The organism is Agrobacterium sp. CG160-95 (assembly GCF_053521725.1).
Window position 1 is genome coordinate 226017 of sequence record NZ_JBNWDU010000008.1, and the last position, 45498, is coordinate 271514.

General features: G+C 58.6%; 39 protein-coding genes (1 of these 39 cut by a window edge). 22 read left to right on the plus strand and 17 right to left on the minus strand.

Annotation, left to right across the window (positions count from 1 at the left end):
* The 3 genes from ACQZ63_RS23900 to ACQZ63_RS23910 all read right to left on the minus strand — a co-directional run.
* On the minus strand, positions 1-690 hold the 5' portion of the coding sequence (locus tag ACQZ63_RS23900; RefSeq protein WP_113473297.1) for an NAD(P)/FAD-dependent oxidoreductase. The gene continues 537 nt to the left of window position 1, outside the view; the window shows 690 of its 1227 coding nt (coding positions 1-690); its start codon is at positions 688-690; its stop codon lies off the left edge, out of view.
* A 146-nt stretch (positions 691-836) separates the two neighbouring features.
* Positions 837-1397: a type 1 glutamine amidotransferase domain-containing protein gene (locus ACQZ63_RS23905; protein ID WP_004431989.1), complete on the minus strand. Its 561-nt coding sequence runs from the start codon at positions 1395-1397 to the stop codon at positions 837-839.
* 17 nt (positions 1398-1414) lie between these two features.
* Positions 1415-1642 carry a hypothetical protein gene (locus ACQZ63_RS23910; protein ID WP_004431991.1) on the minus strand — a complete coding sequence of 76 codons (228 nt, stop codon included), beginning with the start codon at positions 1640-1642 and terminating at the stop codon, positions 1415-1417.
* A gap of 44 nt (positions 1643-1686) precedes the next feature.
* Here ACQZ63_RS23910 and ACQZ63_RS23915 point away from each other — a divergent pair, with 44 nt between their 5' ends.
* From ACQZ63_RS23915 to ACQZ63_RS23930, 4 genes are read left to right on the plus strand one after another with little or no spacing between them, the layout of a single operon-like run.
* Positions 1687-1950, plus strand: a complete 264-nt coding sequence (locus tag ACQZ63_RS23915; RefSeq protein WP_076844517.1) for a hypothetical protein — start codon at positions 1687-1689, stop codon at positions 1948-1950.
* Positions 1931-2761, plus strand: a complete 831-nt coding sequence (locus ACQZ63_RS23920; RefSeq protein WP_333717456.1) for an N-formylglutamate amidohydrolase — start codon at positions 1931-1933, stop codon at positions 2759-2761. Before ACQZ63_RS23915 ends, ACQZ63_RS23920 begins: the two co-directional genes overlap by 20 nt.
* Positions 2758-4635, plus strand: a complete 1878-nt coding sequence (locus ACQZ63_RS23925; protein ID WP_448799430.1) for a flavohemoglobin expression-modulating QEGLA motif protein — start codon at positions 2758-2760, stop codon at positions 4633-4635. Before ACQZ63_RS23920 ends, ACQZ63_RS23925 begins: the two co-directional genes overlap by 4 nt.
* A gap of 17 nt (positions 4636-4652) precedes the next feature.
* The gene (locus tag ACQZ63_RS23930) at positions 4653-5699 is read left to right on the plus strand and encodes a glutathione synthase (RefSeq protein ID WP_112751868.1); all 1047 of its coding nucleotides are present in this window, start codon (positions 4653-4655) and stop codon (positions 5697-5699) included.
* A 1-nt stretch (position 5700) separates the two neighbouring features.
* Here ACQZ63_RS23930 and ACQZ63_RS23935 read toward each other — a convergent pair whose 3' ends face one another.
* The gene (locus tag ACQZ63_RS23935; RefSeq protein ID WP_013762120.1) at positions 5701-6723 is read right to left on the minus strand and encodes an NAD-dependent epimerase; all 1023 of its coding nucleotides are present in this window, start codon (positions 6721-6723) and stop codon (positions 5701-5703) included.
* Between the two features lie 86 nt (positions 6724-6809).
* Positions 6810-8141 carry a UDP-glucose dehydrogenase family protein gene (locus ACQZ63_RS23940; protein WP_035252640.1) on the minus strand — a complete coding sequence of 444 codons (1332 nt, stop codon included), beginning with the start codon at positions 8139-8141 and terminating at the stop codon, positions 6810-6812.
* Positions 8142-8517: 376 nt separating this feature from the next.
* Here ACQZ63_RS23940 and ACQZ63_RS23945 point away from each other — a divergent pair, with 376 nt between their 5' ends.
* Both ACQZ63_RS23945 and ACQZ63_RS23950 read left to right on the plus strand, forming a co-directional pair.
* Positions 8518-9405, plus strand: coding sequence for a DMT family transporter (locus ACQZ63_RS23945; protein WP_004432025.1), 888 nt, complete (start codon positions 8518-8520; stop codon positions 9403-9405).
* Positions 9406-9510: 105 nt separating this feature from the next.
* On the plus strand, positions 9511-10491 hold the full coding sequence (locus ACQZ63_RS23950; protein WP_004432027.1) for a glutathione S-transferase family protein: 981 nt from the start codon (positions 9511-9513) through the stop codon (positions 10489-10491).
* Positions 10492-10495: 4 nt separating this feature from the next.
* Here the strand turns inward: ACQZ63_RS23950 and ACQZ63_RS23955 are convergent, their stop codons facing one another.
* On the minus strand, positions 10496-11398 hold the full coding sequence (locus ACQZ63_RS23955) for a LysR family transcriptional regulator (RefSeq protein ID WP_004432029.1): 903 nt from the start codon (positions 11396-11398) through the stop codon (positions 10496-10498).
* 215 nt (positions 11399-11613) lie between these two features.
* Between ACQZ63_RS23955 and amaB the strand changes: the two genes are divergently transcribed.
* The 4 genes from amaB to ACQZ63_RS23975 all read left to right on the plus strand — a co-directional run bounded on the left by amaB (position 11614) and on the right by ACQZ63_RS23975 (position 15994).
* Positions 11614-13143, plus strand: a complete 1530-nt coding sequence (amaB, locus tag ACQZ63_RS23960) for an L-piperidine-6-carboxylate dehydrogenase (RefSeq protein WP_448799431.1) — start codon at positions 11614-11616, stop codon at positions 13141-13143.
* A gap of 258 nt (positions 13144-13401) precedes the next feature.
* The gene (locus ACQZ63_RS23965; protein ID WP_004432036.1) at positions 13402-14355 is read left to right on the plus strand and encodes an aliphatic sulfonate ABC transporter substrate-binding protein; all 954 of its coding nucleotides are present in this window, start codon (positions 13402-13404) and stop codon (positions 14353-14355) included.
* A gap of 23 nt (positions 14356-14378) precedes the next feature.
* The gene (locus ACQZ63_RS23970) at positions 14379-15158 is read left to right on the plus strand and encodes an ABC transporter permease subunit (RefSeq protein WP_004432039.1); all 780 of its coding nucleotides are present in this window, start codon (positions 14379-14381) and stop codon (positions 15156-15158) included.
* An 8-nt stretch (positions 15159-15166) separates the two neighbouring features.
* Positions 15167-15994 (plus strand): ABC transporter ATP-binding protein, encoded by an 828-nt coding sequence (locus ACQZ63_RS23975; protein ID WP_004432043.1) that lies wholly within the window; start codon positions 15167-15169, stop codon positions 15992-15994.
* 43 nt (positions 15995-16037) lie between these two features.
* On the opposite strand, the gene putA is transcribed toward ACQZ63_RS23975, so the two are convergent.
* Positions 16038-19724: a trifunctional transcriptional regulator/proline dehydrogenase/L-glutamate gamma-semialdehyde dehydrogenase gene (gene putA / locus ACQZ63_RS23980; protein WP_448799432.1), complete on the minus strand. Its 3687-nt coding sequence runs from the start codon at positions 19722-19724 to the stop codon at positions 16038-16040.
* 175 nt (positions 19725-19899) lie between these two features.
* On the opposite strand from putA, the gene ACQZ63_RS23985 reads away from it, so the two are divergent.
* Positions 19900-20370, plus strand: coding sequence for an Lrp/AsnC ligand binding domain-containing protein (locus ACQZ63_RS23985; RefSeq protein ID WP_004432060.1), 471 nt, complete (start codon positions 19900-19902; stop codon positions 20368-20370).
* Positions 20371-20436: 66 nt separating this feature from the next.
* Here ACQZ63_RS23985 and ACQZ63_RS23990 read toward each other — a convergent pair whose 3' ends face one another.
* Positions 20437-21003 carry an RNA polymerase sigma factor gene (locus ACQZ63_RS23990; RefSeq protein ID WP_004432061.1) on the minus strand — a complete coding sequence of 189 codons (567 nt, stop codon included), beginning with the start codon at positions 21001-21003 and terminating at the stop codon, positions 20437-20439.
* A complete protein-coding gene (locus ACQZ63_RS23995) occupies positions 21003-21209 on the minus strand; it encodes a NepR family anti-sigma factor (protein WP_004432062.1) in 207 nt (68 codons plus the stop codon). The genes ACQZ63_RS23990 and ACQZ63_RS23995 overlap by 1 nt, the downstream gene beginning before the upstream one ends.
* 137 nt (positions 21210-21346) lie before the next feature.
* Here ACQZ63_RS23995 and ACQZ63_RS24000 point away from each other — a divergent pair, with 137 nt between their 5' ends.
* Both ACQZ63_RS24000 and ACQZ63_RS24005 read left to right on the plus strand, forming a co-directional pair.
* Complete coding sequence (locus tag ACQZ63_RS24000) at positions 21347-22141, plus strand: response regulator (RefSeq protein WP_004432063.1); 795 nt, start codon at positions 21347-21349, stop codon at positions 22139-22141.
* A 95-nt stretch (positions 22142-22236) separates the two neighbouring features.
* Positions 22237-23226: a sensor histidine kinase gene (locus ACQZ63_RS24005; RefSeq protein ID WP_035252645.1), complete on the plus strand. Its 990-nt coding sequence runs from the start codon at positions 22237-22239 to the stop codon at positions 23224-23226.
* Between the two features lie 299 nt (positions 23227-23525).
* On the opposite strand, the gene ACQZ63_RS24010 is transcribed toward ACQZ63_RS24005, so the two are convergent.
* A complete protein-coding gene (locus ACQZ63_RS24010) occupies positions 23526-25250 on the minus strand; it encodes a sensor histidine kinase (protein WP_448799433.1) in 1725 nt (574 codons plus the stop codon).
* A gap of 238 nt (positions 25251-25488) precedes the next feature.
* Between ACQZ63_RS24010 and ACQZ63_RS24015 the strand changes: the two genes are divergently transcribed.
* Entirely contained in the window at positions 25489-26064 is a 576-nt protein-coding gene (locus ACQZ63_RS24015) for a PRC-barrel domain-containing protein (RefSeq protein WP_004432071.1), read from the plus strand.
* A gap of 100 nt (positions 26065-26164) precedes the next feature.
* Here ACQZ63_RS24015 and galE read toward each other — a convergent pair whose 3' ends face one another.
* The 4 genes from galE to ACQZ63_RS24035 all read right to left on the minus strand — a co-directional run bounded on the left by galE (position 26165) and on the right by ACQZ63_RS24035 (position 28439).
* Entirely contained in the window at positions 26165-27148 is a 984-nt protein-coding gene (gene galE, locus ACQZ63_RS24020; RefSeq protein WP_113473304.1) for a UDP-glucose 4-epimerase GalE, read from the minus strand.
* A 198-nt stretch (positions 27149-27346) separates the two neighbouring features.
* On the minus strand, positions 27347-27784 hold the full coding sequence (locus tag ACQZ63_RS24025) for a hypothetical protein (protein WP_448799434.1): 438 nt from the start codon (positions 27782-27784) through the stop codon (positions 27347-27349).
* A gap of 9 nt (positions 27785-27793) precedes the next feature.
* Positions 27794-28138, minus strand: a complete 345-nt coding sequence (locus ACQZ63_RS24030) for a DUF883 family protein (protein WP_004432077.1) — start codon at positions 28136-28138, stop codon at positions 27794-27796.
* Between the two features lie 67 nt (positions 28139-28205).
* On the minus strand, positions 28206-28439 hold the full coding sequence (locus ACQZ63_RS24035) for a hypothetical protein (protein ID WP_004432079.1): 234 nt from the start codon (positions 28437-28439) through the stop codon (positions 28206-28208).
* Between ACQZ63_RS24035 and nspC the strand changes: the two genes are divergently transcribed.
* Both nspC and ACQZ63_RS24045 read left to right on the plus strand, forming a co-directional pair.
* Positions 28438-29535: a carboxynorspermidine decarboxylase gene (nspC, locus tag ACQZ63_RS24040; protein WP_013762135.1), complete on the plus strand. Its 1098-nt coding sequence runs from the start codon at positions 28438-28440 to the stop codon at positions 29533-29535. The genes ACQZ63_RS24035 and nspC overlap by 2 nt on opposite strands.
* A gap of 59 nt (positions 29536-29594) precedes the next feature.
* Positions 29595-30833 (plus strand): saccharopine dehydrogenase family protein, encoded by a 1239-nt coding sequence (locus ACQZ63_RS24045; RefSeq protein WP_112391973.1) that lies wholly within the window; start codon positions 29595-29597, stop codon positions 30831-30833.
* Between the two features lie 121 nt (positions 30834-30954).
* Here the strand turns inward: ACQZ63_RS24045 and ACQZ63_RS24050 are convergent, their stop codons facing one another.
* Positions 30955-32802, minus strand: coding sequence for a DEAD/DEAH box helicase (locus ACQZ63_RS24050; RefSeq protein WP_065663268.1), 1848 nt, complete (start codon positions 32800-32802; stop codon positions 30955-30957).
* Between the two features lie 388 nt (positions 32803-33190).
* Here ACQZ63_RS24050 and ACQZ63_RS24055 point away from each other — a divergent pair, with 388 nt between their 5' ends.
* From ACQZ63_RS24055 to clpB, 6 genes are all read left to right on the plus strand, one after another.
* Positions 33191-34468, plus strand: a complete 1278-nt coding sequence (locus ACQZ63_RS24055) for an aspartate kinase (protein WP_004432098.1) — start codon at positions 33191-33193, stop codon at positions 34466-34468.
* 176 nt (positions 34469-34644) lie between these two features.
* The gene (ptsP, locus tag ACQZ63_RS24060; protein ID WP_004432101.1) at positions 34645-36912 is read left to right on the plus strand and encodes a phosphoenolpyruvate--protein phosphotransferase; all 2268 of its coding nucleotides are present in this window, start codon (positions 34645-34647) and stop codon (positions 36910-36912) included.
* 28 nt (positions 36913-36940) lie between these two features.
* Positions 36941-38023 (plus strand): peptide chain release factor 1, encoded by a 1083-nt coding sequence (gene prfA / locus ACQZ63_RS24065; RefSeq protein ID WP_004432104.1) that lies wholly within the window; start codon positions 36941-36943, stop codon positions 38021-38023.
* Positions 38020-38889 (plus strand): peptide chain release factor N(5)-glutamine methyltransferase, encoded by an 870-nt coding sequence (gene prmC / locus ACQZ63_RS24070; RefSeq protein WP_448799435.1) that lies wholly within the window; start codon positions 38020-38022, stop codon positions 38887-38889. The genes prfA and prmC overlap by 4 nt, the downstream gene beginning before the upstream one ends.
* Positions 38890-39284: 395 nt before the next feature.
* Positions 39285-40091, plus strand: a complete 807-nt coding sequence (locus ACQZ63_RS24075; RefSeq protein WP_004432110.1) for a DUF4167 domain-containing protein — start codon at positions 39285-39287, stop codon at positions 40089-40091.
* A 371-nt stretch (positions 40092-40462) separates the two neighbouring features.
* Positions 40463-43087 carry an ATP-dependent chaperone ClpB gene (gene clpB / locus ACQZ63_RS24080; RefSeq protein WP_004432113.1) on the plus strand — a complete coding sequence of 875 codons (2625 nt, stop codon included), beginning with the start codon at positions 40463-40465 and terminating at the stop codon, positions 43085-43087.
* Between the two features lie 68 nt (positions 43088-43155).
* On the opposite strand, the gene ACQZ63_RS24085 is transcribed toward clpB, so the two are convergent.
* Both ACQZ63_RS24085 and ACQZ63_RS24090 read right to left on the minus strand, forming a co-directional pair.
* Complete coding sequence (locus ACQZ63_RS24085; RefSeq protein ID WP_013762143.1) at positions 43156-45102, minus strand: M23 family metallopeptidase; 1947 nt, start codon at positions 45100-45102, stop codon at positions 43156-43158.
* 193 nt (positions 45103-45295) lie between these two features.
* The coding region (locus ACQZ63_RS24090) for a hypothetical protein (RefSeq protein ID WP_448799436.1) at positions 45296-45498 on the minus strand (203 nt) is incomplete at its 5' end.

A 45498-nucleotide genomic window follows, 5' to 3' on the forward strand; every position in this document is an offset into this window, starting at 1 on the left:
TGTGGCGACGACCACCTCGTCACCGAGATTTCGAAGATCGGTGATTTCAAGTTGTGAAACGATCTCAGCGCCGGCGCCCGCTGTGTGGCGCAACAGGCCTGCCGTCAGCTGCGCCGGATTGGCGGAAGCGGAGATATCGCTGAGGATCGCCCCTGTCCGCTCAATCGCATAGTCGTTTTTAAGTTCTGCGGTGTCGAGAAAGCGGGCCTCGATCCCGGCCTCTTCGCGCGCTGCCGCTTCGGCCTTCAATGCACGCAAACCCATCTCGTCTCCGGCAAGATAAAGCGCCTGTTTGCGCGCCATGCTGCAGGAAATGCCAAGCGAAGAAACGATTTCCTCCAGCCGCAGCACGGCGCGCGCGGAGCGCTGCCACGCCCGATCAGCAGCATCCTTGCCGATCATCTTTCTGAGCTCAATAAGGGGTGTGTCGATCTCGTGCTGTATCATCGCAGTGCTGGCGACACTGCTGCCCATCACCGGATCACGCCGGTCGACGATCAGCATGGATTGCCCCGGTCTCTGCAACGCATGGGCGGCAAGCGCGCCGCTGATGCCGGCGCCGACGACGATCGTATCGTAATGGTCGGAACTCGGGGTGTTTCTGGTGCGGAGGCCTATGCGTGGCGTGTCGGCCCAAAGGGGTTTCGATTCCCTGAGGTCGCGTTCCTTCGTCAGTTCCGATGTGGGCATGGAGTTTTCCTGAAAGGTGCAGGGCATTTACGGTGGAAACGCCTGGCGGGTTACGTCTGGAAAATGCGAACAAACAAAGACAGAGAGCGCATCCGGCCATTTTGGATAGGCCGGATGCGCTCTGGTTTTTTTCCGCTTTACGGCCCTTAGGCAGCGCGGCGCTCGTGGTTGCCTTCTTCGACCTCCTCGATGATTTTGGCGACGAAGGCGTCCAGATCATCGGGGCTGCGAGACGTGATGATGCCCTTATCGGTCACAACCTTTTCGTCCTTCCAGTTGGCGCCGGCATTTTTCAGGTCGGTTTTGATCGACCAATAGGAGGTCGCGTCACGACCGCGCAGGGCATCTGCTTCAACCAGAAGCCAAGGGGCATGGCAGATGGCAGCCACGACCTTGCCGGATTTGACGAAATCTCGCACCACGCGCATTGCATCCTCGTCATGACGCAATACGTCCGGATTGATCTGGCCGCCGGGCAGGACGAGTGCATTGAAATCATTGGCGCTGACGTTCTTCGCGGACATATCGACGGCGATGCTATCGCCCCAGTTCTTTTCGTCCCAGCTCTTGATCTCACCATCCTTGATCGAGGCGATCTTGACGTCCGCGCCCTTGGCCTTCAGCTGATCATATGGCACGCGCAGTTCCGAACGCTCATAGCCGTCCGTTGCGAGAATGACGATTTTTGCAGTGTTGATGGCAGTCATGTCTGTTTCCTTCCTGTTTATCTGTTTTCGTCTTTGTCCGAATTCACGGAGGGCAGAAAAAACTCCACATCCTCACGGCGCTCCGGATCGAGCTTTTCGATATTCGTTTGCCAGAAGGTCTCGGCTTCTGCCGGTTCGTCTTCCCATTGGCGCACGAAGGTCTTGTTGTCGTCGATCATGACCTGACGGGTGCCGCCGAGCCGCAGATATTCTTCTGCAAGTTTACGCGTTTCGGTCTTTTCCATGTCGCGGTTCCTTGTGCGTGGAAAGCGGGGACGGAGGGCGCCGGATGGGTAAGAAGCTCGGCTGCCATTTCGTTGGCCACCGGGAGAAAACGGAAAAATCCCGATGTTCTTCAGCGCCATCGTGTCCGTTTGACACGGCGGCCCTCCTGCCAGAACAACGTGAGCTTTCCGGTATGGTTCCGCATTTTTTCAGGCGGATTCTTGCCGAGGACAAATGTATCGCGCGCAATTTTTATCGGAACAAACCGGCGAGTCGTGCTGTTTTACCCCAGATGCAGGGGAGGCAGCATGACAGCCAGACACAGTGACGGCGAGTGCCGCGGCAACGACGAAAACAAGGGTTTCTGGTCGATCGACTTCGGCAATTCACCGATCATCGGCACGGCCATTCATGATGGTCATCTCATTCGCCCGGACATAGCCTCGCTGATGGCTATTTCCGCCGACCAGCGGCTGAGAGAGGAAGACCCTTTTACCGGCGAGATGATCGCGGGGATGACAAACCGCATTGTCGTTCACCATTCGCGTTTCGAAATCGATCTCAACCGGTTCGCCGATCAGGCAGTTTATCTGAAGCCGGAACAATCCTGGGGGCTGGAGGTCTGGAAACAGGAGCCGCCGGAAGAGGCCACCCGGCAATCGCTCGATTTTCATGCCGACTATTACGCAATGCTCGAAGCAGTTCTTTCAACCGTCGAGCGGCGGCATGGTGCTTTTGTCGTGCTGGACATACACAGCTACAATCATCGCCGGCAGGGCGCTACAGCGCCGCAAACGCCCCAGGCGGAAGCGCCTGATATCAATATCGGCACATTTTCCATGGATCGCAGCCGCTGGAGTGACGTCGTCAGTGCGGTGGGCCATCATTTTGCGACAGCCACCATCGGCGGACGCCGCCTTGATGTACGCGAGAACGTCGCCTTTCAGGGCAAGGGTGAGCAGACCCGGTTTATTCACGAGCGTTTTGCGCAGAACGGCTGCGCCATCGCAGTGGAGTTCAAGAAATTCTTCATGGACGAGTGGACCGGTAAGCCGGATAAGCGCGTCGTTTCCGATATTCGCGACGCTATCACCGCACTTCAGCCGGTTCTCGAAGAATGCCTGAGGGCGCGGCGATGAACGTCTCCTCGGCGCGTGGTGAACCGTTACAGGTTATCGAGCTGGTAGACGATGTCGTCGCCTGCCTTGAGGCCGGCAAAGCCGTCCGTCGTGATGTCGGAAAGAACGGCCGGCTGCATATCGACCGGCCGCTGCCGTTTCTTTGCCTGCATCTGACTGGTGGCACGAAGGACCTTGCGGCCCGCGATATCGCCTCTGCGCATGCATCTTATCTGATCGCATCGAGCATTCAGGAGGCTGCACCCCTGATTGCAGCCGTCGGCACGGCCATGCGCGAACGTTTCGGCGCCTTCATGGTTCTCGATATCGGCGAACTGGAACACGACATTCTGCTCGCTGACGATTCACCTTTCCTGCCGCATTATGAGGTTTCCGTCTCGGCAACATCTGAGCCGGAAACGCAAAGTGCACGCCGTGTTTTCATTAAGGCGGTTTGTGATGCCGAAGTGCGTTTCCGCACGCCCCGCATAACCCGGCCCGAACCGGATGCCGATCCGATCCTCAGATTTCAAAATGCCGGGCTTGATTTTCCCTGCATCAGCGTGCGTTTCGCGCCGATCTACCGACAGCCTGAATCCGGCGCCGATTATCCCGGCCTGCGCGAGACGATGATTGCGGATATTTTCGATGCCGGCCTTCAGGCCTTCTCGTCATTCGCTGCCGGTAAAGAAGCACTCAAGGTTACCAGCCATCGCGCTCTCGGCCGCAAGGCCTTCGTTGATGCCGTCAGACGTGCCGATCGTTCAATAGACGACATCGTCTCGTCCTTTGATTTTCTTCTGTCCGTGACGCCGATCAATGCCCGCCGGGCCTTCGAGGAATTTCGCGACGGCAGCTTCCAATATGCGCCGCGCCTGCTTTACCGGCCGCTCGGCGTTGACGTCGAGGAGCAGAAACGCAAGCTCTATTCCGTCGTTTTCGATCATCTGGAAGACCCGGTGCTCTATCATCTCTACCGGGAGAAACAGCAGGAGATCGATCTGCAACTGACCATGCTCGCCAATCTGCATCGCCGTACTTTCACCGATTTCTCCCGCGCCCTTTACGGTGCCGTCGAACCCGCGCTTTTGACGCTGGCGCTCAAGGTGCTTGCCGATTGCCCACGCAAGGATGAGAGCGGCGAAATCGCCATGGTCGATTGTTATGCGGTCGCCAAAAAATCGCGCGAGATGATCGAGACCTATCTGGCGGAGGAGCCGGAATTCAAGGCGCGTGTCGAGATCAGGGATGACCTGCCGCCTGGCCTGATGGTGACGGGCGAGAAGCTCCTGATTTCTCGCCACACCGTCATGGAACAGCGCCGGGTCGAAGCGCTACTGTCGCATGAGATCGGCGTGCATCTCCTCACTTATTTCAACGGTTCGTTTCAGGGCCTCCGGCTCTTCCGCACCGGCCTTTCCGGTTACGAGGGCGTGCAGGAAGGGCTGGCAGTGCTGGCGGAACATCTGGCCGGCGGCATGACGCGCGAGCGCCTGCGGCTGATCGCCGGCCGTGTCGTCGGCTGCGCCGCCATGCTGGACGGCGCGACTTTTGTTGAGACGTTCCGGACTATGACCCGCGATCATGGTTTCGACGAGGCTGGCGCCTTCAACATGGTTTTGCGCATCTATCGTGGCGGCGGTCTTTCCAAGGACGCGATCTATCTGCGTGGGCTTGCGGAGGTGCTGGAGCATCTGCGCAACGGCGGCGCGCTCGATCCGTTCTGGATGGGCAAGATTGCCGCTGCCCATTTCCCGGTGATGCAGGAGCTTGCCTTGCGCGGCCTCTTGCGTCCGCCGGGCGTACGTCCCGCTTTTCTGCTGCCGGCCAAGGCCAATGAGCGGCTGGAAAAGATACGGGCCGGATTATCCATCGCCGAACTGGCGACATTGTAATATTACAGGAGGGGCTTATGCGTATCGCATTTTTCGTCAATTCCATCGAAACTGAGGGGCCTACTTTCGCAACCGGCCTGCTGGCCATAGCGGCGCTCAATCGCGGTCACGAGGTGGTGTATCTGACGCCTGGCGATTTTACCTTGCGCTCGGATGATAGCCTGACCGTACACGCCACCGTTCTACCGAAGGCCAAATACAAGAAAGCCGATGCTTTTCACGCGGCACTTCAGGACAAAGCACTGGAACGGCGTACCATGGATGTAGAGGAAATCGACGCGCTGATGCTGCGCAACGATCCCTCGCTGGATCAGACGACGCGGCCATGGGCGGTGCATGCCGGCATTCTGTTCGGGCGGCTGGCAGAACAGCGCGGCGTTGTGGTTTTGAACGACCCGGAAGGATTGGCGCTGGCGCAGAACAAGCTCTATTTCCAGAGCTTTCCGGAAATCGTACGCCCGACCACGATCATCTCGCGCAATGTCGATGAAATACGCGCATTTGCGGATACCCACCCTAAGGGTGTCATCGTCAAGCCGCTGCAGGGTTCAGGCGGCAAGAACGTCTTCAAGATCGGCTCCAGCAAGGAGGCCAATCTCAACCAGATTTTCGAGGCGGTCAGTCTCGAAGGTTACTTGATCGCACAGGCCTATCTGCCGGCCGCCAAGGATGGCGATATTCGGTTCTTCATGATGAATGGCAAGCCTCTGATGCGTGACGGACAATATGCGGCTTTGCGCCGCGTTCCGGCAAAAGGCGATCTGCGCTCCAACATTCACGCCAAGGGCACTGCCGAGGCCGTGAAGGTGACGGACGAGATTGTGGCGCTTGCCGAAATGATGCGGCCGAAGCTGGTGGAAGACGGTATGTTCCTGGTCGGGCTTGATATTGTCGGCGACAAGATACTGGAGGTGAACGTGTTTTCGCCCGGCGGTCTCTCCAACATTCGCGACCTCACCGATGTCGATTTCAGCGATACGATCATCGAAGCCGTGGAAACCAAGATCGCCATGCAGAGCGCTTCCGGCGGTATGCTCTCCAATCGTCTGCTGGCGACGCTTTGATTTATTCGCGCAGCTCCGTCGACTGCATGTCACGATACCAGGCGACGAGGGCCTTGATGCCCTCCTCAACCGGGGTTTGCGGCACATAGCCCGTCAAGGCCCTCAGAAGATCGGGTGAAGCGAAGGTGCGGGGAACGTCTCCCTGCTGCATCGGTAACATGTTGCGGATTGCCGGCCTGCCGACCGCCTTTTCGACCGTTTCGACAAAGTGCATCAGCTCTACCGGTTGGCCGCCGCCAATATTGACGATGCGGAAGGGTGCGTGGTGCGACAGCGTGTCGGTGACGCCTTCCTCAGTTACCCGGTTTTCCTCGGACGGAATGACCTGGCTCAGCCGGACGATACCTTCAACGAGGTCATCGATATAGGTGAAGTCGCGGCTCATATTGCCTTGGCCGTAAATATCGATCGGCTCGCCGTTCGAGATGGCGTCGACGAATTTGATTGGCGCCATGTCCGGCCGTCCCCACGGTCCGTAAACCGTGAAGAAACGGAAGGCTGTGGTGGGCAATTTGTGAAGATGGGCGTAGCTGTGCGCCATCAATTCCATCGATTTTTTGGTGGCCGCATAAAGCGTCATCGGCTCGTCGGCCTTGTCGCTTTCCGCAAAGGGAATTTTTTCATTGGCGCCGTAGATGGAGGAAGTTGAAGCCAGCATCAGGTGTTTGACACGCAGGTTCTTGGCAAGCTCCAGCATGTTCCACGATCCGATGAGATTGGAATCGATATAGGCGCGTGGATTTTCGAGGCTGTAGCGAACACCCGCCTGCGCGGCGAGGTGAATTATGATTTCCGGTTCGGCAGCCTCTGCCGCGCGCTTCAGCGCATCCGTGTCTTCCAGCATGCCGATTTCCGCCCTGAAACCGTTGGAGCGGGAAAGGATCGCATGGCGTTTTTCTTTCAGGCTGACATCGTAATATTTCGTCATGCCGTCGAAACCGGTTACGAAATGGCCGGCATCGAGCAGCCGTTTGGCAACGTAAAAACCGATGAAGCCCGCGGTGCCGGTAACCAGATAACGCATGATGACTATATCCCAAATCCGTTGGTGCGTTTGCGGCCGAACCGAAGCGCAAAAACCGTTTTAATGAAACTTCGAAGGCGAAACCGCTATTGGCCCTTGTCGGAACTGCTGTCGTGTGGGCGGCCAATGCCGGCATAAACGAAGCCGTGCCCGGTGACCTCGTCCGTGCGGTAGATATTGCGTAGATCCACCAGAACGGGGTTTTTCATGATGGCCTTCAGGCGCGGCAGATCGAGTGCGCGGAACTGGTTCCATTCCGTCACGATCACGACGGCATCGGCGCCTTCGGCAGCCTCGTAGGGGCCGCTTGCATAGTCGATATCCTCGATCACATGGCGGGCATTCACCATTCCCTCCGGATCGTAGCCGACCACCTTGGCGCCGCCGTCCTGGAGGGTCTGGATGATGGCAATCGCCGGGCTGTCGCGCATATCGTCGGTATTGGGCTTGAAGGTCAGGCCAAGGACCGCGATCTTCTTGCCGCGCACGTCGCCGCCCACCGCGTTGATGACCTTGCGGCCCATGGCGCGCTTGCGGTTGTCGTTGATGGCAATGGTGGTCTCGATCAGCCGCACAGGGGCGTCATAGTCCTGTGCGGTCTTGGCAAGCGCCAGCGTATCCTTGGGGAAACAGGAGCCGCCATAACCGGGGCCGGCATGCAGGAACTTCGCGCCGATGCGGCCATCGAGGCCGATGCCGCGCGAAATATCCTGAACATTGGCGCCGACCTTTTCGCACAGATCCGCCATTTCGTTGATGAAGGTGATCTTCATCGCCAGAAAGGCGTTGGCGGCATATTTGATCAGTTCCGAAGTGCGCCTGGTGGTGAAGAGCAAAGGCGACTGGTTGAGATAGAGCGGACGGTAAACCTCCGTCATCACCGGGCGGGCGCGCTCGTCGGAAAGACCGACGACGATGCGGTCCGGTCGCTTGAAATCCTCGATGGCCGCGCCTTCCCGCAGAAATTCCGGGTTGGAAACCACGGCAAAATCGGCCGAAGGGTTTTCTTCGCGGATGATGCGTTCCACCTCGTCCCCCGTGCCGACGGGAACGGTAGACTTGGTGACGATGACGGTGAAGCCGTCAAGCGAATGGGCGATTTCTTTCGCCGCCGCATAGACATAACCGAGATCGGCGTGGCCGTCGCCGCGCCGCGAGGGCGTGCCGACCGCGATGAAGACGACGTCGGCATTGGCAACCGCGGAGGAGAGGTCGGTGGTGAAGCTCAATCGGCCCGCCTTGGCGTTGTTGGCAACGATGACCTCCAGACCCGGTTCGAAGATCGGGATATGGCCGCTTTTCAGCGCTTCGATCTTCTCCGGCATCTTGTCCACGCAGATCACGTCATGGCCGAAATCGGCAAAACACGCACCGGAAACAAGGCCGACATAACCGGCACCGATCATCACTATCCGCATTCTTCTTCCTTTCGGTTCGTGAGGCGATGTTCGCGCAGCAAGCTTCAGGCGAAATCAGCGGGTGCAATCACACCACATTGTTTAGCCGCCTTCACGCTTGCCGCCAAGCGCCACGATCAACACGGGCTAACCTCTTTCCGTGACGGTGATATGATGGCGTCGACGGGACAAATTTGCCGCACCTTGCGGCCATCTGCATCGATGCGGTCGGATCGGGTGTTTTTGCGGCTTTTGCGGCTTGCACTCATAGGTAGCCGGGTCTAGCCATAGGGTGAGGATCAAATCTGCCAGACTGTCTGTCCCTTAAGGGGCGTCCGGGTTGCTTTAAGCGGCCGGGGTGCGCTTTGCGTTGCGGTCGCTGTTCGGGGAAGTTCAAATGCAAAAGGGTTTTCTGCTCGGTCTGTTCGCTTATGCGACCTTTTCCCTGGGCGATGCCACGATCAAGTCGCTTGGATCACAGATCAGCGTTTTCGAGATCGGCTTTTTCAGCATCCTGTTTTCCGGCATCTTCATCTTCTTCAGCAAGCCGCGTGAGGAAAGGTGGCGTGAATTCTGGCGCATGAGCCGTCCGTTTGCGGTGCACGGGCGGGCGATTTCCGGCCTGTTCGCCGGTATTCTCGGTATCTATGCCTTCACCACCATTCCGCTGGCCGAAGCCTATGCGCTGATCTTTCTCTCACCGTTGTTTGTGACAGTGCTGTCGGCTGTCGTATTGAAGGAAGATATAGGGCCATGGCGCTGGGCGGCCGTTCTGGCCGGCATCGTCGGTGTTCTGCTCGTCGTGCGGCCCGGCTTCAAGGCGCTGGAACTCGGGCACGTCGCAGCCATCGGTGTCGCATTCCTGGCGGCGATGACCATCGTGCTGCTCCGCTCGCTTGCGGGCAAGGAGAAGCGCACCTCGATAATGGGCGTGCTTTTGGTCTACGGCCTCACCTTCAACGGCATTGCCTCGATTCCCGAGTTCGTCATGCCCAATCTGCACCAGTTCGCCGCCTTTGCCTTCATCGGCCTCTGCACGGCGACGGGACAGATAACGCTGCTCGTCGCAACACGTATCGCGCCGGCCAGCCAGATTGCACCCTCGCATTATTCTCAGATCCTCTGGGCCGTGGCGATTGGCATGACTTTCTTCCACGAATATCCGGATGCGATCGCGGTGCTTGGGCTGGGTGTCATCGCCGCATCGGGACTTCTGACGATGATCCGCGAAAGGGTCAGGCTCGGCACAGTTCGCTGGAATCCGTTTTTCCGCAATCGGCTTTGAAGTCATCCATCGATCGGAAACAGTGCGTCAACCGAAGCGCGGCTTGTGGGGTGGGTGCAGACGGCCCCATAAGCTTTTCATCGATAGATGAATGGAGAGCCCAAAATGCTCGTGGATGGAAAGTGGACCGCCGAATGGCACCCGGTGCAGGCGACCGACAAGAAGGGTGGTTTCGTTCGCCAGACATCCGGCTTCCGCAACTGGGTAACGTCTGATGGTTCAGCAGGCCCGACGGGAGAGGGCGGTTTCAAGGCCGAGGCTGGGCGCTATCATCTCTATGTCGCGCTGATTTGTCCATGGGCCTCACGCACGCTGATCGGCCGCAAGCTCAAGAAGCTCGAGGATGTCATTTCGGTCTCAATTGTGGAGCCGGCGCTCTCCGACGAGGGTTGGAAATTCGGCGATTATCCAGGTTCGGATCGCGACGGGCTGAACGGCTTCGCTTATATGCACGAAGCCTATACCAGCGCCGATCCGCATTATACCGGCCGTGCCACCGTTCCGGTTCTTTGGGACAAGAAGACGAAAACCATCGTCAACAACGAATCCGCCGACATTCTCCGCATGCTGAATTCCGGTTTCGGCGATCTGGCCGATAACGGCATCGATCTTTATCCGGAAGATCTGCGGGACGCGATTGATGCGCTCAACGACCATATCTATCCCCGCCTCAACAACGGTGTCTACAGAACCGGTTTTGCCACCACCCAGCTTGCCTATGAGGAAGCCTTTGCCGACGTCTTCGCGACACTTCAGGAACTTGAAACTCGCCTGGCATCAGGCGGTCCCTTCCTCTTCGGCGATCGCCTGACGGAAACGGATGTCAGGCTTTTCGTGACGCTGGTGCGTTTCGATGCCGCCTATTACGGCCTCTTCAAGTGCAACCTTCGCCGCATTGCCGACTATCGGGCCCTGCAGGCCTATATGATGCGGGTGCTAAACATTCCGGGCGTGCGTGACACGGTCAATATCGACCACATCAAGCGCGGTTATTATTCGATCAAGGCGCTCAATCCGACCCGGATCGTGCCGGTCGGCCCCGATCTGCCGGGGCTTGACGAGGTTTCCATCGGCGGCACTGTGTGAATATCTAGGCCGGCTTGCCGACCTGATCGAGAAGCCATGCCTGGAAGGCGCGGGCAAGGACATTGTCCTGCCGCCCTTCCGGCAGGGCAACATAATAGCTCTTGTCGGTTTGCAGTGGAATGTCGAAGACGATTTCGAGACGGCCGGAGACGAGTTCCGCCTCGATCAGATATTTCGGCAGAAGGGCAAAGCCAATGCCGCTTATGGCTGCTTCAATGATCATCGAAAACTGGTCGAAACGGCTGCCTCTATAGGCATTCTCCGCCGTTACCCCATTCATCTCCAGCCACTCAGTCCATAGTTTCGGCCGTGTGGTCACGTGCAGCAACGGTTGTCGGTTAAAATCCTCCGGCTCTCTCATTCCCGCGCGCTGAAGCAGAGCGGGGCTGGCGACCGGCACGATCACTTCGTTGCATAAAAAGGTGCAGGTGCCGTGCGCCCAGACCGGCTGGCCGTAATGGATGGCGAGGTCGAAACCTTCCTCATCGAAATCGAAAGGGTGCGAGCGCGAGCCGATGGTGATGGTCATTTCCGGGTTGGCGTCGATGAAGCGGTGCAGACGCGGCATCAGCCAGCGGCTGCCGAAGGTTGGCAGGGTGGCGACGGAAAGTGATGCATGAGATGTTCCGGCCGAGACCGCGCGCACCATCAGCTGTTCGGATTGCTGCAACAGGCGCCGCACGTCTGGCAGGAATTTGCGACCCGCTTCCGACAGGACGACGCGCCGGCGGATGCGTTCGAAAAGCTGCATTCCGGTCTGCGCCTCAAGTTCGCCGATCTGCCGGCTGACCGCACTTTGCGTGAGGTTGAGTTCTTCCGCCGCACGGGTAAAATTCCCATGCCTTGCGGCACACTCGAATGCTTGCAGGGTTACGATATCAGGGACCAGTCTTCTGCGCGGATCCATACCATTCTCGCATCAACTTACCCGCTTTCCTCATTGGAAAAGGGTCATTATGGCCATATATGATTACGGGAAAGAATGGAACGGTGTTTTGCCGGCTTTGACGGAGGCCCCGTTTCACAAAATGATAAACTCGGGGAAAGAACAGCGACGGGAGTTGAAAGCGCCGTATCAAAAACGGCCTTTCCTCCCCTTTGAGCCAAAAAGGATAATTTGACATGGATGCGACCACGAAGCTTGACGTGAAACAGGAAGCCGCGGCCCTGCTAGACAGAATGGGCGTCGCCCGCGATCTTTATACCGGCGGCGATATGGCGTCGTTCAGCCCGGTAACGGGTGAACAGATCGCTAGCCTCAAGACCATTTCGGTCGAGGGTGTCGCAGCCGTGGTCGACAAGGCCGATGCCGCCTTCAAGATTTGGCGCAACGTACCTGCTCCGCGCCGTGGCGAACTGATCCGGCTTCTGGGCGAAGAACTGCGCTCCTTCAAGGCAGATCTCGGTCGGCTCGTCTCGCTGGAAGTGGGCAAGGTCCCGTCCGAAGGTCTCGGCGAAGTGCAGGAGATGATCGATATCTGCGATTTCGCGGTCGGTTTGTCCCGCCAGCTTTACGGCCTCACCATCGCCACCGAACGCCCCGGCCACCGTATGATGGAAACCTGGCATCCGCTCGGCGTTGTCGGCGTTATCTCCGCCTTCAATTTTCCGGTCGCGGTCTGGTCGTGGAACGCGGCGCTCGCGCTAGTCTGCGGCAATTCGGTGGTCTGGAAGCCATCTGAAAAGACCCCGCTGACGGCACTTGCGGTTCAGGGCATCTTCGAACGTGCCGTAGCCCGTTTTGGCGATGCGCCGGAAGGGCTGTCGCAGCTTCTGATCGGCGACCGCGCCGTTGGTGAAGCATTGGTGGACAACCCCAAGGTTCCCCTGGTTTCTGCCACCGGTTCCACCCGCATGGGCCGCGATGTCGGCCCGCGTCTGGCGAAGCGCTTCGCCCGCGCCATTCTGGAACTGGGCGGCAACAATGCCGGCATCGTCTGCCCGTCTGCCGATCTCGACATGGCGCTGCGCGCCATTGCCTTCGGCGCCATGGGCACGGCCGGCCAGCGCTGCACCACGCTTCGCCGTCTCTTCGTGCATGACAGTGTTTACGACCAGCTCGTGCCGCGTCTGAAAAAGGCCTACGCCTCCGTCTCCGTCGGCAATCCGCTCGAAACATCGGCGCTTGTCGGACCGCTGGTGGACAAGGCGGCTTTCGACGGCATGCAGAAGGCGCTCGAAGCGGCCAAGGCGCATGACGGCGTGGTGAATGGCGGCGGGCGAGTGGATACGGGTGCGCCGGATGCCTATTATGTAAAGCCGGCACTTGTCGAAATGCCTGAACAGGCGGGGCCGGTGTTGGAAGAGACCTTCGCGCCGATCCTTTATGTGATGAAGTACAGCGATCTCGATCAGGCGATTGACGCGCATAACGCCGTTGCCGCTGGTCTGTCGTCGTCGATCTTCACCCGTGACATTCAGGAATCGGAACGTTTCCTGTCCTCGGAAGGCTCGGATTGCGGCATCGCCAACGTCAATATCGGAACCTCGGGCGCGGAAATCGGCGGCGCATTCGGTGGTGAAAAGGAAACCGGCGGTGGCCGCGAATCCGGTTCGGATGCATGGAAGGCCTATATGCGCCGCGCCACCAACACCATCAACTACTCCAAGGCGCTGCCTTTGGCGCAGGGCGTTTCCTTCGATATCGAGTAAATCGCTTCGCAAGTTTGCGCGTTCGATAGCGATATTGATCCATCATGCCGGTGCGGCCAGTTCGCACCGGCATTCGTCTGTTAAGCAGGCTTGGTAATGCCTCCTGCGATGATTTGCGGGAAAGAGGCGTCTCTGCGGAATTTTATTCCCGCAATATCGCTGATATTGAATTATCCTCTCTCTATCGTTTTCATCGAAAACCCTAGCATTGCTCCATATCGCAAACCGGCCCCAGGGGGTCGGCGACAAGGAGCTAAAATGCCAGCCATTACCCGTCGTGCCCTCTCCGCCAGTTTTCTTGTTGCCGCTGCATTATCCGTGCTGCCCTTGCAGGCGCAGGCGGCGGAAGAGCTGAAGATCGGTTATCAGAAAACCGGCCTGCCGGTGATCGCGAGGCAACAGGGCGTTATCGAAAAGGCGCTTGAGGCCAAGGGCGTCAAGGTTTCGTGGGTCGAATTCACCGCAGGCCCGCCGCTGGTGGAGGCCTTGAATGTTGGCTCCATCAATGTCGGCTGGACGGGCGATGCGCCGCCAATCTTCGGTCAGGCGGCCGGTTCGGCCATCGTTTACGTTGCGGCTCTTCCCTCAAACGGTAAGGGTGAGGCGATCTTCACCAAGCCCGAGAGCGGTATAAAGTCGGTTGCCGATCTGAAGGGCAAGAAGGTCGGCGTCGGCAAGGGCACAAGCGCCCACAATCTGCTGGTGGCGGCAATTGAGAAGAACGGCCTGAAATTTAGCGATATCGACGTGGTCTATCTCAGCCCTGCTGACGCGGCGGCAGCCTTTGCCAGCGACAAGATCGACGCCTGGGCCGTCTGGGATCCGTTCTATGCAATTGCCGAGACCCGCTATAAGCCCGTCACTCTGGCCCGCACCAGCGAGGTTCTCAACGTGAGCACCTATTTCCTCGCCAACCGCGACTATGCCAAATCCCATGCCGACACCATCAATATCACGCTTGATGCCCTGGGCGAGGCGGCCAAATGGTCCGCCGCCAACCGCGACAAGGTTGCGGCAGCCCTGCATGAGGTGACAGGTGTACCGCTGGAAGCGCAGACGCTGGCTGCGAACCGTTCAGAATTCGGTATTTCGAAAATCGATGACAAGATCATTGCCAGCCAGCAGGAAACTGCCGACCGCTTTTATCGCCTGGGCCTGATCCCTAAGCAGATCAGCATCAAGGATGCCGTCTGGTCAGGCGCCACCAACTGATCCCGGATACGGAGGGTTTCGCGATGAGCATCAGAAGGCGTATCGAGGCTGGAAGCATCACGGGCTGGTTGCTTCCTGCCATCATTCTTGCCGGCTGGGAGCTTGCTGCCCGCGTCGGTCTCATTTCGGCAAACGTCCTGCCGGCTCCCTCTGCCGTCGCGGAAGCCTTCTGGCGGCTTTTGCTTTCAGGGGAACTCATCGCCAATATCGGTGTCAGCTCCGCTCGCGCTCTGGCCGGTTTCGCCGTTGGCGGCGCGATTGGCTTCATCTTCGGGCTGGCCAACGGACTGTCGCGGTTTTCCCGCAGCTTTACCGACACGACGCTGCAGATGATCCGCAACATCCCGCATCTGGCGCTCATTCCGCTCGTCATCCTCTGGTTCGGCATCGACGAGGAGGCAAAGCTTTTCCTCGTGGCACTCGGAGTGTTTTTCCCCATCTACATCAACACGCTGCTCGGCATTCAGGGGGTCGATCCGCAACTGGTGGAGATGGGGCGTACCTATGGCATGTCGCCCTTCACCCTGTTCCGGCGAGTGATCCTGCCCGGCGCGCTGCCGTCCATTTTCACCGGCCTGCGTTATGCGCTCGGCATCATGTGGCTGACGCTTATCGTGGCGGAAACAATTTCCTCCTCTTCCGGCCTCGGCTACATGGCCATGCAGGCGCGCGAGTTCCTGCTGATCGATGTCGTCGTGCTGTCGATCCTTATTTACGCGCTTCTTGGCAAGCTGGCGGACAGTTTCGCCCGCTTCCTCGAAAGCATCTTCCTGCAGTGGCATCCAGCCTTCAAGAAAGTCTGAGGTAACCCATGTCGACCAGCAATGTGACGACGTTGAGACGCCCCGATGCCCCATCATCCTCCCCTTCCGGGGCAGAGACCAAGGTTGAGCAGCGCGGCAAGCAGAACGACAGCAAGGTCGCTTTCAGCTTCCGCAATGTGACCAAGACCTTTGGCGATAAACCGGTTCTGCGCGGCATCGATCTCGATGTGCGGGAAGGCGAGTTTCTGGCTATTATCGGCAAGAGTGGATGCGGCAAGAGCACGCTTCTGCGTATCTTGGCCGGTCTTGATGCGCCCACAAGCGGCACCGTTTCGAAAGACGCATCGAGCCGCACTCGCATGATGTTTCAGGAGCCGCGCCTTCTGCCATGGGAGCGGATCGCAAACAATGTATCCGTGGGCCTGACCGGCATCGCCAAAGGTGAGGCGGCGAACGAGCAGGCGCTTGCCATTCTCGAAGAGGTTGGGCTAAAGGACCGGGCGGGCGAGTGGCCCTATGTCCTGTCTGGAGGCCAGAAACAGCGCGTGGCGCTGGCACGCGCGCTGGTGGCGCATCCGCAAATTCTGGCGCTGGATGAACCCCTCGGGGCGCTCGATGCGCTCACCCGCATCGAAATGCAGCTTCTGCTGGAGCGCATCTGGCGCAAGCAGAAATTCACCGCCGTTCTCGTTACGCACGATGTTTCGGAAGCCGTCGCACTTGCAGACCGCATCGTCGTGATTGATGAGGGGCGCATCGCGCTTGATCTCGATGTGAAACTGCCGCGTCCGCGCCGACACGGCACCCCGGAATTCGCGCGGCTTGAAGAGCAGGTTCTGAACCAGCTTTTCGGTCGTGGTGAAATCGGTGGGTGATGTGATGGACCGGCAGGGTCGAGACCCTGCCGGAACCAGATAATCAGCCGATGCTCATCAGGCTGGCATTGCCGCCGGCAGCCGTTGTGTTGACGCTGACGGAGACTTCTTCCACCAGCCAGTCGAGATTGTAGGGCTGGGTTTCACGGTCAAGCGCTTCCGTCGTGGCGGCCTGAACCAGAACCAGAGGACCGGGCAGGGCGGCGATTTTCTTGTTGATCGCAACGACACGTTCCGCATCGCCCTCGATCAGCGCGCCGGCGAACGGTGCGGATTTTTCCCAGCTGTCAGCCCATGTGATGCGCGAGGTGACGGTTGCCGGCAATCCGTAGATCGACTTTTCCAGCCCCGACGCATTATCGATAACGACCGAGTTGCCGGTGGCAAGCGCTGCCGCAAGCTGGCGATAGAGCCCTTGCTCCGTGGCCGGAATAAGCAGCACCTTGCCGCGCGGATGCAGCGCATAGACGTTGCGTTCGCCGACTGGGCCTGCCAGTTCGGTTTCGAAACCGAGGCCGGATAGGGCTGCGGCCTGTCTTGCGGCTTCGGCTGCAACGCTCTGGCCGTTTTCATCCAGCCAGCGGGCGAGATCGACAGCCGCCTGGTCCTGCTGGCTGGCAACGCGGTCGATCTTCGGCGCGGTTTGTGTGACGCGGCCGAGATAGAGCGGACCGCCCGCCTTGGGGCCGGTGCCGGAGAGGCCTCGCCCGCCAAAGGGCTGGACGCCGACCACGGCGCCGATGATGTTGCGGTTCACATAGAGATTACCGGCCGCGACGCGCGACAGGACATGCTGGATGGTATCGTCAAGACGCGTATGCAGGCCGAAGGTCAGGCCATAGCCGGTGGCGTTGATCTCGTCGATCAGCCGGTCGAGATTGTCGCGCTTGAACCGGATGACGTGCAGCACCGGCCCGAAGACCTCTTTCTTAAGATCGGCGAGCGATTTCATCTCGATGATTGTCGGTGGCACGAAGGTGCCCTTGCCGGTTTCGCCGGCAAGCGAAATCTGCTCGATCCGGTGGCCGAGTGCGCGCATGCTGTCAACGTGTTTTTCGATGATGCCTTTAGCTTCAGCGGTGATCACGGGGCCGACATCGACGGAAAGGCTATCGGTGCGCCCGATGCGCAATTCGTGCAGCGCGCCCTTCAGCATCGTCAGGGTGCGGTCGGCCACATCTTCCTGCAGGCAGAGAATGCGAAGCGCCGAGCAACGCTGGCCGGCACTGTCGAAGGCAGAGGCGATGACGTCGGCGACGACCTGCTCGGCAAGCGCTGAGGAATCGACGATCATGGCGTTCTGGCCGCCGGTCTCGGCAATCAGGGGAACGGGCTGGCCGTTTGCGAGAACCCGGCCTGCGAGTTGACCCTGGATGAGCCGCGCCACTTCAGTGGATCCGGTGAACATCACACCCGCCGTGAGCGCTGAGCCGACTAGTGCCGCACCGGTCTTGCCGTCACCTGGCAGAAGCTGCACGGCGTCCTGCGGAACGCCTGCCTCATGCAGCAGGCGTACCCCCTGCGCGGCGATCAACGGGGTTTCTTCGGCGGGCTTTGCCAGTACCGGATTACCGGCAACCAGTGCTGCCGTTACCTGGCCGATGAAGATGGCAAGCGGGAAGTTCCACGGGCTGATGCAGACGACCGGGCCGAGCGGTGTCTCGTTGGCCTTGAAGGTCTTCCGGGCTTCCGCTGCGTAATAACGCAGGAAGTCAATCGCTTCGCGCACCTCGGCAATGGCGTTCGGCATGGATTTTCCGGCCTCGCGCATGATGAGGCCAAGCAGGGCCGGCATTTCGGCCTGCATCCGGTCGGCAGCGCGCTCCAGGCAGGCGGCGCGCTCCTCGACCGGCGTGGAAGACCAGTTGGAGGCTGCGGCCCGTTGCATTGCCGCCTCGACATCGGCCTCTGTCGGTTCGGTTACATAACCGACGACATCATTGTGGTCGCCGGGATTGAGGACCGGGCGTGTCTTTCCGCCTGCATGCGGTGCTGCGGCTTTCCATTCCGTCGTCGCACCTGCCTTAAGGACGTTGTCCAGCGCGGCAAGTGCCGTTTCATTCGAAAGATCGAGGCCGGCGGAATTTGCCCGTTCGGGGCCGAAGAGACCAGCGGGTGCAGCAATGCGGTCGTGCCGTGCGCCGGGAACGGGGTAAGCCTTGACCACGGTGACCGGATCTTCCAGCAGGGAAGCCACCGGCACGGCGGGATCTGCTATGCGGTTGACGAAGGAGGAGTTCGCGCCGTTTTCCAGCAGACGGCGGACGAGATAGGCAAGCAGCGTCTCGTGGGTGCCAACAGGCGCATAAAAGCGGCAGGGACGATCGAGCTTTTTCTTGCCGACGACTTCGCTGTAAAGCGGTTCGCCCATGCCGTGCAGGCACTGGAACTCGTAATCACCGAGTTTGAAGTCCGGACCAGCGAGATGGTAGATGGTAGCCATGGACTGGGCGTTGTGGGTCGCAAATTGCGGGAACACGACGTCACGCGCGGCAAGCAGCTTGCGGGCGCAGGCGATATAGGAGACATCCGTGTGCACTTTGCGGGTGAAGACCGGGAAGTCTTCCAGCCCGTCCACCTGTGCGCGCTTGATCTCCGCATCCCAGTAGGCGCCCTTGACAAGACGCACCATGATGCGGCGACCGGCACGTTGGGCGAGATCGATGATGTAGTCGAGAACAAAGGGGCAGCGGCGGCCATAGGCCTGCACAACGAAGCCTAGGCCGTTCCAACCGGCAAGATCCTTGTCGAGCGCCAGTTCCTCCAGAAGATCGAGCGACAGTTCCAGCCGGTCGGCTTCCTCGGCGTCAATGTTGAGGCCGATATCGTATTTCTTGCTGAGCAGCATCAGGGATTTCACACGCGGCAGAAGCTCCGCCATTACCCGCTCTGCCTGCACACGGGCATAACGCGGATGCAGGGCCGAAAGCTTGATGGAAATTCCGGGGCCACCATAGATGCCACGCCCGGCGGAGGCCTTGCCAATGGCGTGGATCGCGTTTTCGTAGTCCTTGTAATAACGCTCCGCATCCTTGGCGGTGGTCGCCGCTTCGCCGAGCATGTCGTAGGAATAGTGGAAACCCTGTTCCTCCAGCGGTTTCGAGCGCTTGATCGCTTCCCCAATCGTTTCGCCGGTCACGAATTGCTCGCCCATCATGCGCATCGCCATATCGACGCCGCGGCGAATGACGGGTTCGCCAGCCCTGGCGATCAGCTTGGTCAGCGCCGCCGAAAGGCCGCTGTCATTGACCGTCGAGGTCAGCTTGCCGGTGATGACAAGACCCCAGGTTGCGGCGTTGACGAACAGCGAGCGCCCGCCGCCGATGTGGGACTTCCAGTCGCCGCGGGCGATCTTGTCGCGGATCAGCGCGTCGCGGGTGGCGGTGTCGGGAATGCGCAGCAGTGCTTCGGCAAGGCACATCAGGGCCACGCCCTTATGGCTGGAGAGCGAATATTCCTGCACCAGCCCCTCGACGCCGGTGCCTTTCGTCTTGGCGCGCAACGCCTCGATCAGCTTGGTTGCCGTGGTGCGAATGGCTGCGGCCTGCTCGGGCGTGACGGTCGCAGCATCGATCAGAGGCGCCAGGCACTCTTCCTCTGGGCGGCGGTAAGCGGCGGTAATTGCTTTGCGCAACGGGCTCTGCTCGCGCACGGGCGGTGCAAAATTCTGGAAAATACCGTTCACCGTCTGCTGCGGGTTTACATCGGCTTTGCTTGCACCATCGGCCATTCTGAAAATCCTGAAAAAGCTGTTGAAGACAGACTGTCAGCGGCAGCGTGTCCTCCGCTCGCCGCTTGTCATTCTGTTGCGTACAATATCATTGCTGTAAAAATTGCTATGGTCCTATTTCGAGGATAGAACAGGCCATATGAACTTTTATTATTCAAAATTGGCGTTAAATCACATGGCAAATAGTCATAAAACAGACGATCTGGACCACTTCGATCTCAAGATTCTCGAGGCCCTCAGCGAAGACGGGCGCATGTCGGTGCTGCAACTGTCGAAAAGGGTCGGCCTCTCCAAGACGCCGTGCCAGACGCGGCTCAAGCGGTTGGTGGATGAAGGTTATATTCTGGGCTTCCGTGCGGTGCTCAATCCGCAGAAACTGGGCGTCGACCATATCGCTTTCGCCGAGGTCAAGCTTTCCGACACACGCGAAAAGGCACTTGAGGAATTCAACACGGCGGTGCGCAAGATCAAGGAGGTGGAGGAATGCCACATGATCGCCGGCGCCTTCGATTATCTACTGAAGGTGCGCACCAGCGATATCCGCAAATACCGAAGGGTGCTCGGCGAAAAAATCTCCAGCCTTCCATCGGTTTCCAACACTTCGACATTCGTCGTGATGCAGTCGGTCAAGGAGACCGGTATCTGACAAAGCGGCGAAGAAAAACGGGCAGGCACGAGCCTACCCGTCTAATGCTTTGCGAATTCTGCCAGCTCAGCGCGCTGTGGCTGCGGCGGTAACGGCGCTCATCTGCGCGTCAGGACCGAACTCGTTTTCGTTTTCGATGCCGAGAAGCTCCTGCAGGCGCAATCGCGCGCGGCTGACACGGCTCTTGATCGTGCCAACCGGGCAACCGCAAATCTCGGCTGCTTCTTCGTACGCAAAGCCCGAGGCGCCAATCAGCAATATCGCTTCGCGCTGATCGTCGGGCAATTTTGCAAGTGCCGTACGGAAATCCTGAAGATCGACCGAACCATGCTGTTCTGGCGGTACCGACAGGCGCGAGGTGTAAACCCCGTCGGTATCCTGTACTTCGCGGCCAGACTTGCGAATCTGGCTGTAGAATTCGTTACGCAGGATCGTCACCAGCCATGCGCGCATGTTGGTTCCGGGCTGGAAACTCTCCTGTTTCGCCCAGGCCTTCATGATCGTATCCTGTACGAGGTCGTCAGCGCGATCCCTCGAACGGATGAGTGAGATCGCGAATGCGCGCAGGTTTGGCAGTGCCGCCAGCATTTCCCGTTTGAAATTGTATTCTGTCTGCTCCGGCTCTTTCGCCATCATTCCCCCGAAGCCTTGTCTTTGGCTCTGTTTTCGGCTTCATCGAGTTTCTCGAGAAGATCGAGGAATTTGTCAGGGATGCCTTCTTCCTGAACAGCATCGTAGAGTTCCCTGAGCTTGCGGGAAATCACCGCACGTCCAGAGTGCGGGACCTGAGGGTTGGCCGGATTGTCCGGAGAATCTTGGTCCGATTGAAATATGTTCATAACGTCCGGTATTCCTTTTGTGTCGTGGCAAGAATGCGCGATGAAAAAAATAGTTCCGGCGATCCGGAACTTTTTTTATGATGCGCACGTTGCTATCGTGGGTTTGCGTTGCAGACCGCATGAAAGGGGAGAATTCCATGTCAGTTTCTACACGCATCGCACCGCACCTGCCATATCTGCGCAGGTTCGCGCGTGCCGTTTGCGGCTCTCAATCCACTGGCGATGCCTATGTTGCAGCAACACTTGAAGCTCTGATCGCCGATATCAGCATCTTCCCGCCGACAAGCAACGATCGGGTTTCGCTTTATCAATTGTTCGTATCGATTTTTAGTTCCGTCACGATCAATATAAAGGCCGATGAAAACCTGTCAGGTTGGGAAAAGCGCGCTTCCGCCAACCTCTCTGCGGTACCAGCGCTCGCCCGCCAGGCTTTCCTTCTGACCACGGTCGAAGAGTTCACAGCTTCGGAAGCAGCAGAGGTTCTGAGGGTAACTGAAGCCCAGATCGGCCAGCTGATCGATGAGGCGGCCTCTGAAATCGCCCGCCAGGTTGCCACCGATATCATGATTATTGAGGACGAACCTCTGATCGCCATGGATATCGAGCAGATGGTCACCGATCTCGGCCATCGCGTTACGGGTATTGCCCGCACGCATGCGGAGGCGATCGATCTCTTCAACCGCACGCAGCCGAAGATGATCCTTGCCGACATCCAGCTTGCAGACGGCAGCTCCGGGCTTGATGCCATGAAGGAGATCCTTCAGATGACGTCTCTGCCGGTGATCTTCATTACAGCCTTCCCTGAGCGTCTTTTGACGGGTGAGCGGCCTGAGCCGACATTCCTCGTTACGAAGCCGTTCAACCCGGACATGGTGAAAGCGCTTATCAGCCAGGCGCTGTTTTTCAACGAAAGCTCTCGCGTCGCGGCGTGAAATTTGCCGAAACCGTAGACTGTCCGGGAACAACTACGGTACCCGGACGTTCGCGGTTACGGTCGTGAGGTGATCTCACGGCTTTTTGCAGGGAGATGAATTTGCATCGGCTGGCATGGCATAACGCGGAGAGGAACGAGAGCGAGCTACACGATTCGCTCGTCCTCGCTTTGCTCGATTCGGGCGAGACAGTCATGTTACAAGACTGGAACCGGGAGTATATATTCGTGGCCAATCTGCCGGATGTGTGGCGTCTGCCGACCGATAGCCATCCCACGGATGAAAATGTGTTTGGCACCGATCTTTCAGAGCGGCTTGCCGAACTCAAAAAAGATATGAATGTGGTGGGCAGTCGGGGCATGCTGGAAGTTAATGCCGGCAATGACCGGGTTTTCCAGTTCCAGATCCATTCCACCTTCAACCAGGCGAAGCAGGCGGTGATGAAAACCACTATTCGCGAGGTGACGGCGGAACGGCGGCGCGAGCAGCTTTTGCGCTCGCTGCTGCGCGAGGTCAGCCACCGTTCCAAGAACCTCCTGGCGATCATCCAGAGCCTTGCGGGCCAGACGGCCCGTTTCAGCCTCACCAAGGATGATTTTCTGCGCAAGTTTCGGGGCCGGTTACACGCTCTTGCCCAAAGTCAGGATCTCATCACGGATTCCGACTGGAGAGGTGCTCGCATATTCGAGCTTCTTCGCCAGCAATTCGATCTCTATGTGCCGGAATATCCTAATCTCATTCACATGGAAGGTGAAAACCTGCTGCTCAATCCGAATGGCGCGCTTTATATCGGTCTGGCTTTCCATGAGCTGGTCGTCAATACGGTCAGCCATAGCGGCAATCTCGCCTATCATCCGCCAATCTCGCTGCAATGCCGACAGGAAGGCGATTTTTGTATCGTTGAGTGGATCGAGCCGATCATGCCATCGAAAGAGCCGGCGCAGGCGAGGCGCGGCAGTTTCGGCAGCGTCGTGCTGGAAAAGGTCGTTCCATCCGCATTGGGCGGGAGTGCCGAATATCACCTCACGCCGGAGCGGATCGTCTACCGGCTTAAATTTCCTTCCGGGGACGTCACCGACATTTGAAATTTCGAAATAATGGCCCTCGGTTGGAGACCTGCCTCATAGGCAGCACTTCGGCCGTTTTTGCGAGAACGCAAAAAAAAGCACGGCCCATGAAAGAGCCGTGCTTTTTTATTATGACAGGTTTTCAGGGGTGAAACCTGTTTATTGTCAGCCAAGCGTCAGGCGGGGACGGGGGAATTGCTTGGCCTGCAGTAAAAATGCATCCGCCCTAATTCGGTTCCACTAAAACGTATTTTTTTTGTGGAGGGCGAAATTAGCTGCTTTTCGTCTGCTGGTACGGGGATCCAGCACGCCATTTTTCAAAGCGGGCCTGCCTGATCGGGTCGCTTGGGTATAAAATAGCGCATCGGCGCTTCAAGCGACCATTCGAACCCGGTTTCGCGATACTCCGTCACCACCTGTCCGCCGAATGCGCCTTCCGCATGCCTTTTGATGACCGTGGTACCAAAGCCCTTGCGGCTTGGTTCCGTCGCCGGTGGCCCGCCCGTTTCGGTCCAGACGATATAAATCATCTGACGTCCATCTTTTTCGAGCGGCTTCCAGCTCACCGTGATTTTTCCGAGCGCAACCGACAGGGCGCCGTATTTGATGGAGTTCGTCGTCAGCTCATGCACCACGAGCCCGAAATTTTGCGCCGCTTCCGGAGAAAGCATGAAATCGTCCCCAGACAGCTGGAAGCGTTCCGAAACGGTGCCGAAAACGTCGAGGTGGGTCTCGATCAGCTTACGGATCGGCAAGCCCTGCCATTGAACCTCCGCCAATGCCCGGATCGACATTCCGAGACCGCGCAGGCGGTGGTCCACCTCTTTCTGGAATTCCGGGATGCTTTTGTTTTCCCGCCCCAATTGCCGGATCATCGCCTGAACCAGCGTCAGAATATTCTTGGAGCGGTGAACCAGTTCGTGCAGCAGAAGTTGCAGCCGTTCTTCCGACTGGCTTCTGTCGAAGGAAGCATTGGAGAGCGCGACGGCGACCTGGTTGGCTTCCTTGATCTTGGTATCGACGGGCGCCACGATCTCGCCTTCACCGATGCGTTCAGCCATGAGCGTGAGATCGCGAATGGAACTGCGCAATTGCCGGCCGACCAGATAGGCGCCGCCGATGGCGATGAGCACCAGCATCGTGCTGCCGATCATCATTTGCCGCCACGTGTCGACCAATGCTGCCTGACTTGCGGCAAGTGGCCCCCACATCACGGTTCGCCATTGCCAGCCCGGCAATTGGGCATAGGCATAGAGGTTACCCTTGTCGTCGAAGAAATTGCCGCTGAAGGCCTGCATTTCTGAAAGAATGGCGGGGCTGGCAAATGGCTTGCCCACTTCCACCCCATTCTGCGCACTGGAAACGACAACACGATTGTTACCGTCGATAATGGCGACCGCCCAGTTGCGCGGCAGGTTTTCCGTGGGAATGAGCCGGCTCAGGTCACTTGTATTCTGCGTCAGGATCAGGGCATCTCCGGCGGACCCCAGATTGGGGTCGAGCGGCAAGGTCACGTTGAACACCCACTCCTTGCTCGTCGCGCCGAAAAACATGTCCGAAACGGTGATCCGACGGGATTCGATTGCCTTGGCCAGATTGGCCTCGGCCGGCACCTTGCTGAGAGGCTGGCCAAATGACACCCGGGTATTGAGATACTGTTCGCCTTCCTTGGTAGCCAGAATGGCGTACAGGCCCTCCCGTTTCAGGCTTTCGGCAACACGTCCCTGAAAAGCGGCGAGATTGCCATTCTCGAGTTCCGGGAATTGCGACAGCAGATTGAGGGAGGTGGCGATTTCCTGCAGGCGCCGATCGATGTTGCGGCTGACGACCCTGACATCCTCGATCGTCTCCCGTTGCAGGTCGTCGCGCTTTTCGCTTTCAAGGCGCAGCATCAAGTAGCCGCCGAAAAGGATAAGCGGCAGGGTGATGACGGTTGCCATCACCACCAGATAGGTGCCGATGGAGGCCGTCGGAAAAAAATTCGCACTGCGTCGACGTAAAGCCGAGAACGTGTTTTTCAGTTTTTTGCCGGGTTGAGGCATGCAAAAACTCCGGCAGTTACGGCATTGTTACGTCACGGATAATACCGCGCCATCCTCCTTTAGCAATGCCTGATTTTTTCGTTCGGGAGCCCCAAAATGTCGCAATCGCGTCGATGCGACTGAAAAAATCGGAACCATTTCAATGGTCAGCCCGTTTGCAAAGCGAACCGGTCATGGAGTGGAAAGCGAAATTCGTCACCGCCCGGCCAGTCGAAAACGATGAAAGGAAGGTACGAAAATGGCAAAGAAACTTACGATACTCGTCACCGCCGCCCTGATGGGCACGACGGCTTTCGCGCCGCTTGCCATCGCCCAGGGTACAACCCAGCCAGCACCGGCAAATCCGAGTGCTCAGACTGAACCGGCAACGCCTCCCGCCACCCCGATGGCGCCGGCGGCTCCTCTGGCCAATGATAGCGCGGCCGCGACGACAGGCGGTGCTTACATCACCCAGCAGGGTGAAACCCAGATCAGCGCCAATGATTACATCGGCAAGTCGGTTTATACCGCAGCCGACGAGAGCATCGGTAACGTCACCAACCTCATCATGGAAAAAGACGGCGGTCTCGTCGCAGCCGTGATTGGTGTCGGAGGTTTCCTCGGTATTGGTGCCAAGGATGTCGCGGTGCCTATGGACAAGGTAACGATGACCCGCAACACGCAGGACGGCACCATTCGCCTGACGACGACCGAAACGGCGGAAACGCTGAAGGCTGCTCCGGAATTCAAGACGCTGGAACAGCAGGCCAGCGAAAAGAGCGCGGCAACGCCGGCAGCTCCGGACAGCACCACCACGTCCGCCACCAAGCCCTGATCCCCTTACCTGGGAGGCAGGAGCGGGATCGACCTCAACAGGCGTCCCGCGAGAGACACCGGCCATTGGCCGGTGTCTTTTTGTTTTAAATTGCGTTCGCTCAGTCCCCGGCATTGCGCGAGGAATGCCAGGCCCAGGCGGATTTGATGATATCAGACAGGGAATAACGCGGCTCCCAGCCCAACACCGCCTTTGCCTTGTCGTTATTGGCGACAAGGGTGGTGGAATCGCCATCGCGGCGGTCGGTATATTCTACCGGGAAGGGGCGGCCGGATACGTCCGAAATCGCCGCCAGCAACTCCTTCACAGTCGTGCCGGTGCCGGTGCCAAGGTTGAGTTCAACCGTTTCACCGCCCGCCAGCAGATAGTCCACTGCCCGCACATGGGCGTCGGCAAGATCGAGAATATGGATGTAGTCACGCACGCAGGTGCCGTCGCGGGTGTCATAATCCGTGCCGAACACCTTGAAGCCTTGACGCCGACCGAGTGCCGCCTCGATGGCGAGCGGGATTGCGTGGGTTTCCGGCTTGTGCCATTCGCCGATGCGGCCTTTGAAATCTGCACCTGCGGCGTTGAAATAGCGCAGCATCACTGAGCGCAGCCCCTTATAGGTGCTGTAATCCTTCAGCGCCTGCTCGACTACCCATTTGGTGCGGCCGTAAGGGTTGATCGGCGCCTGGCGGTGCGTCTCGTCAATCGGCACCTGTTCCGGCAAACCGTAGGTGGCGCAGGTGGAGGAGAAAACAAATGCCGTGACCCCGGCATCGATGGCGGCAGACAGCAGGTTGAGCGAACCGATGACGTTGTTGTCGTAGAAGGCCACGGGTTGCTTTACCGATTCGCCGACTTCAATCAGCGCCGCAAAGTGGAGTACGGCCTCCGGCTGGTGCCTGGCGAAAACCTCGTCCAGGCGTGCGCGGTCGCGAATGTCGCCCTGCTCGAAGGGTCCCCAGCGGACGAATTCCTCATGTCCATTGGACAGATTGTCGAAAACGACCGGTTCATATCCCCGCTCAGACAGGAGAAGGCAGGTATGCGAACCGATATAGCCGGCACCGCCGACGACAAGGACTTTCTTCTTCATCAATCGCCTTTCAGAAAAAAAACGGGACGTGCGGGAGACTGTATTTCACTTTGTTCAAATAAGGGCGGCGTGGCACTGAGCACCATCAACCAGTCTATCCATCGCGGGTAACATAAAAAAAACTGCGCATCCATGGTCCGGATGCGCAGCAGCGAATGAGAGTTTGACGAAGAGCCTTAAACGCGCCCAAAGGCGTGCCTATTTCTTTTTCCTGGTGTTGGCTCTGGTTGCCAGAAAGCCGGCAGCCATGGCAACGGCGAGCGTCGCGTAGGGGCGCGCCTGGATCGCCAGCGTCAGCAGCGATTGCAGCGCCAGAGGTGCTGCGGTCAAGGGAGCTGCCGTCAAGGATGCGACGGGTCGTCTTGCAACATAGGCTCTAGGACGTTTGACGATCGCAAGCGCCACCAGCATGATGATACCAAGCAGAAACGCCGTACCGGCTACGACAAGCGCGGCCGGCCCTGCGCCGACATGCCGGGCAAGATAGATGGAACCCGCCACGACAGCAGCTACGAAGGCGATCAGGAAGAATATCCCGGTCAGCACCCAAAGGATTATCGTGGCGCGCAGGCGCCGTGTCACGACGCGTCCTTCACGCTGGGTGTCTCCCAGATAGACCAGCAATGCCTCAAGCATGATGCGGCCTTATCGACGTGTGAGGAGGGCGAGCACGAAACCGACACCAACGGCGATGCCGAGGGACTGCAGCGGGTTCTTCTGGACCTGATCCGTCAGATTGTCGTTCAGCGAGGAAATTTCGTTGCGAACGCTGTCGGCCATCTCGCCGGAAGCGGTCAGTGCGTCGTCGGCCACGCGGGCGGCCTGCGCCTTCAGTTCATGCGAGGCTCCAACGCCCAGCGCCTTAACGCTCTTGGCAAGATTTGCCAGATCTTCGCGAAGTTGGGCAAGCTGTGCTGCCACATCGGCTGCATCGCCGTTTTCGAGGGATTGCTGGATCTTGTCGTTGACGCTGCTACGCACGCTTGCCATGGGTGAAGTCCTTCCTGGAACATCGTTGATGGAAATGGCGTCAGGTCAAAAAGACTGCCGCCGCGGATCAATGCCGACGCTTACGAACTTTCGTTGCGGCAGCCGTAAACCCGATTGTCCGCCATTCAAACGCGCCGATGCCCGCTTGGTTCCGCGGCTTGGCGAGTTTTCTCCCGCGGATTTTGCGGCGGGGGCAATTTTCCGGGAATTCGGTGCCGGACATTTGTTTTCCTGTAACAAGCATCATATAAGGCCCATCATCCAGACGGACCTTGACTTCAATCAATATGTGAAACGCCATGCTTCAGACTCCCTATTACCTCATCGACAAGACAAAACTTCTTCGCAACATGGAGAAGATTGCCTATGTGCGGGAAAAATCCGGCGCCAAGGCGCTTCTGGCGCTGAAGTGCTTTGCAACATGGTCCGTTTTCGATTTCATGTCGCAATATATGGACGGCACCACCTCGTCGTCGCTTTATGAAGTGCGTCTGGGCCGCGAGAAATTCAGTGGCGAAACCCACGCCTATTCCGTCGCTTATGCCGACTACGAAATCGACGAGGTGATTTCGAACGCGGACAAGATCATCTTCAATTCCATCAGCCAGCTTGAGCGCTTTGCAGAAAAGGCCTCCGGTATCACCCGGGGTCTGCGCCTCAATCCGCAGGTCAGCTCTTCGAGCTTCGATCTTGCCGATCCCGCACGTCCCTTCAGCCGTCTCGGCGAATGGGATGTCGCCAAGGTCGACAAGGTCATGGACCGGATTTCCGGCTTCATGATCCACAACAATTGCGAAAACGGCGATTTTTCGTTGTTCGACCGCATGTTGACGCAGATCGAAGAGAAATTCGGATCGCTCCTGTCGCGTGCGGAATGGGTCAGCCTCGGCGGCGGCATCCATTTTACCGGCGACAACTATCCGCTCGACCAGTTCTGCGATCGCCTGGCGGCTTTTTCGGAAAAATACGGCGTTCAGGTCTATCTTGAGCCCGGCGAAGCGTCGATCACCAAGAGCACGACGCTTGAAGTGACGGTTCTCGACACGCTGTTCAATGGCAAGAACCTCGCCATCGTCGACAGCTCCATCGAAGCGCATATGCTCGACCTCCTGATCTATCGCGAAACCGCCAAGGTTTTGCCTAACGAGGGCGAACATCCCTACATGGTCTGCGGTAAATCCTGCCTTGCGGGCGATATTTTCGGCGACTTCCGGTTCGACAAGGAGCTGAAGGTCGGTGATCGTATCTCCTTTGAGGATGCGGCCGGCTACACCATGGTCAAGAAGAACTGGTTCAATGGCGTGAAGATGCCGGCGATTGCCATCAAGGAACTCGACGGCAGCGTGCGTGCCGTTCGCGAATTCGACTTTGCCGATTTCGAGCAAAGCCTGTCTTAAACCCTGTTTTAACATGAAACGAAGCTGATCCCTGCGGGGAAAAGGAGGCATCACCTGAAATGAAGAAGAACGTTCTGATCATCGGCGCCGGTGGCGTAGCACAGGTCGTGGCGCATAAATGCGCCCAGAACAGCGATGTATTGGGAGACATTCATATTGCGTCACGGACTTTGGAAAAGTGCCGCAAGATTGTCGAGTCCGTACGCGAAAAGAAGAGCCTCAAGACAGATGTGAAACTTGAGGCCCATGCGCTTGACGCGATGGATATCGAGGCGACGAAAGCCTTGATTACGAAAACCGGCGTAGAGATCGTCATCAACGTCGGTTCGGCTTTCGTCAACATGTCCGTTCTTCGTGCCTGCATGGACACGGGTGTTGCTTATATGGATACGGCGATCCACGAGGATCCCACCAAGATTTGCGAGGCGCCGCCGTGGTACGGAAACTACGAGTGGAAGCGCGCTGGCGAATGCAAGGAAAAGGGCGTGACTGCACTGCTCGGCGTCGGTTTCGATCCCGGCGTGGTCAATGCCTATGCCCGCCTTGCCAAGGATGAATATTTCGACAAGGTCACTTCGGTCGATATCGTCGATATCAATGCCGGCAGCCATGGCCGCTGGTTCTCCACCAACTTCGATCCGGAAATCAACTTCCGCGAATTCACCGGTGTCGTCTATTCCTGGCAGAATGGCCAGTGGCAGACGAACCAGATGTTCGAGGTCGGCCAGGAATTCGATCTGCCGGTTGTCGGCAAGCAGAAGGCCTATATGACCGGCCATGACGAAGTGCATTCGCTATCCAAAAACATGGATGGCGCCGATGTGCGCTTCTGGATGGGCTTCGGCGATCACTACATCAACGTCTTTACCGTGCTGAAGAACCTCGGTCTTCTCTCCGAAAAGCCGGTCAAGACTGCCGAAGGTCTGGAAGTCGTGCCGTTGAAGGTGGTCAAGGCCGTATTGCCGGATCCGTCTTCGCTTGCACCCGACTATGTCGGCAAGACCTGCATCGGCGATGTCGTCAAGGGCATCAAGGATGGCAAGGAACGCGAAGTCTTCATCTACAACGTGGCCGACCACAAGGAAGCCTACGAAGAAGTTGGATCGCAGGGCATTTCCTACACCGCCGGCGTTCCTCCGGTCGCTGCCGCCATGCTGATTGCCACCGGCGAGTGGGATGTGAAGCAGATGGCCAATGTGGAAGAACTGCCACCGCAGCCTTTCCTGAACCTTCTGAACAAGATTGGCCTTCCAAGCCGTATCAAGGACGAAAACGGCGACCGCGCCCTGACGTTCTGATCCATCAAGACAATAAAAAGCCCCGCAAAAGCGGGGCTTTTTTTGTGATGAAGTTTGCCGGTTACTTGGCATCATCCTCGGCCTTAAGCCGAGGATTTACCGCACGGTACTGACCCGCGCCTCAGCTCTTTGCTGGCTTCGGTCCGCGCTTTTCGAAAGGCCGGTCCTTCTTGCCTTCGAATTTGGGCTTGTCGCCGAAAGTCTTTTTCTTTTTCCAGGGCTTGTCGTCGCCCTTGCGGTCGTCGGCTGCGCCGCCAGCATTATTGGGTTTGTTGAACTTCCGCTGGGCCGTGGCCGGGCGGGTGTCCTCACGAACACTGCCGGTCATTTCCGGCTTGCCTTCCAGAGCCTTCAGACGAATGCCCTTTTCGAGCATCATGTCCTTGCCGATGGCGGAGGTGAAACGATCAACGGCATCGGCCGCCAGTTCCACAAAAGTCTCCGTCTGCTGCATGCGGATGGCGCCGATATCCTGACGGGTGATCTTGCCGAAGCGGCAGAGCATGGGGATGAGCCAGCGGGGTTCGGCGCTCTGCTTGCGGCCCACCGAAAGCGAAAACCAAGCGCTGTCGGAAAAGTCGGAACGTTCACGGCGCGGCGCGTCGTTTTCAGGGGTTTCGAAGCTGTCGCGGCGCGGTTTGCGGGTATTGTCCAACGCGACTTCGGTGATGTCTTCCGGGGCGGAACGTCCGGCATGGTAAAGGCGCACGAAGGCGGCTGCTACTTTTTCCGCGCCATGCTGCTCAAGCAGCTGCTTGACGAAATCACGCTCGTCATCGGCCACGGCCTCGGTGAGAGCCGGATCGGCCAGGAGACGGGCGCCGTCGCGTTCAACGATCTCTTCGACCGAAGGCGGGCGAACCCATGCTGCGCTGACCTTGGCACCTTCCAGAAGGCGTTCGGCCTTGCGGCGCTGGTTGACAGGCACCACGATGGCGCTGACGCCCTTCTGCCCGGCGCGGCCGGTACGGCCGGAACGGTGGAGAAGCGTTTCCGAATTGGTCGGCAGGTCGGCGTGGATAACCAGTTCGAGGCCAGGCAGGTCGATGCCGCGTGCAGCAACGTCAGTCGCCACGCAAACCCGGGCGCGACCGTCACGCATTGCCTGAAGCGCATGCGTGCGTTCGTTCTGGGTCAGTTCGCCTGACAGAGCCACGACGGAAAAGCCGCGATTGTTCAGACGGGCCGTCAGATGGTTCACGGCCGCACGGGTGGAGCAGAAAACGATGGCGTTGCGGGCTTCGTAAAAGCGCAGCGCATTGATGATGGCGTTTTCGCGGTCGGAGCCGGTCACCAGCAAGGCGCGGTATTCGATGTCCACATGCTGCTTCTGTTCTGAGGCGGTGGCGATGCGAACGGCGTTCTTCTGGTAGCTTTCGGCAAGCTTGGCGATGCTGCGCGGAACGGTGGCCGAGAACATCAGCGTGCGGCGGTTATCCGGCGATTCTTCCAGAATGAATTCCAGATCTTCGCGGAAGCCGAGATCGAGCATCTCGTCGGCCTCGTCCAGTACCACGGCGCGTAGCGACGACAGATCGAGCGCGCCGCGCTTGATGTGGTCGCAGAGGCGGCCGGGGGTGCCGACGATAATATGCGCGCCTCGCTCCAGTGCGCGTCGTTCGCTGCGGATATCCATCCCGCCAACACAGGACGCAATCGATACGCCGGCGAATTCATAAAGCCATTCCAGCTCGCGCTTGACCTGCATGGCCAGTTCGCGGGTTGGCGCAATGGCGAGTGCCAGCGGCGCGGAAGCCTGGCCGAAACGGGTGTTTTCCGACAGTAGCGTGGTCGCGAGCGCAATGCCGAAGGCAACTGTCTTGCCGGAGCCGGTCTGCGCGGAAACCAGCGCGTCCTTGTCGGCGAGTTCCGGCGAAAGCATGGCCTTCTGCACGGGGGTCAAATCTTTGTAGCCGCGTTTTTCCAACGCCTGCGCGATCGCCGGGGCGATACCCTGGGTGTCTGTCATCTACCGTCTTTCGGATATGAAGCTGCCTGCATCCGCCCGAAACCAATAGGTCCTAAAGTCTCCGGGGCAGCCGATGCAGGCCATTACGGCCATTTGGCCGGTTGCATTGCCGCGCTCCATACTGCGAATAGGCCCGTTTGTACAGTGCACTGCGGTACGCTCTTTCACAGCGCCGCATGCGGTCGCCCATTCCATCCCGACATCTTCTTTCGCCGGGGCTATAAAAAAAGGCGTACCGCATGGTTCATAAACGGCATTGCGTGCCCCCCGCCTTTTCGCTAAGAGACCCGCAACTTGAGGCTCTTTATCAAAAAGAGCCGACTGGGTTTGTTCTTGTCCGCACCTGAAAAACGGCTGGCGGAAAAAAGGGATGGTACTGGTCAAGGCTATGGCTCGCATTGTCATGAAATTCGGCGGCACGTCCGTCGCGAACCTCGAACGCATTCACAATGTCGCACGGCATGTGAAACGCGAAGTGGATGCCGGCCATGAAGTGGCCGTGGTCGTTTCCGCCATGTCCGGTAAAACCAACGAGTTGGTGGACTGGGTGCAGAATGCTGCGAAGGTGGCTGGCGCCAACGCCGCCTCCTTTTACGATGCACGCGAATATGACGCGGTCGTTGCATCCGGCGAGCAGGTGACATCGGGTCTTCTGGCGATAACGCTGCAATCCATGGGCATCAATGCGCGCTCATGGCAGGGCTGGCAGATTCCGATCCGCACAGACAACGCACATGGTGCCGCCCGCATTCTGGAGATTGACGGTTCGGATATCGTTCACCGCATGGGCGAGGGCCAGGTTGCCGTTGTTGCCGGTTTCCAGGGCATCGGCCCGGATAACCGCATTGCGACGCTCGGTCGCGGCGGTTCGGACACATCAGCCGTTGCCATCGCCGCCGCCGTCAAGGCGGACCGTTGCGATATCTATACCGATGTCGATGGCGTCTATACCACCGATCCGCGCATCGAGCCCAAGGCTCGCCGCATGAAGAAGATCGCTTTCGAGGAAATGCTCGAAATGGCGTCTCTCGGTGCGAAGGTTCTGCAGGTTCGCTCCGTCGAGCTTGCCATGGTACACAAGGTGCGCACCTTCGTTCGCTCCAGCTTCGAGGATCCCGATGCGCCGGGCATGGGCGACCTCATCAACCCGCCCGGTACTTTGATTTGTGACGAGGAAGAAATCGTGGAACAGGAAGTCGTAACCGGCATCGCCTATGCCAAGGATGAAGCACAGATCTCGCTGCGCCGCGTGGCCGACCGTCCGGGCGTCTCCGCCGCGATCTTCGGGCCACTGGCCGAAGCGCATATCAATGTCGACATGATCGTGCAGAACATCTCCGAAGATGGGTCGCGCACCGACATGACCTTCACCGTTCCTTCTGGCGACGTTGCCAAGGCTCTGCGCGTTCTGGACGAGAACAAGGCCCAGATCGGCTTCGACGTTGCGCAGAACGAGACCGGCCTTGCCAAGGTTTCGGTCATCGGTATCGGCATGCGCAGCCATGCTGGCGTTGCTGCCAGCGCCTTCAAGGCGCTTGCCGAGAAGAACATCAACATCAAGGCCATCACCACTTCCGAGATCAAGATTTCGATCCTGATCGACGGTGCCTATGCCGAACTGGCCGTTCGCACTTTGCATTCTGCTTACGGTCTCGATAAGAACTAAGCTCGAGACATCGGTTCCCGATGCTCCGATTCTTCGGGGTTGCGTTCTTCCGATGTGGCGTTTCATGAAAGCGTGTCCCTTGCGGGACGCGCTTCTCGCGCTATAAATTTTTTAAATGACGTTTTGATTCTCGAATATTATGACATTCGGATCGGAAGCGTCGGGGAGCAAACGCGATGAGAGACCTTTCTGCAGGTCCGCGCGTCCTGCTAAAGCGGCTGCGCGAAATGATGGCGGAGCACCTTGAGCCGCAGGACCGTCTGGACCAGATCGTCCGTCAGATAGCCAGCAACATGGTGGCGGAGGTTTGCTCGGTCTACGTGCTGCGTTCCGACAGCGTGCTGGAGCTTTACGCTACCGAAGGTCTCAACAAGGATGCCGTGCATCTTGCCCAGCTGAAAATGGGGCAGGGTCTTGTCGGTACCATTGCCGCTTCCGCCCAACCTCTCAATCTTTCCGATGCGCAGGCGCATCCGGCTTTCCGCTATCTTCCTGAAACGGGTGAGGAAATTTATCATTCCTTCCTCGGCGTGCCGATTTTGCGCTCCGGTCGCACTCTTGGCGTTCTTGTGGTCCAGAACAAGGTCAGCCGAACATACCGAGAGGATGAAGTTGAAGCGCTCGAGACAACCGCGATGCTCATCGCTGAAATAGTGGCGAGCGGTGAATTGAAAAAGATCACCCGCCCCGGTGTGGAGCTGGACCTGACGCGTGCCGTTTCCATTGATGGCGATGCTTATGGCGAAGGCATCGGTCTTGGTCATGTCGTGCTGCATGACCCCCGAATCGTTGTCACCAATCTGCTGAATGAGGATGCCGATACCGAAATCCTGCGTCTTGCCGACGCGATCGGTTCGCTGCGCCTGTCGATCGACGACATGTTGCAGCGCCGCGACGTCCCGACCGAAGGCGAGCATCGCGAGGTTCTTGAGACCTACCGCATGTTCGCCCACGATCAGGGCTGGGTGCGGCGCATGGAAGAAGCTATCCGCAACGGCCTGACGGCGGAAGCTGCGGTCGAGAAAGTGCAGAGCGACACAAAGGCGCGCATGATGCGCCTGACTGATCCCTATCTTCGCGAGCGCATGCATGATTTCGACGATCTCGCCAACCGGCTGCTGCGCCAGCTGATCGGTTTCGGCGGTCGAAGCCCCGAGCATGATTTTCCGCTGGACGCCATCGTTCTGGCGCGCGCCATGGGTGCCGCCGAATTGCTGGATTACCCGCGTGAGAAATTGCGCGGCCTGGTGCTCGAAGACGGTGCGGTGACGAGCCACGTCGTGATCGTGGCGCGCGCCATGGGCATTCCGATCATCGGGCAGGCGACGGGCATCGTCGCCCTCGCTGAAAATAACGATCCCATCATCATCGACGGCGATGACGGCCAGGTGCATTTGCGCCCGATGTCGGATTTGCAGCGCGCCTATGAGGAGAAGGTGCGCCTGCGTGCCAAGCGCCAAGAGCAGTTCCGCGCGCTTCGCAATGTCGAGCCGATCACCAAGGATGGCCAGAAGGTCAACCTCAAGATGAATGCGGGTCTTCTCGTAGACCTGCCGCAGCTCGAGGAATCCGGCGCCGATGGCATCGGCCTGTTCCGCACCGAGCTGCAGTTCATGATCGCCTCCAACATGCCCAAGGGCGAGGAGCAGGAAGCGTTCTATAGGTCCGTCTTGCGGCAGGCCAAGGGCAAGAGCGTTACCTTCCGCACGCTGGATATTGGCGGCGACAAGGTCGTTTCCTATATGCGCGGCCAGGAAGAGGAAAACCCGGCGCTCGGCTGGCGGGCGATCCGCCTGTCGCTCGACCGCCCGGGTCTGATGCGCACACAGATGCGCGCGCTTCTGCGTGCTGCCTCAGGTGCTGAACTACGCATGATGTTGCCGATGGTGACGGAGGTTTCCGAAATCCGCGCGGCGCGCGATCTGCTTCAGAAGGAAGTGCAGCATCTTTCGAAATTCAGCCATGCGCTTCCGAAAAAGCTGCAATTTGGTGCGATGCTGGAAGTACCTTCGCTGATGTGGCAACTCGATGAGCTGATGCAGGAAGTGGATTTCGTCTCCGTCGGTTCGAACGACCTGTTCCAGTTTTCGATGGCGGTCGATCGCGGCAATGCAAGGGTTTCGGATCGTTTCGACAATCTTGGTAAGCCGTTCCTGCGCATTCTGCGCGATATCGTGCGCGCTGGCGAAAAGCACCACACCTCGGTCACGCTTTGCGGCGAAATGGCAAGCAAGCCACTTTCGGCCATGGCTTTGATCGGCCTTGGTTTCCGTTCGGTTTCCATGTCGCCGACGGCGATTGGTCCCGTCAAGGCCATGCTTCTCGGGCTTGATGCCGCGAGCCTTGCCGATGAGCTGAACGCTGCGCTCGACGATCATAATTCGCTGGAAAGCGCGCGCGAGGTGTTGTTACGCTTTGCCGCGACGCATTCCATTCCCATTTAAAAGACCTGTTTCATAATCGGAGTGACTGGTGGCGAAGCTTCCCGTCGAAAAAATGCGCGAGTTGGAAAGGCGTTTCGGAGAGATCGAAGCGCGGATGTCGGCTGGTCCGGCAGCGGATGTATATGTGAAGCTGGCTTCGGAATATTCCGAACTTGAGCCGGTGGTGAAAAAAGTCCGTGAATACGAAAAGGCGGTCTCCGAGGCCGCCGGTCTGCAGGCGCTGCTTGCCGACAAGACGACCGACAAGGACATGCGCGATCTGGCGGAAATGGAGCTGCCGGAGGTCGAGGCCCGAATTGGCCAGCTTGAGAAGGAAATGCAGGTCCTGCTGCTTCCCAAGGATGCGGCGGACGAAAAAAGCGCCATCCTCGAAATCCGCGCCGGCACGGGCGGATCCGAAGCGGCACTTTTCGCCGGCGATCTGTTTCGCATGTATGAGCGCTTCGCTTCAGCCAAGGGCTGGAAAGTTGAAGTTCTTTCCGCAAGCGAAGGCGAGGCGGGCGGTTACAAGGAAATCATCGCCACGATCAGCGGGCGAGGGGTGTTTTCCAAGCTGAAATTCGAATCCGGCGTGCACCGGGTGCAGCGCGTGCCGGAAACAGAAGCGAGCGGCCGCATCCACACCTCGGCAGCCACTGTTGCCGTGCTGCCGGAGGCGGAGGATATCGATGTCGAAATTCGCCCGGAAGATATCCGTATCGACACGATGCGGGCTTCGGGTGCAGGTGGCCAGCACGTCAATACCACTGACTCCGCCGTTCGCATCACCCATCTTCCGACGGGTTTGATCGTTACCAGTTCTGAAAAGTCGCAGCACCAGAACCGCGCCAAGGCCATGCAGGTTCTGCGCTCGCGTCTTTACGACATCGAGCGCCAGAAGGTGGAAAGCGAGCGTTCAGCCGACCGCAAGAGCCAGGTCGGTTCCGGCGACCGTTCCGAGCGTATCCGCACTTACAATTTTCCGCAGGGGCGGGTCACTGATCACCGCATCAACCTGACCCTCTACAAGCTCGACCGGATGATCGAAGGCGAGATCGACGAGCTTGTCGACGCGCTGATTGCTGATTATCAGGCCGGTCAGCTTGCCCAGCTCGGCGAACAACAGCTTTGAGTGGCGGCGCTGACGGGACCGTTTCGACCGAGCTTGCCGCAGCCCGCAAACGGCTGCAGGCGGCGGGCATCGCCGACCCGCTGCTTGATGCGCGCCTGCTGGTCGCCGACGTTACCGGTTTTTCACTGACCGATTTCGTGATGAAACCGGACCATCCCGTCACTCGGGAAGAAAGCGCCCGCATTGCCGCCATGGTCGAAAGGCGCGCAGGCGGAGAGCCAGTCCATCGTATTCTCGGCTACCGCGAATTTCACGGGCTCGATCTTCTTTTATCGACGGAGACGCTCGAACCCCGCCCGGATACGGAAGTTCTGGTCGATACGCTGTTGCCTGCGTTGAAAAAAAATGTTGCCGACAAGGGCAGTGCGCGCATTCTGGATCTGGGTACGGGCACGGGTGCGATCTGTCTGGCGCTTCTCAAGGAATGTCCGGAAGCAACTGGCGTCGGCAGCGATATCTCCGCCGATGCGCTGGAAACCGCAGCGAAAAACGCTGCCCGAAATGGTCTCGCCTCGCGTTTTGAAACCATGCGTAGCGACTGGTTCAAAAAAATCTCTGGCAGGTTTGACATAATTGTGTCGAATCCGCCTTATATAAGAAGTGACATCGTCACAACGCTAGACCGAGAGGTTTGCCATCACGATCCGATGGCGGCGCTGGACGGAGGTCAGGACGGCCTTGCACCGTACCGCCTCATCGCTGCCGACGCAGGCCGCTTTCTTGTGGAAAACGGGATTGTCGGTGTGGAGATCGGTTTCGATCAAAGGCTTGATGTTTCCGCTATATTTGCTTCCCACGGCTTCTCTCTTCTCGACGCTGTGAAGGATTATGGCGGCAACGACAGAGTTTTGACCTTCCGGAGATAGTTGTTCGCGATACGTCTGCGGATTATTTGCAAGGATATTTTGCACAGCAAAAGAAAAGGCTTGGATTTCCGCATGAAGCGGGATAGTTTGCCGCCACATGCCGGGTGGCTGAGGACGAATTTAGATTCGTCAGGGTATGGGTCAGTCCCGAAGCGGGTTCTTTTGAGAACCCTGAAGGCTGGGCGTTTCCGGCATGTGAATCAGTAAACTTTGTTCGCAGGTGGCTCGTTGCAGCATTTTGCGCGACCGGTCGTCATACGCGGGGTCTTGTCTGGGGTTATCTCCAGCAGGGCGCGTAATGGAGCAATTTCAGGAAAAGTTTCCAGCGGTTTTCCGCCCGGAATTGCATGAAAATAACCAGATTGTCAGCAAAACAGAATTCAGGTGAGCAATTGATGAGGCCAGGACAGCAAAACAAGCGCGGCCGGGGGCGTGGAAGCAACAACAACAATAACAATGGTGGCGGTAACAACAACAACTTCAACCGCAAGGGCGGTAACCCGCTTACCAGGACTTATGACAGCTCCGGTCCCGATGTTAAAATTCGTGGCACAGCCCAGCACATAGCGGAAAAATACGCCACCCTTGCGCGGGACGCGCAGAGTGCTGGCGACCGCGTGATCGCTGAAAACTATCTGCAGCACGCTGAACACTACAATCGTATCATCGCCACCGCTCAGGCCCAGATGCAGGAGCGTTTCCAGCGCGACGACCGTGGCGAATACAATGCTTCGGATGCCGACGATATGGATATGAACGACGGTGACGATGGTGCACCGCAGCAGCAGTTCGAACAGCCGGAACGGGTTCAGCAGCCGGAGCGCCAGGAACGGCAGGAGCGCACCGAGCGTTCCGAGCCGCGTCAGGAACGCCGTGAGCGCCCGGACCGCCGCGAACGGCAGGAGCGCCAGCCGCGCCAGCCGCAGGCTTCGGACGAACGGCAGCAGCCGGTATACGACGCCAGCCAGGCGCCTCAGCCCGTCATCGAAGGCACGCCTATGGAAGTGGCCGTCGAGGAACAGCAGCAGCAGACGGAAGCGCCAGCGACTGAACGCGCACCAAAGGCCCGCCGCGCCACTGGCCCACGCCCGCGTCGCCCGCGCCGCGCCGCAACCGCGGAAGGTGCTGAGGGTGCCGAAGGCGGAGATACGCCAGCCGGTGATGAGGCAACACCTGCCACGCTCGAAAACGCTGCTGAATAAGCAGGGTTTTCAAAATACCACGCGATTGAAAAAACTCCGGCTTGCCGGAGTTTTTTTGTTTTTGGGGTCGGGTGTAAAAGCTTGGGCGCTTTTCGAAGGGGGCAATCGCGGCAAACAGTCGTGACGCTTATCAAGTCCGGCTAAAATTTCCCCGGCAGTCGTTTTCCTCCCCTTTAAACCGATGAAAATGCCTCCCATATTCCTGCAGTAAGGACGGATGCCGCATGCAGCGGTAACCGTCCATCAAGAGGCGGCAATCGTGAAATCTGTAAAACGCGACTGCCGTAGCGGGGCTTGCCTTTGAGGGAGCCTCAACCCAAACACCCGGATCCGTGCCGAAAGCGGGCGGGCCGGTATATGGAGGTTCGACTATGAATATTGAAAAATACTCCGAGCGCGTTCGCGGCTTTCTGCAATCGGCGCAGACGTTTGCGCTTGCGGAAAATCACCAGCAGTTTTCTGCCGAACATGTGCTGAAAGTTCTGCTTGATGACGAGCAGGGCATGGCAGCATCGCTGATCGAGCGTGCTGGCGGCGACGCCAAGGAAGTGCGCTTGGCCAACGATGCGGCACTGGCGAAATTGCCCAAGGTTTCCGGCGGCAATGGCGGCCTTTCCCTCACGGCTCCACTTGCGAAAGTGTTCTCGACTGCGGAAGAACTCGCCAAGAAGGCTGGTGACAGTTTCGTCACCGTCGAGCGTCTTTTGCAGGCGCTGGCGATCGAAAACTCTGCTTCCACCTCGGCGTCCCTGAAAAAGGGCGGCGTGACGGCGCAGGCGCTCAATCAGGTCATCAATGAAATCCGCAAGGGCCGCACGGCTGACAGCGCCAATGCCGAACAGGGCTTCGACGCGCTGAAGAAGTTCGCGCGCGACCTGACGGAGGAAGCCCGCGAAGGCAGGCTCGACCCGGTGATTGGCCGTGACGACGAAATCCGCCGGACCATTCAGGTGCTTTCACGCCGCACCAAGAACAATCCCGTGCTGATCGGTGAACCCGGCGTCGGTAAAACGGCGATTGCCGAAGGTCTTGCGCTGCGCATCGTCAATGGCGATGTGCCCGAAAGCCTCAAAGACAAGAAGCTTATGGCGCTGGATATGGGTGCGCTGATCGCTGGCGCGAAGTATCGCGGCGAGTTCGAGGAGCGCCTGAAGGCGGTCCTGAACGAAGTGCAGGCGGAAAATGGCGGCATTATTCTGTTCATCGACGAGATGCACACGCTGGTCGGTGCCGGCAAGGCCGATGGCGCCATGGATGCGTCCAATCTGCTGAAGCCCGCTCTTGCCCGAGGTGAACTGCACTGCGTTGGCGCCACCACGCTGGATGAATATCGCAAGCACGTGGAAAAGGATCCGGCCCTTGCCCGTCGTTTCCAGCCGGTGCTCGTAGATGAGCCGACCGTTGAGGACACGATCTCGATCCTGCGCGGCCTGAAGGAAAAATACGAACAGCACCACAAGGTCCGCATTTCGGATTCGGCCCTGGTTGCAGCTGCAACGCTTTCCAACCGCTACATTACCGACCGGTTCCTGCCCGACAAGGCAATCGACCTGATGGACGAAGCCGCTTCGCGCCTTCGCATGCAGGTGGATTCCAAGCCGGAAGAACTGGACGAACTGGATCGCCGGATCATTCAGCTCAAGATCGAACGCGAAGCCTTGAAGCAGGAGACGGATCAGTCATCCGTCGACCGCCTGAAGAAGCTCGAGGACGAACTGGCCGATACCGAAGAAAAGGCCGATGCCCTGACGGCCCGCTGGCAGGCGGAAAAGCAGAAGCTGGGCCATGCCGCAGACCTCAAGAAGCGGCTGGACGATGCCCGCAACGAACTGGCAAGTGCCCAGCGTAACGGCCAGTTCCAGCGCGCCGGTGAATTGACCTATGGGATCATTCCGGGCCTCGAAAAGGAACTGGCTGCAGCGGAAGCGCGTGACAGCAGCGGTGCTGGCTCGATGGTCCAGGAAGTGGTGACGGCGGACAATATCGCCCACATCGTTTCCCGCTGGACCGGTATTCCTGTCGACAAGATGCTGGAAGGCCAGCGCGAGAAGCTGCTGCGCATGGAAGACGATCTTGCCAAGTCCGTGGTCGGGCAGGGCGAGGCCGTGCAGGCCGTTTCCAAGGCGGTTCGCCGTTCGCGCGCGGGTCTTCAGGATCCGAACAGGCCGATCGGCTCGTTCATCTTCCTCGGCCCGACGGGCGTGGGCAAGACCGAGCTGACCAAGTCGCTCGCCCGGTTCCTGTTCGACGACGAGACCGCGATGGTTCGCCTCGACATGTCGGAATTTATGGAGAAACACTCCGTTGCCCGGCTTATCGGTGCGCCTCCCGGCTATGTCGGTTACGAAGAGGGCGGTGCGTTGACGGAAGCGGTTCGCCGCCGGCCCTATCAGGTCGTGCTGTTTGACGAGATCGAGAAAGCGCATCCGGACGTGTTCAACGTCTTGTTGCAGGTGCTGGATGATGGCCGTCTGACCGATGGCCAGGGCCGCACCGTCGATTTCAAGAACACCATCATCATCATGACCTCGAACCTCGGTTCGGAATTCATGACGCAGATGGGCGACAATGACGATGTGGATTCGGTTCGTGACCTGGTGATGGAGCGTGTCCGGTCGCATTTCCGGCCGGAATTCCTCAACCGTATCGACGATATCATCCTCTTCCATCGCCTGCGGCGCGACGAGATGGGTGCGATCGTGGAGATCCAGCTCAAGCGCCTCGTCTCGCTTCTGGGTGATCGCAAGATCACCCTCGAACTGGATGAGGATGCCCGCAACTGGCTTGCCAATAAGGGTTACGATCCGGCCTATGGCGCACGTCCGCTGAAGCGTGTGATCCAGAAGACCGTTCAGGACAGGCTCGCCGAAATGATTCTCGGCGGCGAGATCCCGGACGGATCGCGGGTCAAGGTGACCTCTGGCACCGACCGGCTGCTTTTCAAGGTCAAGCCCCCAAAGGGTGAGGCCGAGACTGAAACCGCCGATGCGGCATAAAACGAAAGGGCTCCGGTAACGGAGCCCTTTTTCGTATAGCGGTCCCTCTGGTCACGAGGCCCGGCGGACTAGCGGCTCGCCACCTGATTGGGTTTTTCTTCGATGTTGAGTAGATTGTCGATCCGCTTTCTCTCGTCGGAGAACCGCGCGAGCGCTACGCCGGAAAGCGATTTGCCGCCAGGCAGACGCACTTTCATCGCGTCCACTTTCGTGCCGTTAACGATCAGCTCGTAATGCAGATGCGCGCCGGTCGAAAGGCCGGTCGAACCGACATAACCGATTACCTGGCCCTGCCGGACCTTTGAACCCTCGGTGACACCCTTGGCGATGGCGCTCTGGTGGTTATAGGAGGAGACGTAGCCATTGGCGTGGCGGATCAGGGTCTGGTTGCCGTAACCGGAGGCCCAGCCGGCCTTTTCGACAGTGCCGTTGCCTGTCGCGATGATCGGCGTGCCGCGCGCTGCCGCCCAGTCGGTGCCGGTATGCATGCGGCTGAATTTCAAAACCGGGTGGCGGCGCATGCCGAAACCTGATGTCATGCGGCCGTTCGGAACCGGATTGCGCAACAGGAACTGCCGGATGCTCTTACCGTTCTCGTCGAAATAGTCGATGCTGTTATCGTCCGGGTTCTGGAACCGGTAAAACCGCGTCTCGTTATCGCCGAACTTGGCGTTGACGTAGAGCAGTTCGGACTTGTCCGTCGCCTTGCCATCCGCATCTTCCACGGAGAAGAAGGCCTCCAGCGTATCTGCCGGTTTCAACTGCGCCTGAAAATCGACGCTGCTGGCCAAAAGCTTGATGAGCTGGGAGACCATGCCCTGATTCATGCCATAGGCCAGAGCCGCCCGGTAAACGCCATCGTAGACGCTGGGCAGATCGCGGCCGGCGGCCGGTGCCGGGGTGCTGTCAAAGGCCGTCGCCACCGCGTCGAGCTTCGGCGGTTCGCTGGCCTTGATGAAATTCTTGCGATCGTCCACGGCCATGGTGACCATGTGGCGACCCTTGCGATAAAGGCTTACGCGTACGATGTCGCTTTTGTCGTCTTCCTGAATAATGCCGACGCGGAGCACATCGCCGCTTTCGACATTGTTCGACTGGAGTTGCGGTGACAACAGGCCAGCGATTTCGGAGGATTGCGCCTTCGAATAACCCGCGCCGAATAAAGCGGCTTCGATGGTTTCGGTCTGGCGGGCAGGGATAACGTCGTCGGCATATTCCTTGACCGGAACCGAGGGCGATTGAGGGGTCGAAACCGACATATTCTGTTCGACGACACGGGCGGCAAGACCGGCGGTGATATCGACATCACCCTCATCATTATCGAAACGACGGGGGTCAATGTAATAGAGCGCTGCAAGCTGCTCGTTACCATCTGTCAGGATCGAGCCGTTCGAGCGCACTGCCTCCTCCACCTCGTCGAAGCTCAGGGAGCCGGCGAAGGGATACTTGGAGTGCTGGATCGGAAAGGCGACCGTTTTCAGGCTGACTTCGGATTCGACCTCGGAGCCGTAGATTGTGCCCGTGCGGCTCGGCGCCGGCGCCGGGGCGTCCTTGTCGTCGCCGCTTGCGAAAATGTTCAGGGGATCGAAGGCGGGATAATCGTCCTGTTTGGCGTAGTTGGACGCCAGCGGAATTTTGACGTGTGAGAAGGGAACCTTGCGGACCACTTCCTTGTCGCCCTCGTTGATAACGGTGGAGACTTCCATGATCGAGCGGTCCGAGGGCCGGGCCGCAATATTGGGCGCAACGAGGCGTGTGCCGCGGCGTGCCGCTTCCGCGGTATTGTTGCCCATATCCGCCTTGGCAAAGGCCTCGGCCGGAATGGCAAGCTGCTGGCGGCCATCAAGAGCTGCAAACAGCGCAACACCCATCAATATGGAAGAGGTAATGCCGGTAAGGAACGTGCCGGAAAGCCATCTGAGCGAAATCTCACGGCGATCGGGTGCACGGCGCCCTTCCGCCAGAATTGGCGGTTCCGTGCCTAGCGACCGGATCACGTTGCGATCCGCAGTCATACTAGCTGTGCCCCGTGGGTCATGCGCTCTCCAGAAACTTCAGGCGAAGGTGTGCAACTTTCAAAGCCGTGAGTCAAATTGATCGGCACCCTCAATAGATATGCCGGCAACAGGCTCGCGCGCGTGCCCGCATTAACGTTTTATTGGCAAAGCAATTAGCGAGGAGTCGGGCCAAAACAAGGCGCAGCACCATTCATATGGGTTCAGGCTGCATTCCCTTGTTGAAAATCGGTCCGTTGGTGGAGGCCAATGGGAGGCATAATCTCGAAAAATCAAAACTCTCTTTTAATATCAATGCTTTGAATGTTTTTTTTAGAATTTGTATTTTGGTGTGTTGACTTGTTTGAGGGTGATCTCTTATAAGTCCGCTCACTGAACGAGGGCGGCGGCGCTGCT

Excerpts from the sequence above, each read along its gene's own strand:
- ACQZ63_RS23905 (WP_004431989.1), bottom strand. The coding sequence starts at position 1,397 with ATGACTGCCATCAACACTGCAAAAATCGTCATTCTCGCAACGGACGGC.
- ACQZ63_RS23910 (WP_004431991.1), bottom strand. The coding sequence starts at position 1,642 with ATGGAAAAGACCGAAACGCGTAAACTTGCAGAAGAATATCTGCGGCTC.
- ACQZ63_RS23915 (WP_076844517.1), top strand. The coding sequence starts at position 1,687 with ATGGGTAAGAAGCTCGGCTGCCATTTCGTTGGCCACCGGGAGAAAACG.
- ACQZ63_RS23920 (WP_333717456.1), top strand. The coding sequence starts at position 1,931 with ATGACAGCCAGACACAGTGACGGCGAGTGCCGCGGCAACGACGAAAAC.
- ACQZ63_RS23925 (WP_448799430.1), top strand. The coding sequence starts at position 2,758 with ATGAACGTCTCCTCGGCGCGTGGTGAACCGTTACAGGTTATCGAGCTG.
- ACQZ63_RS23930 (WP_112751868.1), top strand. The coding sequence starts at position 4,653 with ATGCGTATCGCATTTTTCGTCAATTCCATCGAAACTGAGGGGCCTACT.
- ACQZ63_RS23935 (WP_013762120.1), bottom strand. The coding sequence starts at position 6,723 with ATGCGTTATCTGGTTACCGGCACCGCGGGCTTCATCGGTTTTTACGTT.
- ACQZ63_RS23940 (WP_035252640.1), bottom strand. The coding sequence starts at position 8,141 with ATGCGGATAGTGATGATCGGTGCCGGTTATGTCGGCCTTGTTTCCGGT.
- ACQZ63_RS23945 (WP_004432025.1), top strand. The coding sequence starts at position 8,518 with ATGCAAAAGGGTTTTCTGCTCGGTCTGTTCGCTTATGCGACCTTTTCC.
- ACQZ63_RS23950 (WP_004432027.1), top strand. The coding sequence starts at position 9,511 with ATGCTCGTGGATGGAAAGTGGACCGCCGAATGGCACCCGGTGCAGGCG.
- ACQZ63_RS23955 (WP_004432029.1), bottom strand. The coding sequence starts at position 11,398 with ATGGATCCGCGCAGAAGACTGGTCCCTGATATCGTAACCCTGCAAGCA.
- amaB (WP_448799431.1), top strand. The coding sequence starts at position 11,614 with ATGGATGCGACCACGAAGCTTGACGTGAAACAGGAAGCCGCGGCCCTG.
- ACQZ63_RS23965 (WP_004432036.1), top strand. The coding sequence starts at position 13,402 with ATGCCAGCCATTACCCGTCGTGCCCTCTCCGCCAGTTTTCTTGTTGCC.
- ACQZ63_RS23970 (WP_004432039.1), top strand. The coding sequence starts at position 14,379 with ATGAGCATCAGAAGGCGTATCGAGGCTGGAAGCATCACGGGCTGGTTG.
- ACQZ63_RS23975 (WP_004432043.1), top strand. The coding sequence starts at position 15,167 with ATGTCGACCAGCAATGTGACGACGTTGAGACGCCCCGATGCCCCATCA.
- putA (WP_448799432.1), bottom strand. The coding sequence starts at position 19,724 with ATGGCCGATGGTGCAAGCAAAGCCGATGTAAACCCGCAGCAGACGGTG.
- ACQZ63_RS23985 (WP_004432060.1), top strand. The coding sequence starts at position 19,900 with ATGGCAAATAGTCATAAAACAGACGATCTGGACCACTTCGATCTCAAG.
- ACQZ63_RS23990 (WP_004432061.1), bottom strand. The coding sequence starts at position 21,003 with ATGGCGAAAGAGCCGGAGCAGACAGAATACAATTTCAAACGGGAAATG.
- ACQZ63_RS23995 (WP_004432062.1), bottom strand. The coding sequence starts at position 21,209 with ATGAACATATTTCAATCGGACCAAGATTCTCCGGACAATCCGGCCAAC.
- ACQZ63_RS24000 (WP_004432063.1), top strand. The coding sequence starts at position 21,347 with ATGTCAGTTTCTACACGCATCGCACCGCACCTGCCATATCTGCGCAGG.
- ACQZ63_RS24005 (WP_035252645.1), top strand. The coding sequence starts at position 22,237 with ATGAATTTGCATCGGCTGGCATGGCATAACGCGGAGAGGAACGAGAGC.
- ACQZ63_RS24010 (WP_448799433.1), bottom strand. The coding sequence starts at position 25,250 with ATGCCTCAACCCGGCAAAAAACTGAAAAACACGTTCTCGGCTTTACGT.
- ACQZ63_RS24015 (WP_004432071.1), top strand. The coding sequence starts at position 25,489 with ATGGCAAAGAAACTTACGATACTCGTCACCGCCGCCCTGATGGGCACG.
- galE (WP_113473304.1), bottom strand. The coding sequence starts at position 27,148 with ATGAAGAAGAAAGTCCTTGTCGTCGGCGGTGCCGGCTATATCGGTTCG.
- ACQZ63_RS24025 (WP_448799434.1), bottom strand. The coding sequence starts at position 27,784 with ATGCTTGAGGCATTGCTGGTCTATCTGGGAGACACCCAGCGTGAAGGA.
- ACQZ63_RS24030 (WP_004432077.1), bottom strand. The coding sequence starts at position 28,138 with ATGGCAAGCGTGCGTAGCAGCGTCAACGACAAGATCCAGCAATCCCTC.
- nspC (WP_013762135.1), top strand. The coding sequence starts at position 28,438 with ATGCTTCAGACTCCCTATTACCTCATCGACAAGACAAAACTTCTTCGC.
- ACQZ63_RS24035 (WP_004432079.1), bottom strand. The coding sequence starts at position 28,439 with ATGGCGTTTCACATATTGATTGAAGTCAAGGTCCGTCTGGATGATGGG.
- ACQZ63_RS24045 (WP_112391973.1), top strand. The coding sequence starts at position 29,595 with ATGAAGAAGAACGTTCTGATCATCGGCGCCGGTGGCGTAGCACAGGTC.
- ACQZ63_RS24050 (WP_065663268.1), bottom strand. The coding sequence starts at position 32,802 with ATGACAGACACCCAGGGTATCGCCCCGGCGATCGCGCAGGCGTTGGAA.
- ACQZ63_RS24055 (WP_004432098.1), top strand. The coding sequence starts at position 33,191 with ATGGCTCGCATTGTCATGAAATTCGGCGGCACGTCCGTCGCGAACCTC.
- ptsP (WP_004432101.1), top strand. The coding sequence starts at position 34,645 with ATGAGAGACCTTTCTGCAGGTCCGCGCGTCCTGCTAAAGCGGCTGCGC.
- ACQZ63_RS24075 (WP_004432110.1), top strand. The coding sequence starts at position 39,285 with ATGAGGCCAGGACAGCAAAACAAGCGCGGCCGGGGGCGTGGAAGCAAC.
- clpB (WP_004432113.1), top strand. The coding sequence starts at position 40,463 with ATGAATATTGAAAAATACTCCGAGCGCGTTCGCGGCTTTCTGCAATCG.
- ACQZ63_RS24085 (WP_013762143.1), bottom strand. The coding sequence starts at position 45,102 with ATGACTGCGGATCGCAACGTGATCCGGTCGCTAGGCACGGAACCGCCA.